Origin of the sequence: Mizugakiibacter sediminis (genome assembly GCF_000953855.2) — a bacterium.
Taxonomy (GTDB): domain Bacteria; phylum Pseudomonadota; class Gammaproteobacteria; order Xanthomonadales; family Rhodanobacteraceae; genus Mizugakiibacter; species Mizugakiibacter sediminis.
In genome coordinates, this window is sequence record NZ_DF970134.1 from 55,229 (window position 1) to 109,138 (window position 53,910).

56 protein-coding genes (2 of these 56 only partly in view) are annotated in these 53,910 nt (G+C 72.1%); 28 read left to right on the forward strand and 28 right to left on the reverse strand.

The features are described from left to right. Positions 1–582, forward strand: partial view of a RimK family protein gene (locus MBSD_RS00515; protein WP_062534045.1) — the 3' end only. It extends 897 nt beyond the left edge of the window; 582 of the gene's 1,479 nt are visible here — the last part of the coding sequence; the start codon falls outside the window, past its left edge; the stop codon is at positions 580–582. Positions 583–594: 12 nt separating this feature from the next. Here the strand turns inward: MBSD_RS00515 and MBSD_RS00520 are convergent, their stop codons facing one another. Continuing rightward, complete coding sequence (locus MBSD_RS00520) at positions 595–858, reverse strand: hypothetical protein (protein WP_062534047.1); 264 nt, start codon at positions 856–858, stop codon at positions 595–597. A 146-nt stretch (positions 859–1,004) separates the two neighbouring features. Between MBSD_RS00520 and aroE the strand changes: the two genes are divergently transcribed. Next, the gene (aroE, locus tag MBSD_RS00525; RefSeq protein ID WP_062534050.1) at positions 1,005–1,841 is read left to right on the forward strand and encodes a shikimate dehydrogenase; all 837 of its coding nucleotides are present in this window, start codon (positions 1,005–1,007) and stop codon (positions 1,839–1,841) included. A 7-nt stretch (positions 1,842–1,848) separates the two neighbouring features. On the opposite strand, the gene MBSD_RS00530 is transcribed toward aroE, so the two are convergent. After that, positions 1,849–2,451 (reverse strand): GNAT family N-acetyltransferase, encoded by a 603-nt coding sequence (locus MBSD_RS00530; protein ID WP_062534052.1) that lies wholly within the window; start codon positions 2,449–2,451, stop codon positions 1,849–1,851. Positions 2,452–2,507: 56 nt separating this feature from the next. Further along, positions 2,508–2,714, reverse strand: a complete 207-nt coding sequence (locus MBSD_RS00535) for a YdcH family protein (RefSeq protein ID WP_062534053.1) — start codon at positions 2,712–2,714, stop codon at positions 2,508–2,510. Positions 2,715–2,824: 110 nt separating this feature from the next. On the opposite strand from MBSD_RS00535, the gene ttcA reads away from it, so the two are divergent. The 3 genes from ttcA to MBSD_RS00550 all read left to right on the forward strand — a co-directional run bounded on the left by ttcA (position 2,825) and on the right by MBSD_RS00550 (position 5,492). Beyond that, a complete protein-coding gene (gene ttcA / locus MBSD_RS00540; RefSeq protein WP_062534055.1) occupies positions 2,825–3,709 on the forward strand; it encodes a tRNA 2-thiocytidine(32) synthetase TtcA in 885 nt (294 codons plus the stop codon). 61 nt (positions 3,710–3,770) lie between these two features. Continuing rightward, positions 3,771–4,691, forward strand: coding sequence for a recombination-associated protein RdgC (locus tag MBSD_RS00545; RefSeq protein WP_062534057.1), 921 nt, complete (start codon positions 3,771–3,773; stop codon positions 4,689–4,691). Between the two features lie 30 nt (positions 4,692–4,721). Further along, positions 4,722–5,492 carry a M48 family metallopeptidase gene (locus tag MBSD_RS00550; protein WP_062534059.1) on the forward strand — a complete coding sequence of 257 codons (771 nt, stop codon included), beginning with the start codon at positions 4,722–4,724 and terminating at the stop codon, positions 5,490–5,492. 61 nt (positions 5,493–5,553) lie between these two features. Here the strand turns inward: MBSD_RS00550 and MBSD_RS00555 are convergent, their stop codons facing one another. The 4 genes from MBSD_RS00555 to MBSD_RS00570 form a co-directional block, all read right to left on the reverse strand. Continuing rightward, positions 5,554–6,531: an alpha/beta fold hydrolase gene (locus MBSD_RS00555; RefSeq protein ID WP_237071706.1), complete on the reverse strand. Its 978-nt coding sequence runs from the start codon at positions 6,529–6,531 to the stop codon at positions 5,554–5,556. A 4-nt stretch (positions 6,532–6,535) separates the two neighbouring features. Further along, complete coding sequence (locus MBSD_RS00560; RefSeq protein WP_062534061.1) at positions 6,536–8,410, reverse strand: M1 family metallopeptidase; 1,875 nt, start codon at positions 8,408–8,410, stop codon at positions 6,536–6,538. Between the two features lie 139 nt (positions 8,411–8,549). Beyond that, on the reverse strand, positions 8,550–9,299 hold the full coding sequence (ubiE, locus tag MBSD_RS00565) for a bifunctional demethylmenaquinone methyltransferase/2-methoxy-6-polyprenyl-1,4-benzoquinol methylase UbiE (RefSeq protein WP_062534179.1): 750 nt from the start codon (positions 9,297–9,299) through the stop codon (positions 8,550–8,552). Positions 9,300–9,325: 26 nt separating this feature from the next. Further along, positions 9,326–9,817 carry an Lrp/AsnC family transcriptional regulator gene (locus MBSD_RS00570; RefSeq protein WP_062534063.1) on the reverse strand — a complete coding sequence of 164 codons (492 nt, stop codon included), beginning with the start codon at positions 9,815–9,817 and terminating at the stop codon, positions 9,326–9,328. A 118-nt stretch (positions 9,818–9,935) separates the two neighbouring features. On the opposite strand from MBSD_RS00570, the gene MBSD_RS00575 reads away from it, so the two are divergent. From MBSD_RS00575 to MBSD_RS00580, 3 genes are read left to right on the forward strand one after another with little or no spacing between them, the layout of a single operon-like run. Continuing rightward, complete coding sequence (locus tag MBSD_RS00575; RefSeq protein WP_237071707.1) at positions 9,936–10,712, forward strand: DMT family transporter; 777 nt, start codon at positions 9,936–9,938, stop codon at positions 10,710–10,712. Continuing rightward, positions 10,670–10,858, forward strand: coding sequence for an EamA family transporter (locus MBSD_RS15675; RefSeq protein ID WP_237071708.1), 189 nt, complete (start codon positions 10,670–10,672; stop codon positions 10,856–10,858). Before MBSD_RS00575 ends, MBSD_RS15675 begins: the two co-directional genes overlap by 43 nt. Positions 10,859–10,862: 4 nt before the next feature. Further along, positions 10,863–11,159: a cupin domain-containing protein gene (locus MBSD_RS00580; RefSeq protein WP_062534065.1), complete on the forward strand. Its 297-nt coding sequence runs from the start codon at positions 10,863–10,865 to the stop codon at positions 11,157–11,159. A gap of 6 nt (positions 11,160–11,165) precedes the next feature. Here the strand turns inward: MBSD_RS00580 and MBSD_RS00585 are convergent, their stop codons facing one another. Then, complete coding sequence (locus MBSD_RS00585; protein WP_082306397.1) at positions 11,166–11,609, reverse strand: DUF4156 domain-containing protein; 444 nt, start codon at positions 11,607–11,609, stop codon at positions 11,166–11,168. Positions 11,610–11,733: 124 nt separating this feature from the next. Next, the gene (locus MBSD_RS00590; RefSeq protein WP_062534067.1) at positions 11,734–14,565 is read right to left on the reverse strand and encodes a M16 family metallopeptidase; all 2,832 of its coding nucleotides are present in this window, start codon (positions 14,563–14,565) and stop codon (positions 11,734–11,736) included. A gap of 107 nt (positions 14,566–14,672) precedes the next feature. On the opposite strand from MBSD_RS00590, the gene MBSD_RS00595 reads away from it, so the two are divergent. The 9 genes from MBSD_RS00595 (at position 14,673) to MBSD_RS00635 (ending at position 20,977) form a co-directional block, all read left to right on the forward strand. Continuing rightward, positions 14,673–15,365, forward strand: coding sequence for an SDR family oxidoreductase (locus MBSD_RS00595; RefSeq protein ID WP_062534069.1), 693 nt, complete (start codon positions 14,673–14,675; stop codon positions 15,363–15,365). 175 nt (positions 15,366–15,540) lie between these two features. Continuing rightward, positions 15,541–15,750 carry a hypothetical protein gene (locus MBSD_RS00600; protein WP_062534071.1) on the forward strand — a complete coding sequence of 70 codons (210 nt, stop codon included), beginning with the start codon at positions 15,541–15,543 and terminating at the stop codon, positions 15,748–15,750. A gap of 54 nt (positions 15,751–15,804) precedes the next feature. Beyond that, on the forward strand, positions 15,805–16,269 hold the full coding sequence (locus MBSD_RS00605; RefSeq protein WP_062534073.1) for a tRNA (cytidine(34)-2'-O)-methyltransferase: 465 nt from the start codon (positions 15,805–15,807) through the stop codon (positions 16,267–16,269). A 34-nt stretch (positions 16,270–16,303) separates the two neighbouring features. Continuing rightward, the gene (locus MBSD_RS00610) at positions 16,304–16,963 is read left to right on the forward strand and encodes a ubiquinone biosynthesis accessory factor UbiJ (protein WP_062534075.1); all 660 of its coding nucleotides are present in this window, start codon (positions 16,304–16,306) and stop codon (positions 16,961–16,963) included. Continuing rightward, entirely contained in the window at positions 16,960–18,609 is a 1,650-nt protein-coding gene (gene ubiB / locus MBSD_RS00615) for a ubiquinone biosynthesis regulatory protein kinase UbiB (protein ID WP_062534077.1), read from the forward strand. The genes MBSD_RS00610 and ubiB overlap by 4 nt, the downstream gene beginning before the upstream one ends. Next, positions 18,606–19,349 (forward strand): pseudouridine synthase, encoded by a 744-nt coding sequence (locus MBSD_RS00620; RefSeq protein WP_062534181.1) that lies wholly within the window; start codon positions 18,606–18,608, stop codon positions 19,347–19,349. The genes ubiB and MBSD_RS00620 overlap by 4 nt, the downstream gene beginning before the upstream one ends. Before the next feature lie 83 nt (positions 19,350–19,432). Next, positions 19,433–19,882, forward strand: a complete 450-nt coding sequence (locus MBSD_RS00625) for a hypothetical protein (protein ID WP_062534079.1) — start codon at positions 19,433–19,435, stop codon at positions 19,880–19,882. Between the two features lie 76 nt (positions 19,883–19,958). Next, positions 19,959–20,381, forward strand: coding sequence for an alternative ribosome rescue aminoacyl-tRNA hydrolase ArfB (arfB, locus tag MBSD_RS00630; RefSeq protein ID WP_062534081.1), 423 nt, complete (start codon positions 19,959–19,961; stop codon positions 20,379–20,381). Beyond that, the gene (locus tag MBSD_RS00635; protein ID WP_062534083.1) at positions 20,378–20,977 is read left to right on the forward strand and encodes a lysophospholipid acyltransferase family protein; all 600 of its coding nucleotides are present in this window, start codon (positions 20,378–20,380) and stop codon (positions 20,975–20,977) included. Before arfB ends, MBSD_RS00635 begins: the two co-directional genes overlap by 4 nt. 76 nt (positions 20,978–21,053) lie before the next feature. Here MBSD_RS00635 and MBSD_RS00640 read toward each other — a convergent pair whose 3' ends face one another. Genes MBSD_RS00640 through MBSD_RS00655 form a run of 4 tightly spaced genes read right to left on the reverse strand, consistent with a single transcriptional unit; the run spans position 21,054 to position 24,999 of the window. Further along, positions 21,054–22,052, reverse strand: a complete 999-nt coding sequence (locus MBSD_RS00640) for an HlyD family secretion protein (protein ID WP_062534085.1) — start codon at positions 22,050–22,052, stop codon at positions 21,054–21,056. Further along, entirely contained in the window at positions 22,049–22,756 is a 708-nt protein-coding gene (locus tag MBSD_RS00645; protein WP_062534087.1) for an ABC transporter ATP-binding protein, read from the reverse strand. Before MBSD_RS00645 ends, MBSD_RS00640 begins: the two co-directional genes overlap by 4 nt. Next, entirely contained in the window at positions 22,753–23,910 is a 1,158-nt protein-coding gene (locus MBSD_RS00650) for an ABC transporter permease (protein WP_062534089.1), read from the reverse strand. Before MBSD_RS00650 ends, MBSD_RS00645 begins: the two co-directional genes overlap by 4 nt. Positions 23,911–23,958: 48 nt before the next feature. Further along, positions 23,959–24,999 (reverse strand): LysR family transcriptional regulator, encoded by a 1,041-nt coding sequence (locus tag MBSD_RS00655; RefSeq protein WP_062534091.1) that lies wholly within the window; start codon positions 24,997–24,999, stop codon positions 23,959–23,961. A 125-nt stretch (positions 25,000–25,124) separates the two neighbouring features. On the opposite strand from MBSD_RS00655, the gene aceB reads away from it, so the two are divergent. From aceB to MBSD_RS00675, 4 genes are all read left to right on the forward strand, one after another. Next, positions 25,125–26,711 (forward strand): malate synthase A, encoded by a 1,587-nt coding sequence (gene aceB / locus MBSD_RS00660; RefSeq protein ID WP_062534183.1) that lies wholly within the window; start codon positions 25,125–25,127, stop codon positions 26,709–26,711. A gap of 99 nt (positions 26,712–26,810) precedes the next feature. Beyond that, positions 26,811–28,115: an isocitrate lyase gene (gene aceA, locus MBSD_RS00665; protein WP_062534093.1), complete on the forward strand. Its 1,305-nt coding sequence runs from the start codon at positions 26,811–26,813 to the stop codon at positions 28,113–28,115. A gap of 338 nt (positions 28,116–28,453) precedes the next feature. Continuing rightward, positions 28,454–29,488, forward strand: coding sequence for a GGDEF domain-containing protein (locus MBSD_RS00670; RefSeq protein ID WP_062534095.1), 1,035 nt, complete (start codon positions 28,454–28,456; stop codon positions 29,486–29,488). Between the two features lie 278 nt (positions 29,489–29,766). Beyond that, positions 29,767–32,415 (forward strand): putative peptide modification system cyclase, encoded by a 2,649-nt coding sequence (locus MBSD_RS00675; RefSeq protein ID WP_062534096.1) that lies wholly within the window; start codon positions 29,767–29,769, stop codon positions 32,413–32,415. Positions 32,416–32,418: 3 nt separating this feature from the next. Here the strand turns inward: MBSD_RS00675 and MBSD_RS15945 are convergent, their stop codons facing one another. Together MBSD_RS15945 and MBSD_RS00685 are read right to left on the reverse strand one after the other, a co-directional pair. Beyond that, complete coding sequence (locus tag MBSD_RS15945; protein ID WP_082306400.1) at positions 32,419–32,712, reverse strand: NHLP-related RiPP peptide; 294 nt, start codon at positions 32,710–32,712, stop codon at positions 32,419–32,421. 210 nt (positions 32,713–32,922) lie between these two features. After that, complete coding sequence (locus tag MBSD_RS00685) at positions 32,923–33,252, reverse strand: NHLP-related RiPP peptide (RefSeq protein ID WP_187300520.1); 330 nt, start codon at positions 33,250–33,252, stop codon at positions 32,923–32,925. 89 nt (positions 33,253–33,341) lie between these two features. On the opposite strand from MBSD_RS00685, the gene MBSD_RS00690 reads away from it, so the two are divergent. After that, positions 33,342–34,526, forward strand: coding sequence for a putative peptide maturation dehydrogenase (locus tag MBSD_RS00690; protein WP_062534099.1), 1,185 nt, complete (start codon positions 33,342–33,344; stop codon positions 34,524–34,526). 279 nt (positions 34,527–34,805) lie between these two features. On the opposite strand, the gene MBSD_RS00695 is transcribed toward MBSD_RS00690, so the two are convergent. From MBSD_RS00695 to MBSD_RS00720, 6 genes are all read right to left on the reverse strand, one after another. Next, positions 34,806–37,031: a xanthine dehydrogenase family protein molybdopterin-binding subunit gene (locus MBSD_RS00695; RefSeq protein WP_082306401.1), complete on the reverse strand. Its 2,226-nt coding sequence runs from the start codon at positions 37,029–37,031 to the stop codon at positions 34,806–34,808. Then, positions 37,028–37,489, reverse strand: coding sequence for a (2Fe-2S)-binding protein (locus tag MBSD_RS00700; RefSeq protein ID WP_062534102.1), 462 nt, complete (start codon positions 37,487–37,489; stop codon positions 37,028–37,030). Before MBSD_RS00700 ends, MBSD_RS00695 begins: the two co-directional genes overlap by 4 nt. A gap of 472 nt (positions 37,490–37,961) precedes the next feature. Further along, on the reverse strand, positions 37,962–38,531 hold the full coding sequence (locus MBSD_RS00705) for a nucleotidyltransferase family protein (RefSeq protein WP_187300521.1): 570 nt from the start codon (positions 38,529–38,531) through the stop codon (positions 37,962–37,964). After that, positions 38,524–39,525, reverse strand: a complete 1,002-nt coding sequence (locus tag MBSD_RS00710) for an XdhC family protein (protein ID WP_062534104.1) — start codon at positions 39,523–39,525, stop codon at positions 38,524–38,526. Before MBSD_RS00710 ends, MBSD_RS00705 begins: the two co-directional genes overlap by 8 nt. Positions 39,526–39,832: 307 nt before the next feature. Further along, the gene (locus MBSD_RS00715) at positions 39,833–41,341 is read right to left on the reverse strand and encodes a YifB family Mg chelatase-like AAA ATPase (RefSeq protein WP_062534106.1); all 1,509 of its coding nucleotides are present in this window, start codon (positions 41,339–41,341) and stop codon (positions 39,833–39,835) included. A gap of 72 nt (positions 41,342–41,413) precedes the next feature. Beyond that, positions 41,414–41,671 carry an accessory factor UbiK family protein gene (locus tag MBSD_RS00720; RefSeq protein ID WP_062534108.1) on the reverse strand — a complete coding sequence of 86 codons (258 nt, stop codon included), beginning with the start codon at positions 41,669–41,671 and terminating at the stop codon, positions 41,414–41,416. A gap of 177 nt (positions 41,672–41,848) precedes the next feature. On the opposite strand from MBSD_RS00720, the gene glnK reads away from it, so the two are divergent. Then, complete coding sequence (glnK, locus tag MBSD_RS00725) at positions 41,849–42,187, forward strand: P-II family nitrogen regulator (protein WP_062534110.1); 339 nt, start codon at positions 41,849–41,851, stop codon at positions 42,185–42,187. A gap of 204 nt (positions 42,188–42,391) precedes the next feature. Here the strand turns inward: glnK and gpmA are convergent, their stop codons facing one another. Next, entirely contained in the window at positions 42,392–43,138 is a 747-nt protein-coding gene (gpmA, locus tag MBSD_RS00730; RefSeq protein ID WP_062534112.1) for a 2,3-diphosphoglycerate-dependent phosphoglycerate mutase, read from the reverse strand. Positions 43,139–43,279: 141 nt separating this feature from the next. Between gpmA and MBSD_RS00735 the strand changes: the two genes are divergently transcribed. Both MBSD_RS00735 and MBSD_RS00740 read left to right on the forward strand, forming a co-directional pair. Further along, positions 43,280–43,948 (forward strand): DUF4097 family beta strand repeat-containing protein, encoded by a 669-nt coding sequence (locus MBSD_RS00735; RefSeq protein WP_062534114.1) that lies wholly within the window; start codon positions 43,280–43,282, stop codon positions 43,946–43,948. A gap of 145 nt (positions 43,949–44,093) precedes the next feature. After that, a complete protein-coding gene (locus MBSD_RS00740; protein ID WP_062534116.1) occupies positions 44,094–45,812 on the forward strand; it encodes a M28 family metallopeptidase in 1,719 nt (572 codons plus the stop codon). A gap of 108 nt (positions 45,813–45,920) precedes the next feature. Here MBSD_RS00740 and hemF read toward each other — a convergent pair whose 3' ends face one another. From hemF to MBSD_RS00755, 3 genes are all read right to left on the reverse strand, one after another. Then, a complete protein-coding gene (gene hemF / locus MBSD_RS00745; RefSeq protein WP_062534185.1) occupies positions 45,921–46,823 on the reverse strand; it encodes an oxygen-dependent coproporphyrinogen oxidase in 903 nt (300 codons plus the stop codon). A gap of 38 nt (positions 46,824–46,861) precedes the next feature. Next, positions 46,862–47,266: a hypothetical protein gene (locus tag MBSD_RS00750; RefSeq protein ID WP_062534118.1), complete on the reverse strand. Its 405-nt coding sequence runs from the start codon at positions 47,264–47,266 to the stop codon at positions 46,862–46,864. A gap of 62 nt (positions 47,267–47,328) precedes the next feature. Next, positions 47,329–48,021, reverse strand: coding sequence for a YdcF family protein (locus MBSD_RS00755; RefSeq protein WP_062534119.1), 693 nt, complete (start codon positions 48,019–48,021; stop codon positions 47,329–47,331). A gap of 137 nt (positions 48,022–48,158) precedes the next feature. On the opposite strand from MBSD_RS00755, the gene MBSD_RS00760 reads away from it, so the two are divergent. Genes MBSD_RS00760 through MBSD_RS00770 form a run of 3 tightly spaced genes read left to right on the forward strand, consistent with a single transcriptional unit; the run spans position 48,159 to position 50,910 of the window. Beyond that, the gene (locus MBSD_RS00760) at positions 48,159–49,364 is read left to right on the forward strand and encodes a beta-ketoacyl-ACP synthase (RefSeq protein WP_062534121.1); all 1,206 of its coding nucleotides are present in this window, start codon (positions 48,159–48,161) and stop codon (positions 49,362–49,364) included. After that, the gene (locus MBSD_RS00765) at positions 49,361–50,161 is read left to right on the forward strand and encodes a beta-ketoacyl synthase chain length factor (RefSeq protein WP_062534123.1); all 801 of its coding nucleotides are present in this window, start codon (positions 49,361–49,363) and stop codon (positions 50,159–50,161) included. Before MBSD_RS00760 ends, MBSD_RS00765 begins: the two co-directional genes overlap by 4 nt. Next, positions 50,158–50,910 (forward strand): glycosyltransferase family 2 protein, encoded by a 753-nt coding sequence (locus tag MBSD_RS00770; RefSeq protein ID WP_062534125.1) that lies wholly within the window; start codon positions 50,158–50,160, stop codon positions 50,908–50,910. Before MBSD_RS00765 ends, MBSD_RS00770 begins: the two co-directional genes overlap by 4 nt. Before the next feature lie 80 nt (positions 50,911–50,990). Here MBSD_RS00770 and MBSD_RS00775 read toward each other — a convergent pair whose 3' ends face one another. The 3 genes from MBSD_RS00775 to fabG all read right to left on the reverse strand — a co-directional run. Further along, positions 50,991–51,380, reverse strand: a complete 390-nt coding sequence (locus MBSD_RS00775; protein ID WP_062534127.1) for an STAS domain-containing protein — start codon at positions 51,378–51,380, stop codon at positions 50,991–50,993. 10 nt (positions 51,381–51,390) lie between these two features. After that, complete coding sequence (locus MBSD_RS00780; RefSeq protein WP_062534129.1) at positions 51,391–53,022, reverse strand: ATP-binding SpoIIE family protein phosphatase; 1,632 nt, start codon at positions 53,020–53,022, stop codon at positions 51,391–51,393. A gap of 160 nt (positions 53,023–53,182) precedes the next feature. Then, positions 53,183–53,910, reverse strand: the 3' portion of a protein-coding gene (gene fabG / locus MBSD_RS00785; protein ID WP_062534131.1) for a 3-oxoacyl-ACP reductase FabG. It continues 10 nt past the right edge of the window; 728 of the gene's 738 nt are visible here — the last part of the coding sequence; its start codon lies off the right edge, out of view; the stop codon is at positions 53,183–53,185.

The window sequence follows — 53,910 nt, forward strand, 5'->3', positions numbered from 1 at the left end:
CGCACCGAGATCCTCTACAAGGACGATCCCAGGCAGCTCAAGGAGCTGCCCGAGCGGCTCGGCCTGCCGATGGTGCTGAAGATTCCGGACGGATCGTTCTCGCGCGGCGTGGTCAAGGTGGACAGCGTCGAGGCGCTGGAGAAGGCCGCGGCGGAGCTGTTCCAGAGCACGGCGCTGGTGATCGCGCAGGAGTTCCTCTACACCGAATACGACTGGCGCGTCGGCGTGCTCAACCACGAGGCGCTGTACGCCTGCCAGTACTTCATGTCGCGCGGCCATTGGCAGATCTACAACCACGGCGCCAAGGGCAGCGCCAAGTCCGGCGGCTTCAAGACGCTGCCGGTGCGCGAGGCGCCCGCCGAGGTGATCAAGCTGGCGCTGAAGGCGACGCAGCCGATCGGCGACGGCCTGTACGGCGTCGACATCAAGCAGACCAAGGATCGCGTGGTGGTGATCGAGGTGAACGACAACCCCTCGGTCGACGCCGGCGTCGAGGACGCCTACCTCGGCGAGGACCTCTACCGGCGCATCATGGAGGAGTTCCTGCGCCGCATGCAGCGCAAGCGCCTCGGCGTGGCCTGAGCGCCGCGCGCCTCAGCGGGCGAAGGCGCATCCGCGCGGGCGCGGCCTCGCCGCGCGCAGCAGCGCCAGCGGCAGACGCGGCGCCAGCGCGGCGAGCAGGGCCAGCGGCGCGCCGACCAGCCAGAACGCCGCGCTCCAGCCGAGCAGACGGTCGTACAGCGGCAGCGGCGTCAGCAGCAGCGTCGGCAGTCCGGCGCCGAGCCAGGCCAGGGCGATGGCGGCGCGCGCGCGGCGGCGCGCCAGGCGGGGCGTGGCAGCGATGCGGGTCGTGGTCATGGCGAACCTCCTGTGCGCGCACCTTCGCGCCCGCGCATCTCAGCGGCTGCGACATGCCGCCGCTCGGGTACCATGGAAGCGCGCCGGACGCGCGTGGGCGTCGCGGCGACCGTCCGGATGCCACGCGCCCCTCGCAGGGAGACGCCATGAACGACGCACCGCCGCGCTTCGCGGTCTTCGGCCACCCGATCAAGCACTCCCTGTCGCCGGAGATCCACGCCGCCTTCGGCCGCCAGACCGGCCGCGAGCTGGTCTACGCCGCGATCGACGCGCCGCCGGCACGCTTCGCCGGGATCGCGCGCGAGTTCTTCGCCGGCGGCGGGCGCGGCGCCAACGTCACCCTGCCGGACAAGCGCCTCGCCTTCGAACTCGCCGAGGTGCGCACCGCCGCGGCGGAACGCGCCGGCGTGGCCAACGTGCTGACCGCGTTGGCGGACGGCCGCCTCGAAGCCGACAACACCGACGGCGCCGGCCTGGTGCGCGATCTGGCGGAGCGCCACCGCGTCGACCTGCGCGGCCACGACGCGCTGCTGCTGGGCGCGGGCGGCGCCGCGCACGGCGTCGCCGGCGCGCTGCTGGACGCCGGCGTGCGCAGCCTGACCATCGTCAACCGCACCGCCGCCGCCGCGGACGCGCTGGCCGACCGCCTCGGCGATCCGGCGCGCGTGCACACGCGCTACTGGGAAGATCTCGGCAGCATCGGCAGCTTCGACCTGATCGTCAACGGCACCTCGGCCGGCGTGCTGGGCGAGGCGTTGGAGCTGCCGTTCTCGATCGCCGCCAACCGCGCACTGTGCTACGACCTCGCCTACGGCGCCGCCGCGGCCGGCTTCCTCGCCTGGGCGCGCGCGGCCGCCGCGCGCTACGCGTTCGACGGCCTCGGCATGCTGGTGGAAACCGCCGCCGATGCCTTCGAACGCTGGCACGGCGTGCGCCCGGACACCGAGCCGGTCTACCAGATGCTGCGCGCGCGCACGGCCTGAACCTGCCTCAGGCGCCGGCGAGGCGTTCCAGCCGCAGCGCCAGCAGGCGCTTGACGTCGGGCCATTCGGCCGCGGTGATGCTGTAGACCACGGTGTCGCGCACGCTGCCGTCGCGGCGCTTCTGGTGCGCGCGCAGCACGCCGTCGCGGCGCGCGCCCAGCTTCTCGATCGCGCGCTGCGAGGCCTGGTTGTAGAGGTCGGTGCGCAGCTCCACCGCGGTGCAGCCGAGCCGTTCGAAGGCGTGCTCCAGCAGCAGCGCCTTGCACGCGGTATTGAGGTGCGTGCGCTGGAAGCGCGCCGCGTACCAGGTGTAGCCGATCTCCACGCGCGGCAGGCCGGCGTCGATGTTGCAATAGCGCGTCGAGCCGGCGATCTCGCCGCTGCGGCGCTCGCGCACGGCGAACGGCAGCATGCGGCCTTCCGCGCGGCCGGCCAGCGCGGCGGCGATGTAGGCCGCGGCCTCGCCCGGCGCCGGCACCGAGGTGTACCACAGCTTCCACAGCTCGCCGTCGCGCGCGGCCGCTTCCAGCGCGGGCGCGTGCGCCGCCGTCAGCGGTTCGAGGATGACGTGGGCGTTCTGCAGCGTGGCGGCGGACGGCGGCGTGTGCATCGGATCGGGAGCTTGACGGCGAAGGTGCGGCGGGCGCCGCGCGACGCGGAGCGCGCTCAGGCGTCGAGGTCGGGGATCAGCTTGCTCTCGAGGTAGGCGATCATGTCCTTCAGCCGCAGCTTGCGCTTCTTCAGGCGCGTGAGCTGCAGTTCGTCGCGGTAGCCGTCGGCGGCCAGCCGCGCGATCGCGGCGTCGAGGTCGCGGTGCTCGATCCGCAGTTCGGTCAGGCGGCGGGCGATGACGGCAGGATCCTCGTTTTGCATGCGGCACCCCGACGGCAGGCCGCCAGTGTAGCGCCGCGGCGTGACCGGCGGATGAGCGCCGCGCGGCGGCCTGCCCGTACAATAGGCCGTTCACCTCCATCCGCTCCGCCATGTCCGCCGCTCCCGAACGCAAGCAGGCCTACGAGGCCGCCAAGCTGGCCAAGCGTCTGCGCCACCAGGTCGGCCAGGCGATCGCCGACTACGCCATGATCGAGGATGGCGACAAGGTGATGGTGTGCCTGTCCGGCGGCAAGGATTCCTACACCCTGCTGGACATCCTGCTGTCGCTGCAGGCGAAGGCGCCGGTGCGTTTCGAGCTGGTCGCGGTCAACCTCGACCAGAAGCAGCCGGGTTTCCCCGAGCACGTGCTGCCGGATTACCTGACATCGCGCGGCGTGCCCTACCACATCCTCGAGCAGGACACCTACAGCGTGGTCACGCGGGTGATCCCGGCGGGCAAGACCATGTGCAGCCTGTGTTCGCGGCTGCGCCGCGGCGCGCTGTACACCTACGCCGAGGCGAACGGTTTCACCAAGATCGCGCTGGGCCACCACCGCGACGACATCGTCGCCACGCTGTTCCTCAACATGTTCTACCACGGCAGCCTGAAGGCGATGCCGCCCAAGCTGCGCTCCGACGACGGCAAGCACGTGGTGATCCGTCCGCTGGCCTACTGCCGCGAGAGCGACATCGCCGCCTACGCGGAGGCGAAGCGGTTCCCGATCATCCCCTGCAACCTGTGCGGCTCGCAGGACAACCTGCAGCGCAAGGTGGTGAAGGGCATGCTGGAGGAGTGGGAGCGGCAGCATCCCGGGCGCATCGACAACATCTTCCGCGCCATCGCCAACGTCGCGCCCTCGCAGCTGGCCGATCCGAAGCTGTTCGACTTCGCCGCGCTGGGCGCGCGCGCCGGCGCCGCCCGCGCCGACGCCCACGCCTGGCTGGCCGGCGAGCCGCACGAGGCGCCGACGCCGGCGGCCGAGGCCAGCGGCTGATTCCTTCCCCATCCTTGCCACGACCGGTCGCCGTGCGGCCGGTCCCGACCCGAGCGTGCCGATGTTTTTCCGCAACCTGACCCTGTTCCGCTTCTCCGCCAAGGTCGCCGCCGACCTGGACGGCCTCGACGCCGCCCTCGAAGGCCACCGCCTGCGTGGCTGCGGCCCGCTGGAGCTGGCCACCCGCGGCTTCGTCTCGCCGCTGGGCCGCCGCGAGGAGCCGCTGACCCACAGCGTCGGCCCGCGCACCCTGGTCAGCATCGGCGCCGAGGAGAAACTGCTGCCGGCGGCGGTGGTGAACGAGGAACTTGCGCGACGTATCCAGAAGATCGTCGAAGAAGAGGGCCGCCGCGTCGGCGGCCGCGAGCGCAAGCGTCTGAAGCAGGAGGTGCTGGACGAACTGCTGCCCCGCGCCTTCGTCCGGCCTTCGCAGCTAAGTGCCTACATCGACAAGGAAAACGGCTGGCTGGTGCTGGACACCGCCAGCCGCAAGGCGGCCGAGGCCGGGGTCACCGCCCTGCGCGAGGCGCTGGGCAGCTTCCCCGCCGTGCCGCTGGCCCCCGAGGAGACCCCGCGCGCCCTGATGACCGACTGGCTGGCCCATGGCAAGCTACCGGCGGGCCTCAGGCTGGGCGACGAATGCGAGCTCAGGGATCCCGCCACCGCGACCGGCGCCGTGGTGCGCTGCCGCCGGCAGGACCTTGAATCCGACGAGGTGCGGGAGCATCTGAAGGGCGGCAAGCAGGTCTTCCAGCTCGGCCTCGAATTCGACGGACGCGTCAGCTTCGTGCTGGGCGAGGATCTCGTCCTGCGCAAGCTGCGTTTCCTCGACGGTGTGCTGGACGAGCTGGAAGCGGACGAACGCGAATCGGCGCGGGCGGAACTGGACGCCCGCTTCGCGCTGATGACGCTGGAGCTCGAACGCCTGCTGGCCCAGCTGTCCGCATGGTTCGGTTTGCCCAGGCCCGGCGACGACGCGTGATGCGCCGGCGGGCCGCGGCGGAGACGCACGATGGTCCGCGCAGGCGATGAAATCCTCGAACTGTCCACGCCGACCGGCAGCACCATCAAGGTGGTCAAGGCGCCGCATCCGCGTTCGCGGCGGCTGCGCCTGACCGTCACGCCGGGCGGCGCGCGCGTCACCTATCCGCATGGCACCCATCCCGCCGAAGTGTTCGCCTTCCTGCGCCGCCACGCCGACTGGCTGGAGCGCAAGCTCGACGAGCTGCACCTGAAACATCGCGGTCCGCCGCCGCTCAAACCCGGAGTGACCACGCTGATGCCGCTGCGCGGCGAGAGCGTGCAGCTGAGCTGGCACGACGGCCCCTATCCGCGCATCGAACACCGCGAGGACGAGCTGCGCCTGATCGTGCCGCGCCCGCACAGCCGCGCGCTGCCGGCGGCGCGCAACCTGCTGGCGGCGTTCCTCGAGACGCAGATGCGCCGCGACCTGTCGCGCTGGCTGGCCGCCTACGTGCCCGAACTGGACGCGGCGCCGACCGGCCTGCGCATCAAGCCGCTGAAGAGCCTGTGGGGCAGCCTGGACGCGCGCGACCGCGTCACCCTCGACCTGGCGCTGGCGCTGGCGCCGCCGCCGGCGCTGCGCTACGTGCTGGTGCACGAGCTCTGCCACCTCAAGGTGCGCAGCCACTCCGTGCGCTTCTGGGGCTGGGTCGAGCGCCTGTATCCCGGCTACCAGGCGCAACGCGACTGGCTGCGCGAGCACGGCGCCGCGCTGAAGGCCGAGCTGCAGCGCCTGACCGTCGACGGCGCCGAGGCGTAGCCGCGCCGGTCGTCCGGGCCGCGGGGCGCAGCGAAACCCGCTGCGCCCGCGCGGCGCGCCTTCACGGCAGCAGCAGGAAGCGCGTCAGCACGTCGGCGGTCTCGCGCGGCTGCTCCAGCATCGGCATGTGGCCGCAGTCCATCAGCTGCGTGGTGTCGATGCGCGGCGCGGCGGTGAGACCGGCGCGCAGCGCACCCATCGCGGAGACGTCGATCACGCGGTCGTGCGCGCACCACAGCAGCAGCGTCGGCGCGGTGATCTTCGGCAGCGCCGGCAGCAGCGCGCGTGCCGCGGCAGGCGTGCGCAGCGAGGCCAGCACGCGCTGCAGGAAGCCGTGGTCGCCGGCGCCGTTGGCGGCGACGAACACGTCCTCGATGCGGCCGGGGATCGACGGCGGCTTGGCGAACACCAGCGCCAGCAGGCGCTCGAAGCCGGCGCGGTCGCCGTAGGCGAACGGATCGCGACCGGCGCGCACGGCGCGCGCGAAATCGTTTTCCTTGAACGGCACGCCGGCGCTGTCGAGGAAGGCCACCGCGGCGATCTCGCCCGGATGCGCCGCCGCGTACAGGCCGGCGATCGCGCCGCCCATCGAGTGCCCGACCAGCGCGAAGTGCGGCAGGCGCAGCGCCTGCGCGAACGCTTCCAGCCGCGCGACCTGCGCGGCGTAGCCGTAGTCGCCCTGCGGGTCGCGCGAGGATTCGCCCCAGCCCGGCAGGTCGGGGATGATCACGCGGAAGTTGCGCGTGAGGAACTTCGCCGCCGGCAACCAGTTCTCCTTGCTGCCGCTGAAGCCGTGCAGCAGCAGCAGCGGCGGGCCGTTGCCGCCTTCGTAGTAACTCCAGCGCGTGCCGCCGGCGACGACGCTCTTCTTCTCCAGCTGCGCCGCGTTCGCCTGCTGCCCGTAGTACGCGCGCAGCAGGAGCCGCGGCGCGAACAGGTACACGCCGCCGAGCGTCAGCGCGGTCAGCCCGAGCATGGCGCCCAGTGCGGCCAGGCGGCGCAGCAGCACGCGGCGCAGCGGCGAAGGCGGGGCGTTCATGCGCTCACTCCTTGCCGCCGGCCTTGCGCGCCTTGGCGAACACGCGCTCGACCGCGGCCTGCGTGATCGGGTGATAGCCCGGCTTCGCCTTGGCGTACACCTGCTCGGCGTAGGCGAGGCCTTCCGGCGTCTTCGCGAAGGCCTTGTACAGCGGCAGCGTCAGGTAGATGCGGCCGATGCGCGTCATGTGCTCGGCGGCCGCCGGCCAGGCGGCGCGGTCGCCGCCGGCGATGGCGTGCACGTACCAGCGCATGCCGATCTCGGCGTTGGGCGTGCCGGTGAGGCGCCAGGCGGCATCCAGCGCCTGCAGCTTGTCCAGCGCCACCGCCTCGGGCAGGCGGTCGAGGAAGTACATCCACTCCTGCGTGTTCCAGCCGTGCGCGTCGAGCTTGTCCGCAGCCAGCTTGCCGGCGAGGAAATCGGCGCGCTCGGCGTCGATGCGCGCGAAACGCGGCGAGGCGGGCAGCGGCGCGTCCGCGGGGATGCCGGGCTGGTACACCCAGGCCTCGATCTCCTCCCAGCGCATCTTGCCGGGATGCCGGTCGACCAGGTTCGCCTTCAGGTACGCCAGCATCTGCCCGGTGTCGATGCTCTGGAAGGCGAAGTGGTCGAAGTAGCCGCGCAGATAGGCGTCGAAGACCTCGCGGCCGTAGCGCTGCTCCAGCGTCTTCAGGAACCACGCGCCCTTGGTGTAGGCGACGTCGGACAGCGCGTCGTCGGCGCCGAGTCCGCGCGGCTCCGGCGTCAGGCGCTGCGCGTTCTCCGGCATCGCGCCGATCTCGTCCCGCAGCTCGTGCGCGGCGATCAGAAACTCCTCGTCCGCCTGCGCCTTGCCGTACACGGCTTCGACGATGCGGTTCTCGACGTAGCTGGTGAAGCCTTCGTTCAGCCAGATGTGCCGCCATGCCGCGCTGGTCACCAGGTTGCCCGACCACGAGTGCGCCAGCTCGTGCGCGACCAGCGAGGTCAGGCTCTTGTCGCCGACCAGCACCGTCGGCGTGGCGAAGGTCATGTTCGGGTTCTCCATGCCGCCGAACGGGAAGCTGGGCGGCAGCACCAGGATGTCGTAGCGACCCCAGCGGTACGGGCCGTACAGCTGCTCGGTGGCGGCGATCATCCGCTCGGTGTCCTCGAACTCGCGCGCCGCCTTGTCCGCCACCGGCGGCTCGGCGTACACCGCGCTGCGCGGCCCGGTCTCGCGCACGGCGATGTCGCCGACGGCGATCGCCAGCAGGTAGGACGGGATCGGCTGCGGCTGCTCGAAGCGGAAGTCGCCGTCCAGCGGGTGTTTCGCGTCGTTCAGCGCGCTCATCACCACGCGCAGCGCCTTCGGCGCGCCGACGTGCGCGGTGTAGGTGAAGCGCACCGCCGGCGTGTCCTGCAACGGCACCCACGAGCGCGCGTGGATCGCCTCCGACTGCGAGAACATGAACGGCTGCCGCTTGCCGGCCGTTTGCGCCGGCTGCAGCCACTGCAGACCGGACGCCTGCGGCGAGGTGGCGTAATAGATGCGCACGCGCGCCGGATGCTTCGGCGCCACGATGGTGAGCTTGCTGCCCAGTTCCTTGTCCGCCGGCGCCAGCGCGAACGGCAGCGCGGCGCCCGCCTTGCCGTCCGCCTGCACGGCGACGATGCGGCGGATGGCGAGATCGCGGCTGTCCAGCACCAGGTCGTGCGCGGCCTCGTCCTTCCAGTCCAGCGTCAGCGTGACGTTGCCGATCAACTCGCGGCGGTCGAAGTCGACCTGCAGGTCGAGGTCGGCGTGGGTGACCCGGACGCGTCCGGGTTCGGCGTACGAATGCGGATCGGCGGAAGCCAGCGCCGCCAGCGGCGCGAGCAGCAGCGCGGCGCAGGCCGCGAGGGAGAGCGGTCGGAACATGCGGAACTCCGGCGTGGAATGCGCCGCAGTATGCCATCGCCGGCGCCGTGCCCGCGGGTGCCGGAGGATGTGCCGGCCCGCACGCGGCCCCGGCGCGGCGCATCCGTGCAGCACCGGATCGACCGCGGCTTTCGGCCGGTCAGACGCGATAGCCGCGGTGGATGGCGACGATGCCGGCGCTGAGGTTGCGCACTTCGACGTGGGCGAAGCCGGCGCGTTCCATCATCGCCTTCAGCGCGGCCTGGTCGGGGTGCTTGCGGATGGATTCGGCGAGGTAGCGGTAGCTGTCCTCGTCGTGCGCGAACAGGCGGCCGAGGCGCGGCAGCACCTGGAAGGAGTGGAAGTCGTACAGCGGCTTCAGCCAGTCCTGCCGCACCTGCGAGAACTCGAGGATCAGCGCGCGCCCGCCCGTCTTCAGCACGCGATGCATTTCGCCGAGCGCCCGGTCCTTGTCGGTGACGTTGCGCAGGCCGAAGGCGATGGTCACGGCATCGAACGTGCCGTCGGGGAACGGCAGCGCCTCGGCGTTCAGTTGCGCGTAGCGCAGGCCTTCCACCAGGCCGCGGTCGGTCAGGCGGTCGCGGCCGACGCCGAGCATCGCCGCGTTGATGTCGCCGACCACCACCTCGCCCTGCGCGCCGACCCGCGGCTTCAGCAGCGCGGCGATGTCGCCGGTGCCGCCGGCGAGGTCGAGCACGCGGTCGCCGGCGCGCACGCCGCTGACCGCGGCGAAATGGCGCTTCCACAGCCGGTGCACGCCGAACGACATCAGGTCGTTCATCAGGTCGTACTTCGACGCGACCGAGGTGAACACGCGGCCGACCAGCTTCTGTTTTTCGGCGACCGGCACCTCGCGGTAGCCGAAGTGGGTGGTTTGCGATTCGCTCATGCGCGGCATCTTACATGGCGGGCGCATCAGACGCCCTGCGCGGCGTGCCACATCGCGCGGGTGATCGGCCGGTTGACGTGCGGCGCCTGCAGCACCACCAGCGTGGTCGTGCCGATGCTGCCGTGCAGCTTCAGCAGGCGGTCGAGCACCACCTCGAGGTGCGGCACCGACATCGCCACCACGTGCAGCAGCGCGGAGTCCTCGCCGGCGAGGCGGCGGCAGTCCAGCACCTCGGGGATGTCCGCCACCAGCGCGCCCATGCGCGCGCACACGCCGCCGTCGCAGCGCACGCGGACCATCGCCTCGATGGCGTAGCCGAGCGCGCGCGGGTCCACCGTGGCGCGGTAGCCGGTGATCACGCCGGCTTCCTCCAGGCGCTTGACGCGCTCGGCCACCGCCGGCGCCGACAGCCGCACCTTGCGGCCGAGCTCGGCGTAGCCGATGCGCGCGTCCTGCTGCAGCGCCTCCAGGATCTGCCAGTCCTTGGCGTCCAGGGCGGCTTTCGATGCCAAGGTCATTCCGGCATTCCCCGAAGCATTCGATGGAGAAATGCCGGCACTATACGCGAAGGCGTCATTCCTGCGCCGAGGACGCGCGGTTACGATGCGTCGCCTCCTCCCTCTGCCGGACCGTTCCATGGACAGCTCCGAGCGCCTCGACGCGCGCGCCCTCCTCTGTATCGGCATCGCCCTGCGCACCTGGTCGTCGGCCTACGCCGCGATCGCCTATGCGCTGGCCGCGTTCACGCCGGGCGAAGTGGCGTTCGTGCGCCTCGCCATCGGCGCGCTGTGCTTCGCCGGCCTGATGGCGGCCAGACGCGTGCCGCTGCCGGCGCGCCGCGACTGGCCGGCGCTGGCCGTGCTGGGCGTGCTCGGCCTGACCGTCTACCACCTCTGCCTGAACTACGCGGAGACGCGCATCGCCAGCGGCACGGCGGCGATCCTGATCTCGCTGATCCCGGCCGCCACCACGGCGCTGTCGGCGGTGTGGCTGCGCGAACGCCTGCCGCCGGCGGCGGTCGCCGGCCTCGGCGTGGCGCTGGCCGGCGTGATCCTGGTGGTGCTGGCCAGCGGCAAGGAGGTGAAGCTGGAACCGATGGCGGCGCTGGTGCTGGTCAGCGTGATCGTCTCGGCGGTCTACTGGGTGGGCGTGAAGCCGCTGTTTCTGCGCAGCAGCGCGCTCGCCGTCACCGCCTTCACCTTCTACGCCGGCGCGCTGGCGGCGCTGCCGTTCGCGGCGCACCTGCCGCAGGCGCTGGCGACGGCGCGCCCCGCGCACCTCGCCGCGTTGCTGTGGCTGGGCATCGCGCCCACCTTCATCGGCTATCTCACACCTGGAACGCCGCGCTGCGGCGCGCCTCCGCCTCGCAGGTGTCGAGCTTCATCTACCTGTCGCCGCCGATCGCGCTCCTGATCGGCTGGCTGTGGCTGGGCGAGCGCCCCGACGCGCTGACCCTGCTGGGCGGCGCGATCACCGTCGGCGGCGTGGTGCTGGCGAACGCGCGCCGCGGCGCTGCGCCCGCGGCGCGGACGCCGGCCGAGGCGCTGGAGCGGAGTTGAGCGCATGGAAAACATCGATCTGCGGCGGACGGCCGCGGCGCTGCCGCAGGCCTGGCAATCGCGCGCGCTGGCGCGCATCGGCGGCGTCAACGTCAAGGTGCTGCGCATGGACGGCAGCGCGTCGCCGGCGGAGACGCACGCCCATGCCGAGGGCCTGCTGGTGCTGGACGGCGAGCTGCGCCTGGAGGTCGCGGGCGCGCCGGTCACGGTACGCGCCGGCGAGCTCTACACCGTGCCGGCCGGCGTGCCGCATGCGGTCGCGCACGGCAGCACGGGCGTGCTGCTGATTCTCGACAGCTGAGGCCGCTCAGCCGCCGCTGGTGCTGGCCGGCGCCGGGAAGGTCTGCGCCGGCTCGCCCTGCAGCGGGCCGGGTTCGAGCTGGCCGTTCTGCGGCTGCTGCGGTCGGCCCGGCGTCGCCTGCGCGCCGGTGGCGCCGCAGGCGTAGGCCTCCCAGCTCTGCTCGCCGTCCTTGGGATCGCCGAGCGGCTTGATCGTGTCGGCGCCCATCTTCGCCGCCTCGTTGCGCGCCATCACCTCGAGCTCGTCGCGCACCTTGTAGTCGTTGCGGTCGATCGGGCCGACGCGGCTCAGCACCGAGACGGTGACCTTGCCGAGGTCGCGGCAGGCGCCGACGTCGCCGCTCCAGGCGGCACGCACGTGGCGGCCGCCGGCGTCGAGCTTGATGCCCCAGGTGCAGGCGCCGAGCAGCGCGGCGGCGGCGACGGGGAGCAGGCGCAAGGCGGACTTCATCGCAGTCTCCAAGAAAAAGGCCGGGTGGCGGCACACCCGGCCATGCTAGCCGTTTCTGCCTGAATCGTGAGGGTGACGCGTGCCGCGAACCCGCGCCGCTTGGGGCGCGGGCCCGCCGGCCGCCTCAGCGCAGCACCTTGCCGGAGGCGTCGATCACCTGCACCTCGCCCAGCTTCAGCGCGCGGATCGGCTGCTCGATCTTCGACAGGTCGCCGACGATCACCCAGGTCAGCGCGTCCGGCCGGATCACCTCCCGGGCCGCGGCCTCGACCGCGTCGTCGGTCTGCGCCTCGATGCGCCCCTTCAGCGTCTGCACGTAGTCGTCCGGGCGGTCGTACAACTCGATGCTGGTCAGCATGCCCATCACCGCGCCGCCGGTCTCGAACTCGCCGGGCAGGGCGCGGATGTCGTTGAACTTGATCTTGGCGATCTCCTCGTCGGTCAGCGGCTTCGGCCCGATCACCGCGCGCGCTTCCTTGAGGATCTCGGCCACCGCGTCCGCGGTCCTGTCGGTCTGCACCGGCGCATACATCATGAACGGCCGCTGCCCGATCGCGTTCGGGATGAAGCTGCCGGCGCCGTAGGCCCAGTGCTTGTCCTCGCGCAGGTTCATGTTCAGGCGCGAGGTGAAGGTGCCGCCGAACGCGCCGTTCATGGTGCCGATCTCGAGGAAGTTCGGCGCCTTGGTCGAGGGCGCGAGATCGCCCGCCAGGATCAGCGACTGCTGCGAGCCCGGGCGGTCCATCAGGAACACGCGCGGCCTGGCCGGATCGGCCACGGCGGTGAGCTGCTTCTTCGGCAGCGCGATGCGCGCCATCGGCCAGTTGCCGAACGCGGCGTCGAGCTGCGGGATGATCTCCGCCAGCGTGGTGTCGCCCACCACCAGCAGCTTCATGTTGTCCGGACGGATCCAGTCGCGCACGAACGCGCGCATGTCCTCCGCGGTCAGCGACTTGATCGAGTCCTCGGTGCCGGTGCCGGTGAACGGGATCGCGTAGGGATGGCCCTTGCCGTACAGCAGCGGCGGCAGCGTGCGCAGCGCGAGCCCGGTCGGCTGCGTCTTCTCCTGCGCGATCGTCGCCAGCCACTGGCCGCGGATGCGCGCGATGTCGGCCTCGCGGAACGCCGGGTTGCGCACGATGTCGGCGTACAGCGCCAGCGACGGCTGCAGCTCGGACTTCAGCGCGTTCAGGCTGACGCTGGAAGAGTCGAGCCCGGAACCGGCGCTGATGACCGCGCCGTAGCGCTCCGCGCGCTTGGCGATCTCCACCGAGTCGAGGTCCTTGGTGCCCTCGTCCAGCATCGCCATGGTGAACGAGGAGGTGCCGAGCTTGCGGCCCTGGTCGGCGGCGTAGCCGGCGTCGAACAGCGCCTGCACGTGCACCAGCGGCACGGCGTGGCGCTCGGCCAGCACCACCTCGATGCCGTTCTTCAGCTTGCCGTGCTGCAGTGCCGGGAAGCTGAGCTCGGGGAACTGCCGCACCTGCGGCACGCCGGTGCTGCGGTCGACCTCGCTCTTGCCGGCCTCGAAGCCGTCCACTTTCGACAGCTTCGGCGCCGGCTTGCCCGGCGCGGCCGGCCGCCCGGCCGCGGCGGCCATGTCCTTCGCCTCGACCTTGCCCGGCACCACGGTCAGCGTGTAGTCGCCGCGGGCGAGCCACTTCTGCGCGGCGGCGCGCACCGTCTGCGGCGTCGCCGCCATGGTGCGCTCGTAGTCCTTCTTCCACGCGCCCGGATCGTCCAGGTAGACCTGGCCCTCGGCCAGCGTCACCGCCTTGCCGCTGAAGCCGCCGACCTTCTCCAGGCCGCGGATCACCGAGGCGCGCACCGTGGCCTTGGCGCGCTCGAGCTCGTCGGCGCTCGGACCGTCCGCGAGAAACTTCCGCCACTCGTCGGCGATGGCCGCCTCGACCTGCTTGGGATCGACGCCCTTCTTCACGTCGGCCTGCAGCAGCAGCATGCTGGCCAGCTCGAAGTGCATCGGGCTGACGGAGACGTCGTCGGCCAGCTTGTCCTTGTAGACCAGGCGCTGGTAGAGCCGCGAAGTCTTGCCGCCGCCGAGCACGGTGGCGGCGAGGTCGAGCTGCGAGAGGTCGTCGCTGCCGATCGGCGGCACGTTCCACTCGCGGTAGATGCGCACCTGCGCGACGTTGTCGGTCATGGTGCCGCGCGTCGACTGCGTGCGCGCGGCGATCCACTCCTGCGGGCGCGGCACCGCCGGGCCCGGGGCGATGTCGCCGAAGTACTTCTGCATCTTCGCCTTGGCGGTGGCGACGTCGATGTCGCCGGCCAGCACCACGGTGGTGTTGGCCGCGCCGTAGTAATCGCGGAACCACTGCTTGACGTCGGCCAGCGAGGCCGCGTTCAGATCGGCCATCGAGCCGATGGTGTCGTGGTGGTAGGGATGATTGGCCGGGAAGGCGTTGGCCTGCAGGTCCTCGAACACGCGCCCGTAGGGCTGGTTCTCGTCCTGGCGCTTTTCGTTCTGCACCACGCCGCGCTGCTCGTCCAGCTCCTTCTGGCCGATCGCGCCGAGCAGGTGGCCCATGCGGTCGGATTCCATCCACAGCGCCATGTCGAGCGCGGTGGTCGGCACGGTCTCGAAGTAGTTGGTGCGGTCGAGCCAGGTGGTGCCGTTCATGTCGGTGGCGCCGACCAGCTCGAACGGCCGGAAGAACTCGTCCTTGTGGTGCTCCGAGCCCTGGAACATCAGGTGCTCGAACAGGTGCGCGAAGCCGGTCTTGCCCGCCGGCTCGTAGGAGGAACCGACGTGGTACCACACGCTGACGGCGACGATCGGCGCCTTGTGGTCCTCGTGCACGACCACGGTCAGCCCGTTCGGCAGCCGGAAGCGGGTGTAGGGGATGTCCGGCGCGTCGCTTCCGGCGGCGCGTGCGGGCAGGGCGGCGGCGGCGAGCAGCAACACGCCGGCGAGCAGGCTCAGGCTTCGCTTCATGGCTCCCTCCTCCTCCTTGTCGGAAGCGCCGAGGCTAGCCAGCGCGTGCGGCGGGCGCAACGGCCGAAGTACACTGATCGGTGCGTTTTCGTCTAGGAATTTTTCGTATGCGGCATGCTCTCGTCACCGGTGCCAACCGCGGCATCGGCCTCGCCTTCGCGCGCGCGCTGCTGGCGCAGGGCGCGCACGTCCTCGCCTGCTGCCGCAACCCTGCGCAAGCCGCCGAACTCGCCGCGCTGCGCGAGGCGCATCCGCAGCGCCTGCGCGTGCTGCCGCTGGCGCTGCCCGACGAAGCGGCGATCGCCGCGCTGGCGCGCGAAGTCGAAGCGCTGGACGTGCGCCTCGACCTGCTGGTCAACAACGCCGGCATGCTGGTCTCCGGCGAGCGCTTCGGCACGGTGACCGGCGAAGCGCTGCGACAGAGCTTCGCGGTCAACGCCGCCGCGCCGTTCCTGCTGGTGCAGGCGCTGGCGCCGCGTCTCGCCGACGGCGCGCGCGTGCTGAACGTCTCCACGCGGCTGGCCTCGATCGCCGGCGTCGTCGAGCTGCGCACGCCGAGCTACGCGATGAGCAAGGCCGCGCTGAACATGGCGACGCGCCAGCTCGCCGAGGCGCTGCGCCCGCGCGGCATCGCGGTGGTGGCGGTCAGCCCCGGCTGGGTGCGCACCGACATGGGCGGCAGCGGCGCCGCGCTGGCACCCGAGGAATCCGTGCGGGGCATGCTCGCGCTGATCGACCGCCTCAGCCTCGACGACAGCGGCCGCTTCTTCGGCCACGACGGCAGCGCGATCGCCTGGTAAGGCGCGGCGCGGACACTGTCCGCCGCGCCGCGCCGCTGTCCGCGGACGCGCGGCGGACAGCGGCGCGAAAACGCAACACACGGAACCGCAAGCAAAAATTCGCCCCGCATGCGCTGGCACGGCGCTTGCGATAGCCGAGGTGCCGCCCCTGACCTGCGGCATCGAGAGGCGAATCATGAAAACCGAACTGTTCTTCCTGCGCAGCCTGCTGCTGGTGTGCGCGACCGTGGCCGGCCTGGCCCTGAGCGGCATGGTGCGTTCGAGCGAAGTGCGCCCGCTGGCCGCGGCGCAGCCGCAGGCGGCGCACGCCGCGCCGGCGGGTGGCGGCGACGCCGGCGCGGTCGCCTGCCCGGACCGCATCCGCGATTACGTGATCTGCCCGTGAGACGCGGCAAGGAGCGGAGCATCCGCGGGGATGCGCGGGCCGCATAATGGCGGGATGCTGCATGTCCTGCTGTGGCGGCCCGAGATCCCGCCCAATACCGGCAACGTCATCCGCCTGTGCGCCAACACCGGCGCGGCGTTGCACCTGATCCGCCCGCTCGGCTTCGAGCTCGACGACGCGCGCCTGCGCCGCGCCGGACTGGACTACCACGAATACGCCCGCGTCGCCGTGCACGACGATCTGCCCGCCTGCCTCGCCGCGCTCGGCCAGCCGCGCCTGTTCGCCTTCACCGCGCGCGCCGGCGTGCGCCACGTCGACGTCCGCTTCGCCGACGGCGACGCGCTGCTGTTCGGCCGCGAGACCGCCGGCCTGTCCGACGACGTGCTGGCGGCGGTGCCGCCGGCGCAGCGCCTGCGCCTGCCGATGCGGCCGGGAAGCCGCAGCCTCAACCTGTCGAACGCGGTCGCGGTCGCCGTCTACGAGGCCTGGCGCCAGCTCGGCTTCGCCGGCGCCGGCTGACCGGCGCGCGCGGCGCGCAGGCTACAATCGCGGCATGACCGCCTCCGGCTCCCATGCGCCCGGCCCCAATGCGCTGATCCCGCGCGCGCTGCGCGAGCGCGCCGGCCGCGCGCTCGAATTCGCGCTCGGTCGCGCGCTGGCGCTCGATCCCGACAGCCAGGCGCGCCTGCGCGCGCTGGAGGGGCGCAGCGTCGGCGTGCACCTGCGCGGCCCCGACCTCGCGCTGCGCCTCGTCGTGCAGGACGGCGCGCTGCGCGTCGGCCCGCCGGCCGACGCCGACCTGCGCGTCGCCGCCACGCCCGGCAGCCTGCTGGCGATGGCACTGAAGCGCGGCGACGACGCCCTGCCGCCGGGCAAGGTCGAGATCGCCGGCGACGCCGAGCTGGCACGTCGCCTGGAGAAGCTGGCCAGGCAGTTCGCGCCCGATTTCGAGGAAGCGTTCGCGCGCAGCTTCGGCGACGTGCTGGGCGTGCCGATCGCGCGCGCCCTGCGCCGCGCGCTGGCCTGGAGCCGCGAGGGCGCGCGCCATCTGACCGAAGACGGCGCCGACTGGCTGCGCGACGAGGCCCGCCTCGCCGTGCCGCGCGCGGAGATGGACGACTTCCTCGACGGCGTCGACGCCGCGCGCGAGCGCCTCGAGCGGCTGGAGGCGCGACTGGCGCGGCTGCAAGCGCGCGCGAAGGAGCGTCCGTGACCCCCTTCGCGCTGGTCCCGCGCCTGCTGCGCGTGACCGTGGTGCTGGTGCGCTACCGCCTCGACGAACTGGTCGACGCCGCACACCTGTTCCGTCCGCTGAAGCTGGTCCGCCCGCTGCTGCCGCGGCCGCGCGCCGAGCTGCGCGCGCTGCCGCGCGGCGCGCGCCTGCGCCTGGCGCTGACCGAGCTCGGGCCGATCTTCGTCAAGGCCGGGCAGATCCTGTCGACGCGCCGCGACCTGCTGCCCGCCGACGTCGCCGACGAGCTGGCGCAACTGCAGGACCAGGTGCCGCCGTTCCCCGGCGCCGAGGCGCGCGCGATCGTCGAGCGCGCGCTGCGCGCGCCGGTCGCGGAGCTGTACGCCAGCTTCGACGAGCAGCCGCTGGCTTCGGCCTCGATCGCGCAGGTGCACCCCGCCGCGCTCGCCGACGGCCGCCAGGTGGTCGTGAAGGTGCTGCGCCCCGGCATCGCCCGGCGCATCGCCCGCGACGTCGCCCTGCTGCGCGCGCTGGCCGAGCTGGCGCGGCGCTGGCACCCGAACGCCGACAAGATCCGCCCGCACGAGGTCGTCGACGAGATCGAGAAGACCCTCGAGCACGAGTTGGACCTGCAGCGCGAGGGCGCCAACGCCAGCCTGCTGCGGCGCAACTTCGCCGGCTCCGGCGACCTCTACGTGCCCGAGGTGCACTGGTCGCACACCGCCGAGCAGGTGCTGACCATGGAGCGCGTGCACGGCATCCCGGTCGACGACATCGCCGCGCTCGACCGCGCCGGCATCGACCGCAGGCGCCTCGCCGCCAAGGGCGTGCGCCTGTTCTACGAGCAGGTGTTCCGCGACAACTTCTTCCACGCCGACGCGCACCCCGGCAACATCTGGGTCGATCCCGCGCGCACCGGCGAGCCGCGCTTCATCGCGCTCGACTTCGGCATCATGGGCTCGCTGCCCGAGGCCGACCAGTTCTGGCTGGCCGAGAACTTCATGGCGCTGTTCCGCCGCGACTACCGGCGCATCGCCCAGCTGCACCTCGACGCCGGCTGGATGCCGAACCACGTGCGCGTCGACGAGCTGGAGGCGGCGGTGCGCACGGTGTGCGAGCCGTACTTCACGCGGCCGCTGTCGGAGATCTCGCTGGCCGAGGTGGTGGTCAAGCTGTTCAACACCGCGCGCCGCTACGAGCTGACCCTGCAGCCGCAATTGATCCTGCTGCAGAAGACGCTGCTCAACATCGAGGGCGTCGGCCGCATGCTCGATCCGAAGATCGACATCTGGGCGGTGGCCGAACCGGTGCTGGCCGAGATCCTGCGCAAGCGCTACAGCCCGCGCCGCGCCTTCGCCGAGATGCGCCGGCGGCTGCCGGAATGGGTGCACGTCGCGCCGCGCATGCCGGAGCTGGTGCGCGATTACCTCGAGCAGGCCACCCGCGGCGAGCGCCGCACGCGCCTCGCCGACGCCGACCTCGCGCGCCTCGCCGCGGACGCGCGCGCCACCCGCGACCTGATCGGCGGCGCCCTGCTCGGCGGCAGCCTGCTGATCGCCGCCACCCTGCTGTGGACGCTCGCCCCCGAACGCGGCGCGCTGCTGCCGGCGCTGGTCGCGCTCAGCGGCGCGCTGGCCTTCGCCCTGGCCTGGCCGTGGCGGCGATGACCGACGCGGCCGGCACGCAGGACGCGCTCGAGATCCTGTACGCCGACGACGCCTTGCTGGCGGTGAACAAGCCGGCCGGGCTGGCGATGCACCGCTCGCGGCTGGTCGGCGCGGCCGATGCGTTCCTGATCGATCGCTTGCGCGCGCAGGTCGGCGGCAGCCTGCACCTCGCGCATCGCCTCGACCGCGCCACCAGCGGCGTGGTGCTGGTGGCGCGCAGCGCCGAGGTCGCCGCCGCCCTGGGCCGGCAGTTCATGGGCCGCGGCGTGCGCAAGCGCTATCTCGCCGTGGTGCGCGGCTGGCCGGAGCCGGCGCAAGGCACGATCGACTACGCGCTGCCCGATGCGCGCGAACACGGCCCGCGCAAGGAAGCGCGCACGCGCTACGCGCGCCTCGCCACCGTCGAGGTGCCGATCGCGCTCGGCCGCTACGCGCAGCAACGCTACGCGCTGCTGTGCGCCGAGCCCGAGACCGGCCGCTTCCGCCAGATCCGCAAGCACTGCGCGCACATCCACCATCCGGTGATCGGCGACGGCCAGCACGGCCGCGGCGACCACAACCGCCTGTTCAAGCAGCATTTCGCCTGCCATCGCATGCTGCTGCACGCATGGACGCTCGCCTTCCGCCATCCGCTGAGCGACGCGCCGATGGAACTCGAGGCGCCGCTGGACGCGACCTGGCGATCCCTCCTCCAGCGCTTCGGCTGGTCGAGCGCGCCGCGCTTGCGCGATGCAGAGTAGTGCATCGCGCGCGGTGCGCGAGGGGGAGGCCGCAAGGCCGACCGGACGAGCGCGCCGGTTCGCCGGTGCGGCATCATGGGCGCATGGACCTGGCGCCGCTCCCGCATTTCGAACGCCGGCACCGCCGCCTCGATGCCTTGTTGCAGGCGCACCTGCTCGACGTGGCCGGTGCCGACTTCGTCCGCGCGCTGCCGCGTCTGCGCCGCTGGCGGCGCGCGCTCGACCGCCACATCGAGATCGAGGAGACGCGGCTGCTGCCGCACGTGCCCGCGGGCGCGCGCTGGGCGGCGCGCGTCTATCGCGCCGAGCACGAGCGCATCGCGCTGCTGGCGGACAAGTACGCGGCGCGTCTGGAAGCGGTGGCCGCGCGGCCGCCGTGCGGCGAGCGCGCGCGTCGCCGCGCCGTGCTGGCGCTGCTGGACGCCGCGCACGCGCTGCGCCACGTGCTGGAGCATCACCACGCGCGCGAGGAGCAGGCGCTGGCGCACGAACTGCCGGCCGCGCTGCAGGCCGAGGCCTGGCGCCGCCGCTGACGATTGCGCGGCGCCGGCGGCCCGCCGCGCCGCCCGCCACGGCCCGCACGGGGGCGGCTGCTAGAATCCGCCGCCCATGCTGGTCGTCAACCGCGCCATCGCCATTCCCGAGTCCGAGCTGGTCGAGCGCTTCCTGCGCGCGGCCGGCCCCGGCGGGCAGCACGTCAACCGCACCGAGAGCGCGGTGGAGCTGCGCTTCGACGTCGCGCGTTCGCCGTCGCTGCCGGAGCCGGTGCGCGCGCGCGTGCTGGCGCGGCGCGACCGCCGTCTGACCGCCGACGGCGTGCTGGTGATCCAGGCGCGGCGCTTCCGCGAGCAGGCCGCCAACCGCGACGACGCGCGCGCGCGCCTGGCCGAACTGCTGCGCGCCGCGCTGACGGCGCCGAAGGCGCGCATCGCCACCCGGCCGACGCGCGCCTCGAAGGAGCGCCGCCTGGCCGGCAAGCAGCAGCGCGGGCAGCTGAAGCGCGCCCGCTCGCGCGACTGGAGCCGCGAATGAGCGCGTATCCGCCGCGGCCCGCGCAGCTGCCGCCGCAGATGCCGAAACTGCCGGACAACGCCTTCCGCGGCTTCTGCCGCTGGCTGCTGCATCGCGCCGGCTGGCGGCTGGTCGGCGAATTCCCCGATCACCCGAAGCTGGTGCTGATCGGCGCGCCGCACACTTCGTGGTGGGACGGCATCTGGGGCCTGTTGTTCAAGGTGGCGATCGGCGCCGACGTGCGCTTCATGGCGAAGAAGGAACTGTTCCGCGGCCCGCTCGACTGGCTGCTGCGCGCGCTCGGCGGCATCCCGATCGAGCGCCACGCCGCGCACGGCGTGGTCGAGCAGATGATCGAGCGCTTCCGCGCCGGCGAGCGCCTGTGGCTCGGCATCACCCCCGAGGGCACGCGCAGGAAGGTGCCGAAGTGGAAGAGCGGCTTCTGGCACATCGCGCGCGGCGCCGGCGTGTCGGTGCTGCCGGTGTACTTCCACTATCCCGACAAGGTGATCGGCCTCGGCCCGCCGCACGCGCTCTCGGGCGACATGGACGCCGACATCGCCCGCCTGCGCGCCTTCTACGCGCCCTACCGCGGCAAGTACCGCGGCATCGACTGAGCGCGGGCAGTCGGTCCTCGGTGCCGTCCCAGTCCGGTCGACCCGCCTACCGCCGCTGCATGATCGAGGGGCGCGCTCAGCGCGCGTCGATCGCCACGTCCACGCGCAGGCCGACCGGCAGCGGCGGGTCGCCGTCGAGCCGGATGCGCGCGTCCAGCACCTTGACGTCGCGCTTGTCGGCGGGGTCCTCGGACACCGAATGGCGCTCGCCCATGCGCTGGCCGAGCTGCACCACGGTGCCGGCGTAGCGGCGGCCGGGATAGGCGTCGCTGGTGATCGTCGCGCGCTGGCCGACGCGCACGCGGCCGATGTCGAGCAGTTCGATGTCGGCGCGCACGTAGCGCTGCGAGAGATCGCCGATGCGCGCCACCGGCAGCGGCGACAGCGCCACCACCGTCTCGCCCTCGCGCAGCTCGCGCTGCAGCACCACGCCGGACACCGGCGCGCGGATGCGCGACTTCTCCAGCACCGCCGCGGCCTGGCCGCGCTGCGCCTCGGCCAGTTTCAGCGCCGCTTCGGCGGCGGTGATGTCCTCGGACCGCGTGCCGGCGCGCAGCAGCGCGAGCTGCGCGGCGGCCCGCGCGCGGCGCGCGGCGGCGGCCGCGGCGTCGGCGCGCGCGACGTCGACCTCCTCGCGGCTGATCAGCCGTTTCGCGTACACCTGCTCGCGGCGCGCGCGCTCGGCGGCGGCCAGCTTCGCCTGCGCATCGGCTTCGGCCAGCGCCGCCTCGGCGGCGCGGATATCCTCGATGCGCGGGCCGCGGCGCGCCTTCTCCAGCTCGGCGCGGCGCTGCGCGACGGTGGCCTCGGCGGCGGCGAGCTGCGCGGCGAGGTCGGCGTTGGCGAGCTCGGCGATCACCTGCCCGGCCTGCACGCGTTCGCCCTCGCGCACGTAGACGTGGGCGACGCGGCCGGACAGTTCGGGAATCAGCACGCGCTCCTCGCCGGCCGGTTCGACCAGGCCGCCGGCGTGCACGGTATCGCCGGCGATGTGCGCGTAGTCGGGCGGCGGCGCGCGGCCGTCGCCGCAGGCGGCGAGCAAAACGGTGGTCAGGAGCAGGGCGAGGCGCTTCATGCGTGGGCATTCCCGCCGTGGCGGCGATCGGACTTCAGGCGGCCGTCCTCGAGTTCGAGCACGCGGTCGCCGTAGGGAAGCACACGCGGGTCGTGGCTGACCACCACCACCGCGCAGTCGAGTTCGTGCGCCAGCGCCTTCAGGCTGGCGGCGACCGCCTGGCCGGTGGCGCCGTCCAGCGCGGCGGTGGGCTCGTCGGCCAGCAGCAGCACCGGCTGGCCGGCCAGCGCGCGCGCGATCGCCACGCGCTGCTTCTGCCCGCCGGACAGCTCGGCCGGATAGTGCTCGGCGCGGTCGGCGAGGCCGAGCCGTTCGAGCAGCGCCAGCGCGCGCGGACGCAGCGTCTCGCGCGGCGCGCCGCGCAGGTCCAGCGCGATCGCCACGTTCTCCCACGCCTTCAGCGTCGGGAACAGGTTGTAGTGCTGGAACACGAAGCCGACGTGGCGGCGACGCAGTTCGGTCAGTGCGGCCAGTGCGGCGCCTTCGAGCGATTCGCCGAACAGCCGTACGCGCCCGGCGCTCGGTCGCAGCAAGCAGCCCATCACCTGCAGCAGCGTGGTCTTGCCGGAGCCGGAAGGGCCCATCAGCATCGTCACCTCGCCGCGGCGCACGTCCAGGCTGATGCCGTTCAGCGCGTGCACCGCGGCCGCGCCCTCGCCGTAGGTGACGCGCACGTCCTCGAGCGTGAGCACGGTGGCGCTCATGCGAACACCATCGTCGGGTCGATGCGGGTGACGCGGCGGATCGACACCAGCGAGCCGAGCAGGCACATGCCCAGCGTCAGCGCCGCCAGCAGCAGCGCCAGCCACCCCGGCAGCAGCATCGGCGTGTTGCCGTAGCGGCTGAGCCACGCCATCGCCGCCGTCACCGCCAGCCCGGGCACGAAGCCGAGCGCGGCGCTGATCGCCGCCTGCTTGACGATCACGCGGTTGAGGTAGCGTGTCGGCGCGCCCAGCGCGACCAGCGTGGCGTATTCGGCGAGGCGGTCGACGGTGCTGGCGTACAGCGTCTGCCCGACCACGACGATGCCGACCAGCAGGCCGAGCGCCGCCGCCAGCAGCAGCGCCGAACCGGCGCCGGTGGTGATCAGCCAGTAGCGCTGCGTCTGCCGCGCGAAGCCTTCGCGCGTCCACACCTCGACGTGCGGCAGGCGCGCGGCCAGCGCGCGCCGCACGGCGTCGCGGTCCGCGCCCGGCGCCAGCTTCACCAGCAGGTAGGTGGTCTGATAGCCGGGGAACAGCGTCAGCCGTTGCGCGCGCGCGTGCGTGGTGAACACGTGCGGGCTCTGCGTGAAGGTGCGGATGCCGGAAGTGGCGCCGACCACGCGCACGCGCAGGTTGTTGATCTCGACCAGCTGGCCGAGGCGGGTGATGCCGAGCTTGTCCCAGTACAGATGGTCGACGATCACGCCGTCGTCGCGCTGCAGGTCGGCCGGCGTGCCGTCGGTCAGCGCCCACGGCGCGCCGCGCTGCGTGGCGAGGTCGAAGCCGACCACGATCACGCTCTCGGTGCCGCCGTCCGGCTTCTTCCAGAACGCGAACTGCACCATGTACGGATCGACGCGCGCCACGCCGGGCACGCTGCGCGCCTCGTACATGCGCGCCAGCGGCAGGCGGCCGGCGATGTCGACGTTGCTGGTGCCTTCCGGGGTGATCCACAGGTCGGCGTCGGCGTGGTCGACCAGCGTCGAGGCGGTGCGGGCGAAGCCGACCAGCAGGCCGAGCTGCGCGCCCATCAGCACCACCGCGAACACGATGCCGACCAGCGTCACCGCCAAGCGCGCGCGCTCGTGCGCCAGGTTGCGCCACGCCAGCAGCGTGGTGCCGGGAGGCGGGTTGATCAGCTCGCCGACGCGCATCCCGCCATTGTGCCCGAGGCGCGCGGCGCTTTCGGCCGGGCGCGCGGATCAGCGCTCGGAATGCCCCGGCTCGTCGTAGGTGCGACGCATGAACAGGCCGGGGCGGATCAGGTCGATGAAGGCGCGCGCCTCGGGCGTCAGGTACTTGCCCTTGCGCATCACCACGCCGTAGCTGCGCTGCGGGAAGTACTGGCGCATGTTGCGCACGGCGAGGCGGCTGCGGTCGGCGTCGGTGAGGCAGATGCCGGTGACGATGGAGATGCCCAGACCCATCGCCACGTACTGCTTGATCACCTCCCAGCCGCCCACCTCGATCGCCACGTGGTAGGGCACGTGGCGCTGCTGGAACACCAGGTCGACCATGCGGTAGGTGGTCAGGCGCTGCGGCGGCAGGATCAGGCCGTAGGGCGACAGGTCCTCGAGGCGCACCTCCTCCTTCGCCGCCAGCGGATGGCCGAGCGGCATGATCAGCATCGGGTCGAAGTGGTAGACCGGCTCGTAGGCGAGGTCGTGCGGCACGTCCAGCATCGAGCCGACGGCGAAGTCGGCCTGGTCGGCGCGCAGCAAGGCGAGGCCGTCCTTGCCGGTGACGTTGGCGAGTTGCAGGCGCACGTCGGGATGCGCCTCGCGGAAGGCCTGCACCAGCGGCGGCAGCAGGTACTGGATGGTCGAGGTGCCGGCGGCGACGGTCAGCTCGCCTGCGGCCAGGCCCTGCAGGCGCGTGCGGAATTCGCGCTCCAGGTTCTCCCAGCCCTCCACCAGCGGCCGCGCCAGTTCGTACAAGGCCTCGCCGGCACGGGTCAGGCTGATGCGGCGGCGGCGGCGTTCGAACAGCCGGGCGCCCATCTCGCGCTCCAGGGCCTTGAGCTGCAGGCTGACCGAGGGCTGCGACAGGTACAGCGCCTCCGCGGCGCGCGACAGCGTGCCCAGCCGCGCCGTGTAGACGAAGGCGCGCAACTGCTTGTGGCGGTTGCCCTTGTAGTAGAAGCGCGCCGCCTGCGGCGGCTCGCCGCCACGCCGGCGGGCCTTGCCGGGGCGCCGCGGGCGCCGTTCAGCCGGCGCCGGACTGGAAACGGGCTTGTCGTTCATTGGCTTGCAATAGATTTGGCAATGTCAATGCATTCATTTGAAACATTCACTTTGTCAATCTATATAGCACGAAGCTAGGGTGGCCTCCACGCATTCCGTTGGAGGTTTCCCCCATGGCCGCCGTGATGGACCTGTCCGCGCCCGCCGCCGTCGAAGCGACGGGCCGCATGAAGCCCGGGTACGAGGCGATCCTGACCCCGCCGGCCCTGGCCTTCCTGGCCGACCTGCACCGCCGCTTCGACGCCCGTCGCCGCGTCCTGCTGGCCGCGCGCGCCGAGCGCCAGGCGCGGTACGACGCCGGCGCCCTGCCCGACTTCCGCGCCGACACCCGCGACATCCGCGCCGCCGAATGGGCGGTCGCGCCGATCCCGGCGGCGCTGCGCGACCGCCGCGTCGAGATCACCGGCCCGGTCGACCGCAAGATGGTCATCAACGCGCTGAACTCCGGCGCGCAGGTGTTCATGGCCGATTTCGAGGATGCCACCGCGCCGACCTGGGACAACCTGGTCGCCGGCCAGCTCAATCTGCGCGACGCCGTCGCCGGCACCATCGAGTTCCGTTCGCCCGAGGGCAAGGCCTACCGCCTCAACCCCGCGCCCGCCGTGCTGATGGTGCGCCCGCGCGGCTGGCACCTGCCGGAGCGGCACGTGCGCGTCGACGGCGAGGAAGTCGCCGGCGCGCTGTTCGACTTCGCGCTGTTCACCTTCCACAACGCCCGCGCGCTGGCCGCGCGCGACCGCGGCCCGTACTTCTACCTGCCCAAGCTGCAGGCGATGGAGGAGGCGGCGCTGTGGGACGCGGTGATGGAGCACGCCGAGCGCGCGCTCGACCTGCCGGCCGGCGCGATAAAGGCCACCGTGCTGATCGAGACGCTGCCCGCGGTGTTCGAGATGGACGAGATCCTGTACGCGCTGCGCCGCCGCGCGGTCGGTCTCAACTGCGGGCGCTGGGACTACATCTTTTCCTACCTGAAGACGCTGCGTAGTCATCGCGACCGCGTGCTGCCCGAGCGCGGCCAGGTGACGATGACCGTACCGTTCCTGAAGGCGTACTCGGAATGGCTGATCCGCACCTGCCACCGCCGCGGCGCGTTCGCGATGGGCGGCATGGCGGCGCAGATCCCGATCTCCGGCGACGCGGCGGCCAACGAGGCCGCGCTGGCCAAGGTGCGCGCCGACAAGCTGCGCGAGGTGCGTGCCGGCCACGACGGCACCTGGGTCGCGCATCCGGCGCTGGTGCCGGTGGCGCGCGAGGTGTTCGACGCGCACATGCCGACGCCGAACCAGCTGCATGTCGAGCGCGAGGACGTGCACGTCACCCGCGACGCCCTGCTGGCGCCGTGCGCCGGCACGATCACGCGCCGGGGTTTCGAGAACGACGTCGAGGTGGCGCTGCGCTACCTCGCCGCCTGGCTGGACGGCCAGGGCTGCGTGCCGATCCATCACCTGATGGAGGACGCCGCCACCGCCGAGATCGCGCGCGCGCAGCTCTGGCAGTGGCTGCACCGCGGCGACCTCGCCTTCGCCGACGGCGCGCCGATCGACTTCGCGCTGTTCGACCGCACGCTGGCCGCGCAGGCGCACCGCCTGCGCGCGGCCGGCATTCCCGGCGCCGCGCGCGTCGATGCCGCCGCCGCGCTGCTGGCCGAACTGACCCACGCGCCGCGGCTCGCCGAGTTCCTCACCCTGCCCGCCTACGCGCAGCTCGACTGACGGGCCGACCCGTCGCCTCTCCCCCGACGGGTCGGGGGAGAGGGGGCAAGAAAACCCCTCTCCGGTACGAGAGGGAGTTCGCCAACCCCGGAGATCGTCATGAACCACCGCACCTCCCTCCCCACCGCCGAACAGCTCACCCGCCAGTGGCAGACCGATCCGCGCTGGCAGGGCGTCGCCCGCCCGTACAGCGCCGAGGACGTGGTGCGCCTGCGCGGCACCGTGCACGTCGAGCACACGCTGGCGCGGCGCGGCGCCGAGCGCCTGTGGCGCGCGCTGCACGCATCGGACTTCGTCAACGCGCTGGGCGCGCTGACCGGCAACCAGGCGATGCAGCAGGTCAAGGCCGGCCTGCAGGCGATCTACCTGTCCGGCTGGCAGGTCGCGGCCGACGCCAACACCGCCGGCGCGATGTATCCCGACCAGTCGCTGTATCCGGTCGACTCGGTGCCCGCGGTCGTGCGCCGCATCAACAACACGCTGCTGCGCGCCGACCAGATCCACCACGCCGAGGGCAAGGACGGCATCGATTGGCTGGTGCCGATCGTCGCCGACGCCGAGGCCGGCTTCGGCGGCGTGCTGAACGCCTTCGAGCTGATGAAGCACATGATCGAGGCCGGCGCCGCCGCCGTGCACTTCGAGGACCAGCTCGCCAGCGCGAAGAAGTGCGGGCACATGGGCGGCAAGGTGCTGGTGCCGACGCAGGAAGCGGTGCAGAAGCTGGTCGCCGCGCGCCTCGCCGCCGACGTGCTGGACGTGCCGACGTTGATCGTCGCCCGCACCGACGCCATGGGCGCCGGCCTCATCACCTCCGACGTCGATCCGGCCGACCGCGCCTTCTGCACCGGCCAGCGCACCGTCGAAGGCTTCTACGAAACCCGCCCCGGTCTCGAGCAGGCGATCGCCCGCGGTCTCGCCTACGCGCCTTACGCCGACCTCGTCTGGTGCGAGACCTCCACGCCCGATCTCGAGCAGGCGCGGCGCTTCGCCGAGGCGATCCGCGCGAAGTACCCGGACAAGCTGCTGGCCTACAACTGCTCGCCGAGCTTCAACTGGAAGAAGCACCTCGACGCCGCCACCATCGCCCGCTTCCAGCGCGAGATCGCCGCCTACGGCTACAAGTTCCAGTTCATCACCCTGGCCGGCTTCCACGCGCTCAACTACTCGATGTTCCAGCTGGCGCGCGGCTACAAGGAGCGGCAGATGGCCGCCTACGTCGAGCTGCAGGAAGCGGAGTTCGCCGCCGAGCAGGACGGCTACACCGCCGCCAAGCACCAGCGCGAGGTCGGCACCGGCTATTTCGATCAGATCAACCAGGTGATCGCCGGCGGGCTGAGCTCGCTGTCGGCGCTGGCCGGCTCGACCGAGGAAGCGCAGTTCCAGCGGCCGGCCCACGCCGCCTGAGCCGGCGCCGCTCGGTCGGCGGGCGAGCGCTCCCAACCCTCCTCCGCCTTGCGGGGGAGGGCGCGGAAAGCACCGACGATGCGCTCCTCCCTCCGCGGCGCAGGGGGAACCGAGCGCCAGCCATAAACCCTCCCCCTGCGGGGCAGGGGGAGGTCGGGGGGCGACCCGGAGCGAGGAACGCTCGCTCCCCGAGCGTCCCCGCGTGGCGCAGAGGGCGCCGAAGGCCGCCGCCAACCCGGAACTGCGCCGATCCGGCGCCGATCCCGCGCGATGGCGGCCGCCGGAGGGGGCTGCTAGACTGCCCGCCCGGTCTGGTCGCCGCGTGGGGGCGGGGAGACATGACCAAGGCGGAGTTCGACACGGCTGTTGACTCTCCGGCTGCGCTGCCGCAGCCGCCGGGCGCGCTCGCGCCCAATCTGCCGCGCCAGTTGTCCGATGCGGAGTTCGCGCTGCTGGCCGCCGCCGGCACGCGCCGCGAGGTGGCGCCGCCCGAGACCATCATCCGCAAGGGCGAGTTCGGCCGCACGATGTTCGTGATCGAGTCGGGCCGCATCCTGCTCGAGTTCGGCGGCGAGCTGCCCGACAAGCTGATCGGCCCGCGCGAATACTTCGGCGAGCTGGCGCTGTTCGTCGGCAACCACGCGCGCGTCGCCAGCGCCAGCGCCACCGAGCCCTGCGTGCTGCACGTGCTCGACCACGACGCCTTCGAGCGCGTGCTGCGGCAGTCGTCCGCGCTGGTCGCGCAGTTCATGCGGCGCTCGTTCGCCTACCTCGTCGCCAGCGAGCAGCAGTTGATCGCCAACTTGCGCCGCCGCAACGAAGATCTGATGCTCACGCTGGATTCGCTGCGCCAGACGCAGGACCAGCTCACGCTCGCGCAGCGCCAGATCCGCACCGACGACCTCACCGGCCTGTGCAACCGCCGCGGCCTGTACCGCCACCTCGAGCGGCTGAACGAGCTGCGCGATCCCGAGCGCCAGTTCGGCCTGCTGCTGGTCGACCTCGACGACTTCAAGCAGATCAACGACCACTACGGCCACCTCACCGGCGACGGCGTGCTGCGCGCGGTGGCGCAGGAGCTGCAGGCCGCCTCCGCGCCGGTCGACCTGCCCTGCCGCCTGGGCGGCGACGAATTCGCGCTGCTGGTGCAGGTGCGCGACCGCCGCGAACTGGCCGAGCGCGCCGCGCTGATCAGCGAAGCCGCGCGCCAGCTGCGCTTCCCGCATGCGCCGCGCAGCCTGAAGGTCACGGTCAGCGTCGGCGGCAGCCTGTGCCGCGACGAGAGCGCCTGGTCGGTGTGGTACAGCGACGCCGACTGCGCGCTCTACCACGTGAAAGGTTCGGGCGGCGACGGCTGGCACGTGCTGCCGTAGGCCGCGATGTTGCATGAGGCGGATGAGGGGCGCGCACGCGATCGCATGATGCGGCACCCGAGGTCACGCGGCTTTTCTCATTTCCCGCCGGCGAGAGGCAAGGGCGAGGGGGACGCGCGCAGCGCGCGCTTCGCATTGCACCCGCCGTCCTGCGGACGGCGCGCTCTCGCCCCGGCCCTCTGCCCGTCCGGGAGAGGGGGACAGGAACCCGCGCGCTGATGCGCAAGAGGGCGCGCTCCGCGGGATGTCGGCCGAGCGCGCCGGAGGAAAATCGCGAGATGGACGTTCACTCCCCTGCAGACGCGCCCGCCCCCGCCACCCTCAATCCGCCGCTGCTGCGTACCCTCGTGGTGTGCGACATCGCCGACTCCACCGCGCTGGTGGAAAAGCTCGGCGACCAGCAGGCCGCGCAACTGGTGCGCAAGCACGACCGCCTCGCGCGCGCGCTGCTCGAACAGCACCACGGCCGCGAGATCGACAAGACCGACGGCTTCCTGCTGCTGTTCGAGCGGCCGATCCACGCCGTCGCCTTCGCGCTCGACTACCAGCGCGGCCTGAAGCACCTCAGCGCCGCCGAAGGCGTGGTGGTGCGCGCGCGCGTCGGCATCCACATGGGCGACGTGGTGGTGTGGGAGAACTCGCCGGAGGACGTCGCCCGCGGCGCCAAGCCGATCGAGATCGAGGGCCTCGCCAAGCCGATGGCCGCGCGCCTGGCGCAACTGGCGCAGCCGCGGCAGATCCTGCTGACCGCCGCCGCCGCCTCCATCGCCCATCGCGCCCACGGCGAACTCGGCGACTGCGCCGCGCACGTGCGCTGGCGCGCGCTCGGCCGCTACCTGTTCAAGGGCCTGCCCGAAGCCGTCGAAGTGCACGAGGTCGGCGAGGAAGGCGTCGCCGCCTTCCGCGCCCCGCGCGGCAGTCGTACGGCCAAGCGCCTCCTGCCGTGGTGGCGCCGCCCCGCCGTGCTCGCCGCCGAAGCGGCGATGCTCGCCGTCGCCATCGCCATCCCCGCCTGGATGTCCACGCGCAGCGAACCCGCACTCGCCTTCGCCGCGCGCGACTGGGTGGTGGTGGGCGACCTGCAGAACCTCACCGGCAACAGCACCTTCGACCAATCGGTCGAAACCGCGTTGCGCATCAGCCTGGAGCAGTCGCGCTACGTCAACGTGCTGCCCGAGTTGAAGGTGCAGGAAACCCTGCAGCGCATGGAGCGCGATCCCGCGAAGACGGTGGTCGACCGCAGTGTCGGCTCTGAAATCGCCCTGCGCGACGGCGCGCGCGCCCTGGTGCTGCCGACACTGGCGGAGATCAACGGCAAGCTGCGGGTGACGGCGGAGGTGATCGATCCCAACTCACAGGCGACGGTGTATTTGGTATCAGCCGAGGGCATGGGTGCTTCCTCGGTGGTACCTTCACTTGACAAAGTTGGACAGGAACTACGAGGCCGGCTCGGCGAGACCTTGGCCTCAATTTCCAAGGAGTCACAGCCGCTAGACAAAGTCGTCACAGCGAACCTCGATGCGCTGCGCGCATACTCGCTGGGTATTCATGCGAAGGCCACTAGCAACTTCAAGGACGCACTTGCATTCTTCGAGCAAGCTCTAAAGATCGACCCAGACTTTGCTCGGGCTCGCATCGATTTAGCAAGTACTCTGTTCGACGCAAACATGCGTGATGCGGCACTAAACCAGCTGCGGACAGCAGAAACGCTGGGAGACAGATTGGGTTCTCGCGACCGCCTTATGGTGGAAGCTTGGTTGTCAAGCTACACGTCTGCGCGCGAAGCAATGCAGAAGTGGAAGTTACTTGCAGACTTATATCCAGACCTGTTTGTTGCCAGTGGCCGGTATGGCTACTTCGCTTGGATGTATGCAAATGACTTTCAAGCCGCGGCCAATGCTATAGCCCGATCGGCGTCTCCGCGAAATCCCAATAGGGTGAACAGCGATTTTATGCTCGGGGTATTGGCGTTGGGAGAGGAACAATACCCACGGGCCATAGATTATTTTGCGATCGCTGAATCCGAAGGATGGGTCCGAACAGAATACGTGGCGGCTGGCTATGCAGCTCAACGAAAGTTTGACGAAGCCGAGAAGGCACTCAAGCGGGCAAAGCAGTCTGGCATAGCCAGTGACGACATTGACGCCAGTGTGATGCGCATAAGTATTGCGATAGATAGTGGCAACTGGGCTGTGGCGGGTGAACAACTCAATGCTGCTAAACGGCAAGCTGCTGATATCGACGCGGCGCAGGTATCGAGATTCGAAAACATCGGGCTTTCGCTTGCCCCCCTGCTTTCGACTGTACTGGAGAAAGGGCCTGCGTCGAAATTTGCACCGCACAATGTGACCAATACACGAGCCAACGCTCTGGGGCACGCAAGTATTCTGTTTCAAAGGCTATGGCACATATATCTCAACGCGCGCAATGGCAAAGTGAAAGGAGCGGACGACATCCTCGCTCACGCGCGCGAGGACGCGATAACAGGAGACTACCCAGTGCTCGGGAAGATGTTTGCAGTAGCGCACGCAGAAGTGCTACGGGCGAAGGGTCATGCGGATGAGGCGGTGAAGGTGCTAAAGGAAGAGATTGACGGCAAGGAGCTGTACGTAACCCATGTCGCGCTCATGGACGCATACGCAGACGCGGGTCAGAGCGACTCCGCTTTGAGCGAAGCGCGGTGGCTCTCGAACCATCGAGGTCGAGCCTACGCTGAATACAATGAAGCCTGGGCTACAACACCTTTCAATGTCGCGCAGTCTAATCTTGCGCTACTGAGGCAAGCAGAGCTGTTGCTCGCAAGGGGGCAAAAGGGTCCTGCCCGCGCCGCCCTAGCGGATTTTCTGACAGCGTGGCCGAACGCCGGTGACCCCCCTTCCGTGAAGGAAAGGATACGCGTGGCGACGAGAATGCTTGAGAACGGCTAGGGCCTAGGTGTCGCTTCCTGCCCCGCCGAACCAGGAGTTGGGACCGCTCATGCAACGAAACTCGGAGGTGGGAGCGGCAGCTACCTCGGAATGAAGGGACGCGAAGCGCGACTTCTCTGGGAGCTTCAGGGGAGCCATGCTTGCGGGTGGAAAAGCAGCAACGGTCTTCGGCGGGACTCCGAGTGATAGCAGTGCGTTAGCCGGGTGCGACTCGAAGCGATCACGAAACTCGTCGTCGTGCGCGAGTTTGTGTAAGAGAGCGAGCGCGTGCTCGCGCGACAGCTTGGCGTCTGCCATGGTCCCCCTCCCCCTTGGTTGCCGACGCTGCGAGTCTAGCGAGCAGCGTGGGGCACTCGCCACCCCTTTGACGTTCTGCTACGACGGCTTCATGGCCGCGGCGGACTCGTTGGTTCGTGCGTCATTCGCTGAGGTTGCTGCGCCGGCTCGGGTGAGACCCCTCATTCCAAGTGGGCCTCACCGTTTCGAGGGGGGGGCAAGGCGCGAGGTCTACAAACCCAGCCGTGCTCCAGACACGCCCTCTCGTTTCACTGGCGCGAGGGAACCATTGGCCAAGTCAAGCATGACCCCGGGGACCACCATACATTTCCACTGGCCAGCGCTCTCCGTCTGCAACAGCACCTGATGCGCAGCTTCAAACTTGGCCTTGTCTGCCAAAACGACCATAGCTGACTGGCCATCGAATGCATGCCGCTCGACCCCCAGCTCCGCCAGCGCATCCGCTGGCGCGCGTTCGAAGCGCTCCCTGAAGGTATCGTCTCGCGCGAGCTCGTGCAGCAACGTGAGCGCTTGACCCTTCGACAAGGTGACATTGAGCATGGCGTTCTCCATGACGGGTTGGATGAAACCTGTCTTGCGCTGGCGTGAAGCCGCCGCCTACGCTAGCACATGTCCACAAGGGGAATGTCATGCGTATTCGCCGTTGCGTCACGCTGGTGATCGAGCCGCGTGAGCGGATCGAATTCGACCTCGGCGTGCTGCTGGCCGGCGAGACCGGCGTGGTGTCGCGGCTGGAATGGGTGGCGCTGGCGCCGCATCTGGACGACGAGCAGGTGCTCGCTGATGTCGAGGTGGCCGCGCTCGGCGCGATCTCGCCGACGCAGTGGGCGGATCGTGAGGCGCTGGCGCAGCGACATTCGGACGCGGTGCTGGACGGTCTGCTGGCGAAGGGCCTGCTGGTCGGCGAAGAGGCGACGGCGTCGGACGATGCGGCGGCGCGCGATGCGGCGCTGCGCGGCGCGCACTGGCGCGGGCTGTCGGCGGTGGCGCACCGCTTCGGCCGCTGGCGCGGCATCGACAGCAACGAGGTCGAGCGCCGCTTCGCCGAGGAAAGCGACCAGAGCTTCGCCGAGCGCCTGGGCCCGCCGCCGCCGCACGTGCTCGAACGCGCGCCGGCCGAGCAGCGCCTCGGGCTGCCCGCGGCGGCGGACTCGCCGCTGGAGGCGCTGCTCGCATCGCGCGTCACCTGCCGCAATTTCGACCGCACGCGCGCGGTGACGCTGGCCGAATTCGGCACGTGCCTGTATCGCGCCTTCGGCGCGCGCGCGGTCAGCGAGATCGCGCCGGACATCCGTATCCTCAAGAAGGGCAGCCCGTCCGCCGGCGGCCTGCACGTCACCGAGGCCTACGTGCTGGTGCAGCAGGTCGAAGGCATCGCGCCCGGCCTGTACCACTACCATCCGGTCGACCACGCGCTGGAACCGATCGAGGCGCTGGCGCCGGACGCCGCCGCCTACTGCGCGCGCCGCTTCGTCGCCGCGCAGGCGTACTACGCCGAGGCGCACGTGCAGGTGATCCTCGCCAGCCGCTTCCGCCGCAACTTCTGGAAGTACCGCAACCACGCCAAGGCCTACCGCGCGGTGATCCTCGACGCCGGCCACCTTTCGCAGACGCTCTACCTCGCCGCCACCGAACTGCGGCTGGGCGCCTTCATCACCGCCGCGATCAACGAGGTGGACATCGAGCAGGCGTTCGGCCTGGAGCCGATGGAGGAAGGCCCTCTCGCCGTGTGCGGCTTCGGCCCGCGCGCCGCGCAGCGCACCACCATCGAGCTGGATCCGCTCGGCGCGATGTGGCCGGGCGGCACCGGTTGAGGCGCGGATGCGCGTGACGGCAGCCGACGACAGACCGCGCGGCGGGTGACACGCGACTGACAGTGAGTTGCTCGCGAGGCGCGACAGCACCGCGTCTCGCGACGACGCCCAGCTTTTCCCTCCCAGCTGGGGAGAGGGAGTTGTCCGCAGCAACCTTGGGTCCTTGATCTAGGCGTCCAGTATCGACGCGTCGCCCCGGCGCGATGAATCGCGAGGCTCGCTCCCTCCCCTGAGTGCGGGGGAGGGAGCGACAGGCCGAGATGTGACGTTCGCGACGCGTTACCCGGCCGCCCCCGCGCTGGCCGCCGGCGCCGGCGGCGTCAGCGGGGCCGGGGCTTCGGCCTTGGCGAGGTCGATCGGCAGCGCGCGCACGCGCTTGCCGGTGGCGGCGAACAGCGCGTTGCACAGCGCGGGCGCGATCGGCGGCGTGCCGGGTTCGCCGATGCCGCCCATCTTCTCGCCGCTGTCGACGATGTGCACTTCGATCTTCGGCATCGCGTCGATGCGCAGCACCGGGTAGGTGTCGAAGTTGCCCTGCTGCACCTTGCCGTCCTTCAGCGTGATCGCGCCGTACAGCGCGGCGGACAAGCCGAAGACGATGCCGCTCTCCATCTGCGCCCGCACCGTCTCCGGGTTGAGCGCCGTGCCGCAGTCGACCGCGCATACCACGCGGTGCACGCGCGGCTTGCCGTCGACCACCGAGGCCTCGACCGCTTCGGCGACGAAGCTGCCGAAGGATGCGTGCACGGCGATGCCTTTGGCGTGGCCTTCCGGCAGCGGGCGGTCCCAGCGGAACGCGTCCGCGGCCTTGTTCAGCACGCCGAGGTGGCGCGTCGCGCCGGCGTCGGCGAGCAGCTTGCGGCGATAGGCCAGCGGATCCAAGCCGGCGGCATGCGCGAGTTCGTCGACGAAGCTCTCCACCGCGAACGCGGTGTGCGTGTGGCCGACCGAGCGCCACCACAGCACCGGCACGCCGACCTCGGGCGAGTGCAGCTCGACGGCGTGGTTGGCGATCGCCTTGAGATACGGCGAGTCGCCGGCGCCCTCGACCGAGGCGTTGTCGACGCCGTTCTTCACCGATGCCGCGAACGGCGTGCCGGCGAGGATGCTCTGGCCGACGATCACGTTGTGCCACGCGCTCGGCATGCCGTCGCCGTCCAGCGCCGCCTCGAAACGATGCAGGAACATCGGCCGGTACCAGCCGCCGTGCATGTCGTCCTCGCGCGTCCAGATCACCTTGACCGGCTTCTTCGCCGCCTTGGCGACGTGCACCGCCTCGACCACGAAGTCCGATTGCGGATTGGCGCGCCGGCCGAAGCCGCCGCCGAGGAACATGGTGTGGATGAACACCTGCTCCGGTTTCAGGCCGGCGGCCTTGGCCGCGTTCGGCTGGTCGAGGCCCTGGAATTGCGTGCCGACCCAGATGTCGCAGCGGTCGTCGCCGAGACGCACCGTGCAGTTCATCGGCTCCATCGTCGCGTGCGCGAGATAGGGCAGCTCGTACTGCGCGACGATGCGCTGCGGCGCGGCGGCGAGCGTGCCGGCGGCGTCGCCCGCGCTGGCCACCGGCGTGCCGGGCTGCAGCGCCAGCTCGCGGTAGCGCGCCATCAGCGCGTCGCTGTCGAGGTCGGCGTTCTTGCCGGCGTCCCACTCGATCTTCAGCGCATCGCGGCCCTTCTTCGCCGCCCAGAAGTGGTCGGCGACGACGGCGACGCCGCTCGGCACCTGCACCACGTCGCGCACGCCGGGCACGGCGCGCGCGGCCTTGTCGTCGAACGACTTCACCGTGCCGCCGAAGGTCGGCGAGCGCGCGACCAGCGCGATCAGCACGCCTTCCGGCAGCGCGTCGATGCCGAAGCGCGCACGGCCGGTGATCTTCTCCGGCGTATCGATGCGCCGCGTCGGCTTGCCGAGCAATCGCCAGTCCTCGCGCGGTTTCAGCGCCACCGACTTCGGCGTCGGCAGCTTGGCCGCGGCGTCGGCCAGCTCGCCGAAGCGCGCGCTGTGCGTGCCGGCGCGCACCGCGCCGTTGTCGACGCGGCAGTCGGCGGGCTTGACGCCCCACCGCTGCGCCGCCGCCTGCACCAGCAGCTCGCGCGCCAGCGCGCCGACCTGGCGGTAGCGGTCGAATTCCGACCAGGTGGTGGTCGAGCCGCCGGTCATCTGCATGCCGTAGGCGGTGTGCGCGTAGGCGGGCGCCGCCGGCGCGTGTTCGGCGCGGATCTTCGTCCAGTCGCAACCCAGTTCCTCGGCGACCAGCATCGGCAGCACGGTCCAGATGCCCTGCCCCATCTCCGAATGCGCGAGCTGTACGGTCACGCTGTCGTCGGTGCCGATGCGCAGGAAGGCGTTCGGCGCCGGCAGCGGCTTCGCCGCGCCGGCGCCTTCCTGCGCGAACGCGCGGCGCAGCGGACCGGGCACGACGAAGGCGATCACCAGGCCGGCGCCCAGCGTGGCGGAGGCGCGCAGGAAGTCGCGCCGCGAAGCATCGAAATGCGCGTTCATGCGGAGCCCTCCGCGAGATCGGCGGCGCGGTGGACGGCCGCGCGGATGCGCTGATAGGTGCCGCAGCGGCAGATGTTGCCGCTCATGGCGGCGTCGATGTCGGCGTCGGTCGGCCGCGGGTTCTGCTGCAGCAGCGCCGCCGCCGACATGATCTGGCCGGACTGGCAGTAGCCGCACTGCACCACGTCGAGCTCGGCCCAGGCGCGCTGCACGGGATGCGAGCCGTCCGTCGACAGGCCTTCGATGGTGGTGGTGGCGCGGCCGCTGGCGGCCGAGGCCGGCGTCACGCAGGAACGGACCGGCGCGCCGTCGAGGTGCACGGTGCAGGCGCCGCATTGCGCCATGCCGCAGCCGAATTTGGTGCCGGTGAGATGGAGCACGTCGCGCAGGACCCACAGCAGCGGCATGTCCGCCGGGACATCCACCGTGTGCGTCTGGCCGTTGACGGTGAGCTGCATGGCCAAGTCTCCACGTCGGGTCGACGAGCCTACGCCGACGGCACGGCCGTGCCAACGGTACCGCGGCCGTCGCGCCCGTGGGCGCGGAATCGCCGCACCGCGGCGCTTCCGCCGGGTGCGTTCCGGCGGTGCGCGGGGTCGCCTGCACCCGGGCTCCTGCCGGGTGATGGCGGATCGCGCGGTGGGCGGCCGGGGTCCGAAACGGGAAGGTGCCAAGCCCCGGTACCGGAGGCGGGGGAGGGGGAGGGGTATCTCCGGTACCGGGGAGGCAGGGGTCCGGGTGCGTGAGGGGCACGGCACCCGTAAGCGGCATCCGGAACCTTGCGCCCCGCGACGGAGGGGGAGGTCGGTGGCGGGGCGGTCCCGGAGGCCGTATTGCTTGGCCGGCATTATTCAACCGGTCAGTTCGCTATTATCCGGATCGCGGCCGCCAGGTCAACAGTCCTTATGGCATGGGTCGGGGCGGTCCCGCTCAGGGGAGGCGGTCCGGGGTGTCCAGATCGGCGGCCAGGGCGGCGCACGGAACCGCTTGCGTTTCCGCCGACCGCGCGCGCAGCAGGTCGCGGGCGCCGCGGTCGGCATCGGCTTCGATCGCCGCGAACCACGCCCGCGGCAGCACCGCGGGCACGCCCAGCACGCCGGCATAGGCCGAGGCCGCGGCGCGGGTCGGCGCGGCGCGCCAGGTGGCGACCAGGGCGTGCAGATGCGCGGCGTCAAGCGCCGGCTGGTCGCACAGCAGCACCAGCGCGCCGGCGCAGTCGGGCGACAAGGCGTCCAGGCCGGCGCGCAGGGAGGCGCCCATGCCGCGCGCCCAATCCGGCACCGGCAGCGCGCGCACGGGCAAGCCGGTCAGCGCGGCTGCCACCATCGCCGACTCGGCGCCCAGCGCGACCACCGCATCGGCCGGCTGCGTCGCCAACGCCAGCCGCGCGGCGCGCCGTACCAGCACTTCGCCGTCGATCGCCACCAGTTGCTTGGGCCGGCCCAGTCGCCGCGAGGCGCCCGCCGCCAGCAGCACGACGCCGTGACGAGGCTCAGGCATCGCCGCGGCCGTGCAGGTGGGCGGCCAGGCCGGCCGCGATCGACAAGGCGATCGCCTCCGGCCCCTCGCCGCCGAGGCGCAGGCCGACCGGCGCACGCAGGCGCGGACGCAGGGCGGCGGCGGCATCGCCCAGCGTCGCCAGCAACGCATCGCGGCGCGCCGCCGGCCCCAGCAGGCCGACATACGGGATGGACGTGGCGGCCAGGGCGGCGAGGTGCGCGCGGTCGCCTTCGAACTGGTGCGTCATCACCACCGCGGCACGGCAGCGCGCCGCCGCCTCGGGCAGCGTGCCGGGATGCGCCGCGTGCAGCGCGTCCGCGCCCGCGGCGTAGCCGGCCCAGCGCGTGCGATGTTCCTGTACTTCGACGTACCAGCCGAGCCGCTGCAGGAACTGCAGCAGCGCCGGCGTCTCCGGCCCGGCGCCCAGCGCCAGCAGGCGCGGCGGCGGCGCGATGGCGAAGCACGCCGCGGACGCGCCGGCCGGCGCGACGCCATCGCCGGGCGCCGGCCACCGCCAGGCCGCGCCTTCGCCGAGCCGCGCAGCGCCGCCGCCATCCGCGTGCAGCGTCACTTCGAGCGGTGCCGTACCGTCGCGCAGCGCGCGCAGCGCTGCGGCCAGCGGCGCCTGCGGCGGCAGCGGCAGCAGCAGCACGTCCATGCGCCCGCCGCAGCCGGAGCCGGTGCCGAACACCAGGTCGTCGGCGCTGCCCGTGTCGACGGCGCGCGGCACCGCGCGCGCCGCCGCCAGCGCCGCGCGCGCCGCGATGGCGAGTTCTTCCTCCAGGCAGCCGCCGCTCAAGGCGCCGGCGATCGGGCCGGTTTCGTCGAACAGCGCCAGCGCGCCGGGCTTGCGGTAGGTCGGACCGCTGCATGCGGTGACCATCGCCAGCACCGGCGTCTCGCCGCGCGCATGCCGCGCGGTCAGCGCGTCGAGCACCGCGCGCAGGCCGCCGTGCGGCGCCGCGATCGCGGCAGGTCCACGTACGTCGTTCATCGCATCAGTGTAGACGCGGGCGGCAATGGGCGGCGCATCGGCTGTGCCTGGGCGGTGGCTTTCCAGCGCAGCCGCGTGCGCGGTTCCCCGTCATTTCGACGCAAGCCGGAATCCAGCGTCTCTGCCCTACGCCATCGAAGACACCGCATCTCGGCTTGCGCCGGGATGACGGCAAGGATGGCCGCGGTGGCGTTCGTCCGGAAGACGCTCACCCGCGTTCATCCGCGCAGATCCGCGTCCAAGCACCGCGGCAGGTTCAAGGCGCGGGGCGCAACTCGAACGTCGGACGCGACGCGCGGCGCGAACCTCAGGCGCGGTCGAGCCGGCGGTATTGCAGCGCTTCGGCGAGGTGCTCGCGACCGACGCAGGCGGCGCCGCCGTCGAGGTCGGCGATGCTGCGCGCGACGCGCAGCACGCGGTGGTAGGCGCGCGCCGACAGGCCGAGCTTGTCCAGCGCGCGCTCCAGCAGGCTGCGCTCGGCGGCGCCGAGCGCGCAGTCGCGTTCCAGCTCGCGCGTGCCGAGCTGGGCATTGGGACGGCCGGCGCGGGCGATCTGGTGGCGGCGCGCGGCGATCACGCGCGCGCGCACCGCGGCGCTGCTCTCGTCGCCGGCGGTGCGCGCGCTGCCGAGCTCGGCCAGCGGCACGCGCGGCACTTCCACGGTGAGATCGATGCGGTCCAGCAGCGGTCCGGAGATGCGGCCGCGGTAGCGCGCGATCTGCTCCGGCGTGCAGGTGCAGCGGCCGCGCGGATCGCCGGCGTAGCCGCACGGACAGGGATTCATCGCCGCCACCAGTTGGAAACGCGCAGGAAATTCGGCCTGGCGCGCGGCGCGCGAGATGACGATGTGGCCGGACTCCAGCGGCTCGCGCAGCACTTCCAGCACGTGGCGGTCGAATTCCGGCAACTCGTCCAGGAACAGCACGCCGTGGTGTGCCAGCGAGATCTCCCCCGGCCGCGGATGCGGACCGCCGCCGACCAAGGCGACGGCGGACGCGGTATGGTGCGGGGCACGGAAGGGGCGCTCGCGCCAGCGGGCGGGATCGACCTGAAGGCCGGCCACCGAGCGCACCGCGCAGGCTTCCAGCGCCTCGAGATCGCCGAGCGGCGGCAGGATGCCCGGCAGGCGCGCCGCGAGCATGGTCTTGCCGGTGCCGGGCGGCCCGACCAGCAGCAGGTGATGGCCGCCGGCGGCGGCGACTTCCAGCGCGCGCCGCGCCTGCGCCTGGCCGCGCACGTCGGCGAGATCGGGCGCGCCGCCCGACGGATCGCCGGCGACCGCCGCGGCCGGCGGCGGCAGTTCGCCGGCGCCGCGCAGGTGCGCGCAGACGTCGGCGAGGTTGGCGGCGACGCGCACGTCGGCATCCTCGACCAGCGCCGCTTCGGCGGCGTTGCCCGCCGGCACGATCATGCGTCGGCCCTCGCGGCTGGCGCGCAGCAAGGCCGGCAGCACGCCGGTTACCGGACGCAGCTCGCCCGACAGCGCCAGCTCGCCGAGGAACTCGCACTCGGCCAGGGCTTCGCGCGGCACCTGGCCGCCGGCGGCGAGGATGCCGAGCGCGATGGCGAGGTCGAAGCGGCCGCCGTCCTTGGGCAGTTCGGCCGGCGCCAGGTTCACGGTGACGCGGCGGTTGGGGTACTCGAAGTGGGTGTTCTGGATCGCCACGCGCACGCGGTCGCGCGCCTCGCGCACCGCGGCCTCGGGCAGGCCGACGATGGCGGTGCCGGGCAGGCCGCCGGCGAGGTGCACCTCCACCGTCACCAGCGGGGCCGCGACTCCTTCCTGCGCGCGCGACAGGGTGATGGCGAGGCTCATGGGCGGAAAAGGCCGTCCCCGGCCGTTCGGGGTGAGGGTGACGCGGCCGGGGACGGCTCCCGGGAAGTGGCGTCAGTGGCCGCGCGCCGCCAGGGCCGCTTCCAGCGCGGCAACGCGCTGTTCGAGTTCGTCGAGGCGGGCTGCCGTGCGCACCAGCACCGTGCGTTGCACCTCGAATTCCTCGCTGGTGGCGAGGTCGAGACGGCGCAATCCCTGCGCCAGCACGTCGCGGAAGTTGGCCTCCAGGTCCGCGCGCGCCTGCGCGAGCCCGGGCGGCACCAGCGCGGCGAGCCGCTGCGCGAGCTGGTCGATGCCTTGCACGTCGATCATGGCAGCACCCCGAAAGTGTCGGTGGAGACGGTACAGCTTACGTCGAGGAACGCACATCGGCGGTTATCGCCGACACATGTAGGAAAATTCCTACAGGCCGCGTCCCGCCGGGACGGCGCCGCGACGGCACGGCAAGCCGCGGCGATGGCAGAATGCCGCCGACAGCGAGGAGCACGCATGAAACTGGTCACCGCGATCATCAAGCCGTTCAAGCTGGACGACGTGCGCGAGGCGCTGTCGGAGGTGGGCGTGCAGGGCATCACCGCGACCGAGGTCAAGGGCTTCGGCCGGCAGAAGGGCCACACCGAGCTCTACCGCGGCGCCGAGTACGTGGTGGACTTCCTGCCCAAGGTGAAGCTGGAAGTGGCGGTGACCGACGCGATGGTCGAGCGCGTGGTCGAGGCGATCCAGAACTCCGCGCGCACCGGCAAGATCGGCGACGGCAAGATCTTCGTCAGCCCGCTGGAACAGGTGATCCGCATCCGCACCGGCGAGCTGGACGCCGACGCGCTGTAGCGCTTCTTCGGTTCTGGCCGTGGCGCCGCCGCGGCGAAAGGCTTTGGGACGCGGATTCGCGCGGATGAACGCGGATAGCGGAGGTCGAACCCACTCGACCGGCATGACGGCCGGTGCGGCGGTCTTTCGTTGATCGGCGCAAATCCGCGTGCAGACGGCTCTCGACGGGTTGCGCTACCGCGCAGTCGTTACGCTCTTCCCGGGTCACGCCTTGGCCTTGCCCTGCTGCGCCACCGCGGCCATCTTCGCCGCGATCGCCGCCTGGTCGCCGAGGTAGTAGCGGCGGACGGGCTTCAGCGCGTCGTCGAACTCGTACACCAGCGGCACGCCGTTCGGCACGTTCAGCTCGACGATGTCCTCGTCGGAGATGCCGTCGAGGTACTTGATCAGCGCGCGCATCGAGTTGCCGTGCGCCGACACCACCACGCGCCGGCCGGCGCGGATCGCCGGCGCCAGCGTCTCGTGCCAGTACGGCAGCACGCGCGCGACGGTGTCCTTCAGGCATTCGGTCAGCGGCATCTCGCCCGGCGCCAGCCCGGCGTAGCGTGCGTCGCCGGCGGACACGTTCGCCTCCGGCTTCAGCGCCGGCGGCGGCACGTCGTAGCTGCGCCGCCACACCAGCACCTGCTTCTCGCCGTACCGTGCGGCGGTTTCCGCCTTGTTGAGGCCGGTCAGCGCGCCGTAGTGGCGCTCGTTGAGGCGCCAGGTGGTGACCACCGGCAGCCACATCAGGTCCATCGTCTCCTGCACGTGCCACAGCGTGCGCACCGCGCGCTTCAGCAGCGAGGTGTGGGCGAGATCGAAAGTGAAGCCGGCCTCCTTCAGCAGGCGGCCCGCCTCCTGCGCCTCGGCGATGCCCTGCGGCGTGAGGTCGACGTCGGCCCAGCCGGTGAAGCGGTTCTCCTGGTTCCACAGCGACTGGCCGTGGCGGATCATGACGAGGCGATGCATGGCGTGCGGGTGCGAGGAGACGGAGCCGGCGATGGTGAAACCTCGCGGCGGGTCCGTCAATGCCGGCCCATGACGGAAGTCACCTAAACCCGCCCCGCGCACGGCGCATCCCAATCGACGTCATCACCCGGGAGTTCACCCATGAAACGCATGCTTACCCTGCTCCTCCTCGCCCTGGCGCTGGCCGGCGCGGCGCATGCCGGCGAGCAGAACATCGACAAGGTGCTGGGCTCGATCCACGTCGATGCCGGGCAGACGATGGGCGACGTCACCACCGTCAACGGCAGCATCCATCTCGGCGCCGGCGCGACCGCGGCCAAGGCCGAGACCGTCAACGGCAGCATCACGCTGGCCGACAAGGCGCAGGCGCACTCGCTGGAGACGGTCAACGGCGGCGTCGACCTCGGCGCCGGCGCGCGCGTGGCGACCACCGTCGAGACGGTCAACGGCCGCTTGGCGCTGGCGCGCGGCGCCGAGGTGCTGGGCAAGCTCTCCAACGTCAACGGCGACATCCGCCTCGACGCCGCGCATGTCGGCGGCGGCATCGAGACGGTCAACGGCGACATCACCATCGGCGCCGGCTCGCATGTCGAGGGCGGGCTGCTGGTGGAGGAGAACGACCATCACGGTTGGATCCGCATCGGCGAAGAGCACAAGCCGCGCATCGTGATCGGCCCGGGCGCCGTGGTGCAGGGCACACTGGAGTTCCGCCGCCCGGTCGAGCTGTACGTCAGCGACCGCGCGACGATCGGCCCGGTGGTCGGCGCCACGCCGGTGAAGTTCAGCGGCGACGCGCCGCCGTCGGGCTGATGCGGGAGCGGCTTCGGCCGCGAACCGCCGACTCGAAAGCCGCCGGGGCCGCGGCCCTCGCGCAGCCGGCGCATGACCTTTGGCATGGCCGGCCGCGGCGGCGGCGACCTACACTCGGACGTTCCATCCCCGTCCGGAGTGAGCCATGCGCCGACTCGCCCTCGTCAGCCTCATCGCGTTGGGACTGGCGGCCTGCCAGCAGCAGGCCGCGCCGCCCGCGCAGACCGGCACCCCCGCACCCGCCGCTTCGGCCGCGTCCGCGTCCGCGGCGGTCACGCCGCCGCACGCGTTCGCCGCCGACATCACCGCCGGCGACTTCGCCGCGCATCTCGAGCGGCTGTCCTCCGACGAGTTCGAGGGCCGCAAGCCCGGCACCATCGGCGAGCGCCTGACCACCGACTACATCGTCGAACAGTTCAAGCGCATCGGCCTCCAGCCCGGCAACCACGGCGACTGGTTCCAGTCGGTGCCGGTGGTGTCCACCGACCTGCAGAACCGCGACGTCACGCTGGACGTCGCCGTGGGCGGCGGCACCGAGAAGTTCGCCTACAAGACCGACATGGTCGTGAACACGCTGCAGGCGCAGCCGGACGTGAAGCTGGACGGCTCCGACATCGTCTTCGTCGGCTACGGCGTGGATGCGCCGGAGTACCGGTGGAACGACTACGCCGGCGTCGACGTCAAGGGCAAGACGGTGATCGTGCTGATCAACGATCCCGGCTGGGACCGCAACGACCCCGGCCTGTTCAAGGGCCGGGCGATGACCTACTACGGCCGCTGGACCTACAAGTACGAGGAGGCCGCGCGCAAGGGCGCCGCCGCCTGCTTCATCGTCCACGAGACCGAGCCCGCCGCCTACGGCTGGAACGTGGTCGAGAACAGCTGGGACGGCCCGCAGCTCGACCTGCCCGCCAGCGAGGATCCGGCGCCGCGCCTGCCGGTCGCCGGCTGGCTGACGCACGAGGCCGCGCAGCGTCTGTTCGCCAAGGCCGGCCTCGACTTCGAGAAGCTGAAGGCCGCCGCCGACCAGCGCGGCTTCAAGCCGGTGGCGCTGAACGCCAAGGCCTCGATCGAGCTGCACAGCAAGATCGAGAACACGCGCTCGGCCAACGTGCTCGGGCTGCTGAAGGGCAGCGAGCGTCCGGACGAGGTGGTGGTCTACAGCGCGCACTGGGACCACCTCGGCAAGGATCCCAGCCTCCAGGGCGACCAGATCTTCAACGGCGCGATCGACAACGCCACCGGCGTCGCCGCAATGCTGGAGATCGCCGAGGCGTTCGCGCACCAGAACCCGAAGCCCAAGCGCTCGGTGCTGTTCGTCGGGTTGACGCTGGAAGAATCCGGCCTGCTCGGCTCGAAGTATTACGTCGCGCACCCGGCGTTCCCGCTGAACAAGACGGTCGCCGACATCAACATGGACGCGCTGCCGATCATCGGCCCGGAGAAGGACATGGAGGTGGTCGGCTACGGCCAGTCCGAGCTCGAGGACTACCTGAAGGCCGCGCTCGCCGCCGAGGGCCGCAGCATGACCCCGGAAGCCTCGCCGGAGAAGGGTCACTACTTCCGTTCCGACCACTTCAACTTCGCCAAGGCCGGCGTGCCGGCGCTGGATGCGTCCGGCGGCATCGACCTGGTCAACGGCGGCGAGGAGGCCGGGCGCAAGGCCATGGCCGACTACGTCGAGCACCGCTATCACTCGCCCGCCGACGCGTTCGACCCGAACTGGGACTATCGCGGCGTGATCGAGGACGTGCAGACGCTGTACGCGGTCGGCGAGAAGCTGGCCGGCGAGAGCAGCTTCCCGCAGTGGCGCGCGGACAGCGAGTTCCGCGCCGCGCGCGAGAAGTCGATGCAGCAGAAGTGAGGCGCGCGGGGCGCCGTCCCGCCCGCCTTCGCGGACGACGCGCCGGCCCGTGCCGGCGCGTGCTTTTTCGGCGGGAAGGCGCGCCGCCGTGCGCGCCCGAGGCGGGGATTACAGCCAGTCGCGCGGCTTCAGGTAGTCGGCGAGTTTCGCTTCCGCGCTGCCCTCCTGCGGCTGCCAGCCGTATTCGAAGCGGACGCGCGGCGGCAGGCTCATCAGGATCGACTCGGTGCGGCCGCCCGACTGCAGGCCGAACAGCGTGCCGCGGTCGTAGACCAGGTTGAACTCGACGTAGCGGCCGCGGCGGTAGAGCTGGAACTCGCGCTCGCGTTCCGTCCACGGCTCGTGCATGCGCCGTGCGACGATCGGCAGGTAGGCGTCGAGGAAGCCCTGGCCCACCGCCTGGGTGAAGGCGAAGCAGCGCTCGAAGCCGCCTTCGTTGAGGTCGTCGTAGAACAGCCCGCCGACGCCGCGTGTCTCGCCGCGATGCTTGAGGAAGAAGTACTCGTCGCACCAGCGTTTGTAGCGCGCGTAGACGTCGCTGCCGAACGGCGCGCACAGCGCGTGCGCCACCGTGTGCCAGTGCACGACGTCCTCGTCGTACGGATAGAACGGCGTCAGGTCGAAGCCGCCGCCGAACCACCACACCGGCTCGACGCCCGGCTTGCGTGCTTCGAAGTAGCGCACGTTGGCGTGCGTGGTCGGCACGTAGGGGTTGCGCGGATGCAGCACCAGCGAGACGCCGGTGGCGACGAAGCTGCCGCCGGCGAGATCCGGACGGTGCGCGGTGGCGCTGGGCGGCAGGGTGTCGCCGTGCACGCGCGAGAAGTTGACGCCGGCCTGTTCGAACACGCCGCCGTCCTTCAGCACGCGGGTGCGGCCGCCGCCGCCGGCGGGGCGTTCCCAGACGTCCTCGGCGAAGCGCGCGGCGCCGTCGATGGCTTCCAGCGCGGCGCAGATGCGGTCCTGCAGTTCGCGCAGAAAGGTTTCGGCTCGGGTGGCTTGGTCTTGCATGGCGGCAAGCGCGCCGGGGATGCCGGCGCGCGCAGTGCTCACTTCTCGGCCGGCATGTGCAGGTTGCGGTTGATGTCTTGGACCAGGAATTCGATCCAGCCGAGGTAGTTCTTGTGGATGTAGGGCTTGCCGTCCTTCATCTCGTACTTCAGGTTCTCGCTGTCCACGTACTTGATCTGCACCGCGCTGGTGTCGTACGTGATGGCGATGCGCGCGACGTGCTCGCGCAGGTGCAGCGTGGCGTCGGTCTCGCCCGCCTTCTCCGCCGTCACCGACCAGCCGCGGCCGATCAGCGCGTAAGCGATCGCCTTGCCGACCTCCGCCTCGCCGAGCCCCGCCGGCACGTGGATGGGATCGGGATTGACCAGCGGCGCCTGGCGCAGCGCCATGGTGAGCGCCAGCAGCGGCACGAGCAGCAACAACAGAAGACGCGACTTCGGCATGACGGATTCCCTTTCCCTGAAAGCGGCGACCTGCCGCCGCCCAAGCTTAACAGGGCGCCCGCTCAGCGCAGGCGGTCGAGCATGCGGTGGTGGCCGATCAGACGCGCCCAGCGGCTGCCGACGTCGATCCACATCAGATAGCCGGACTCGATCAGCAGACGGCGCAGGTAGCGCGGCGAGCGCGGCAGCCGCGGCTCGGCGGCGCAGGGCGCGGCCTCGAAGCCCAGCCCACGCGCGAGGTGCGCGCAGCGCGCGAGATGGTAGCGGCTGGTGACCAGCAGCACCGGCGGCGGCGGCGTGCCGAGCAGGCTGCGTGCGTGGCGCAGGTTCTCCAGCGAATCGATCGACGCTTCCTCCAGCAGCACCGGCAGGTCGGCGCCGAGGCCGCGCGCGCGCAGCCAGGCGTGGCCGGCGGCGGCTTCGCTGACGCCCTCGCCGCAGTCGCCGCCGAGCAGCAGCAGGCGGTCCAGCGCGCCTTCCGCCGCCAGTACGCGCGCGCGTTCCAGGCGCGCGGCGTAGTCCGCCTCGACCACGCCGCCGCGCAGCCGGCGGCCGAACACCAGCGCCACGCGCGGACCGCGCGGCCGCGTCGGCGCGCGCAGCGCCAGGCCGAACACGTAGGCGAAATAGCCGAGCCACAGCAGGCCGCCGGTCAGCGCCAGCGCCAGCGCGGTCACCGTCAGCGAATGCCAGACGTCGGGGTCGCCGAGATAGCGGAACGGTCCGCGGCGAAGGAAGGCGGGGGCGCGCAGCATGGGATCGGGGCGGGCAACCGCCGCAGTCTGGCCCGGGTGGCGCCGGCGCGCAATGCGGCCGCCCGCCCTTGCGCTTGCGCAACATGGCGCGAACCACCCCTTGCGTATACTGCGCCGCCCGCCAACGTGAAGCTCGCATGACCGCCCGCACGCCGCCGCTCGCCGTGACCGCCTACACCGCCGTGTCCGCGCTGGGCTGCGGCCGCGCGGCGCACGCGGCCGCGCTGCGCGCCGGCGCCTGCGGGCTGCGGCCGAACGCGATCTCCAGCGCGCCGCTGCCCTGCTGGGTCGGCCAGGTGGACGGCATCGAGGCCGCGCCGCTGCCGCAGGAACTCGCCGGGTGGGAGAGTCGCAACCACCGCATCGCCTGGCTGGCGCTGCAGCAGGACGGCTTGCTCGATGCCGCGCGCGCGGCGCGCGAGCGCTACGGCCGCGACCGCGTCGCGTTGTTGCTCGGGACCTCCACCGCCAGCATCGGCGCCAGCGAGGAGGCCTACCGCCGGCTGACGCCGGACGGCCGCTTCCCGCCCGACCTGCGCCGTCCGGCGATCCACACCGCGCATTCGCTGGTGGCGTTCGTCGCCGCGGCGCTGGATCTCGCCGGGCCGTGCGCGACCGTCTCCACCGCCTGCTCGTCCAGCGCCAAAGTGTTCGCGCAGGCCGAACGCCTGCTGCGCCTCGGGCTTGCCGACGCCGCGCTGGTCGGCGGCGTCGATTCGCTGTGCGACAGCGTGCTGTTCGGCTTCAACGCGCTGGAACTGGTCTCGCCCGAGCCGTGCCGGCCGTGCGACGCCGCGCGCCGCGGGCTGTCGATCGGCGAGGCCGGCGGCTTCGCCCTGCTCGAGCGCGTCGACGCCGCGCCGCGCGCGCCGCGCCTGATCGGCTACGGCGAATCCAGCGACGCCCACCACATGTCCTCGCCGCATCCGCAGGGGCTGGGCGCGCGCCTGGCGCTGCAGGACGCGCTGGCGCGCGCGGGGCTGGAACCGGCTGCGGTCGACTACGTCAACCTGCACGGCACCGCCAGCCCGAAGAACGACGAGGTCGAGCTGGCGCTGATCGCCGACACCTTTCCGGCCTCGACGCGCGCCAGCTCCACCAAGGGAGCGACCGGACACACGCTGGGCGCGGCCGGCATCCTCGAGGCGACGGTCGCGCTGCTGGCGCTGGAGCACGGCGTCGTGCCCGGCACGGTCGGCTGCCGCACGCCCGATCCGGCCGCCGGGCCGCAACTCGCGCTCGCGAGCGAGGCGCGCGACGTGCGCGTCGCGCTCAGCAACTCGTTCGGCTTCGGCGGCAACAACGCCTGCCTGGCCTTCGCCCGCGCGGAGGCGCTCGCATGAGCGCGACGCTGACGCTGTGGGTGGAGGGCATCGGCCTGTGGGCGCCGGGCCTGCCGTCGTGGCCGGCGCTGCGCGCGCTGTGCGCCGGCGGCGCGCCCAGCGAATGCGCGGCGCGTCCGGCCGCCGCGGTGCTGCCGCCGGGCGAGCGCCGCCGCGCGCCGGAAAGCGTGCTGCTGGCGGTCGAGGCCGCCGGCCAGGCGGTGGCGATGAGCGCACGCGAGGCGCGCGAACTGCCCTGCGTATTCAGTTCCGCGCATGGTGACCTCGCCATCATGGACTACATGTGCGCCACCCTCGCCGCCGCGCCCGCGGAACTCTCGCCGACCAAGTTCCACAACTCCGTGCACAACGCCGCCGCCGGCTACTGGACCATCGCCAGCGGCTGCATGGCGCCCTCGACCGCGCTGGCCGCGCACGCGCACAGCTTCGGCGCCGGCCTGCTGGAAGCGGCGACGCAGGCTTGCGCCGAACGGCGCGCGGTGCTGTACGTCGGCTACGACGCCGTCAGCCAGGGGCCGCTGGCGGAGATGGCGCCGTCGTCGCAGCCGTTCGCCGCGGCGCTGGTGCTGGCGCCGGCGCCGGGCGCGGCGGCGTGCGCGCGGCTGACGCTCGGCATCGGCGCCGAGGCCGCGCCGGCCGCGCCGCGCCATCCCGCGCTGGCCGCGCTGGCCGCGGCCAATCCGTCCGCCGGCGGGCTGGCGCTGCTGGAAGCGCTGGCGGCGGACGCCCCGGCCGCACTGGCGCTGGCCGCGGGTCCGCATTTCCACCTCACCGTGCACTTGGAGCCGAGCCGATGACCGTTGCCCGCTGGTGCGTGCTGATCCCCTGCCTCAACGAGGAGCGGGCGATACGCGGCGTGGTCGAGTCCGCACTGGCGCTGGGCGCGCCGGTGCTCGTGGTCGACGACGGCTCCAGCGACCGCACGCCCGAGATCGTCGGCGCGCTGCCGGTCACGCTGCTGCGCCACCCCGAGCGGCGCGGCAAGGGCGAGGCGCTGCGCACCGGCTTCCGCGAGGCGCTGAAGCGCGGCTACGACGCCGTGGTGACGATGGACGGCGACGGCCAGCACAGCGCCGCCGACGTGCCGCGCCTGGTCGCCGCCGCGCAGCGCTACCCCGACCACATCGTGATCGGCGCGCGCCTGCTCGACCGCGAGCGCCAGCCGAAGTCGCGCCGCCGCGCCAACGCGGTCGCCGACTGGGGCATCTCCTGGGCCTGCGCGCGGCCGATCGCCGACACGCAGAGCGGCCAGCGCTACTACCCGCGCGCCGCGCTGGAGCTGGTCGACCTGCCGGCGGAAGGCTTCGTGTTCGAGGCGGCGATCCTGATCGCGGCGACGCGCGCCAGGGGCCTCGGCGTGGTCTCGGTGCCGATCGCCTCGCGCTACGAGGGCGGCCTGCGCACCAGCCACTTCCGCCCGATCCGCGACGTCACCCGCATCACCCTCTACACCATCGGCCAGGTGATCCGTTACGGCGATATCTGGGCCAGCTACCGCCGCTCGCGCGCCGACGCGATCGTCTGCGCCGATCCGCGGCCGGCGTAGCGCCGCGAGGGCGACGGACGGGCGAACGGCAAAGTCGTTCGACGCGGATCCGATCCGCGTCCAAGAAACGTCCCCTCGACTCAATCGTCCTCGTCGCCGGCGTCGAGCATGCGGCGCTGGATGGTGTCGAGGTAGCGGTCCAGCTCCTCGGTGCTGGCGAAGATCTCGTCGAGCGGCGTCGCCCGCACGATCTCGAACACCTTGCGCACCTGCGGCTGCGGGCCGACCATCAGCAGCGGCGCGCCGTGCTGCTGCATCGCGCGGCGCGCCTTGAACAGCACGCGCAGGCCGGCGCTGGACACGTATTCCAGCCCGGCCAGGTCGAACACCAGCGCGCGCGGGGCGCCGTCGCGCAGCACGCGTTCCAGTTCCTGGTCCAGCCGCGGGCTGGTGCCCGCGTCGAGCATGCCGCGCAGGACGATGCGGCAGCGTCCCTGCGCATCGGCGGCGGTCTGGATGTCGAGCGCCATGACGGCTCCCTCAGCGGTCGGTGGTCCTGGTGCGCCAGCGCGGCAGCACCACGCGCGTGCGATTACGGTCGTCGACGCGTGAATATTCGGTGACCGAGGCCAGCCGCCGCACCAGGTACAGGCCGAGGCCACCGACGCGCGTGTCGGCGTCGGTCCAGCTCGCCGGGTCGGTCAGCGGCTGCGCGAACGGATCGAACGGCGGCGCGTCGTCGTCGACCGACAGTTCGAGCTGGTCCAGCGTCAGCGTCACGTCCACGGTGATGTGGTGCAGGCCCTCGGCGTCGGCGTAGCCGTGGCGCAGGGTGTTGGTCAGCAGCTCCTCCAGCACCAGGCGCGCGTCGACCACCAATTCGTTGATCGCGCCGGCGCGCTCCAGCGCGCCCTGCACGCGGCCCAGCAGCTGCTCCAGCATGTCGAGACGCGCCGGCATCACGAAGCGCGTGCGCGTGCCGGCGTGGCGGCCCTCCGTCGGCATCGCCAGGTACTGCAGGGCGAACAGCGTGATGTCGTCGCCGGGTTCGCTGTCCTGGGTGTGCCGTTCGAGGCTGCCCAGCACGCGCTCGACCACCGCCGCCGGCGCGCGTTCGCCGGCCAGCGCGGCGGCGATCAGGCGCGCCTCGCCGAACAGGCCGCCGGCGGCGGCGCGCGCGTCGGTGACGCCGTCGGTATAGGCGAGCAGCAGGTCGCCGGGATCGAGGACATAGCGCTGCGCGGCGAACTGCACGACCGGATCGACGCCGAGCGGCGGTCCGCCCGCGATCGGCAGGGTCACGCATTCGCCGTCGGCGCGCATCAGCAGCGGCGCCTCGTGGCCGGCGCTGGCGTAGGCGAGCGCGCCCTCGGCGAGATCGAGCACGCCGCAGAACAGCGTCACGAACATCAGGTTGTCGTTGCGCTGGCACAGCTCGGCGTTGAGGCGGGCGAGGATGCGCTGCGGATCGAGCGTGTCGCGCGCGGCGCCTTCCAGATGGCCGACCACGCGCGCCATGAACAGCGCCGCCGGCACGCCCTTGTCGGAGACGTCGCCAAGGGCGAAGCACAGATGGCGGGTGTCGTGGCGGAACACGCCGTAGAAGTCGCCGCCGACGCTGCGCGCCGGCATCAGCCGCGCGCACAGGGCGAAGCCGCTGCCGCTGCGCTGCAGCGCGCCGCCGCCGGGCAGCATGCTGCGCTGGATTTCGCGCGCGGCTTCCAGCTCGCCGTCGAGGCGCGAGCGCGCCTGCACCGCCGCGGTCAGCTCGGCGATGTGCGCCTTCAGCGCGGTGCGCATGCCGTCGACGCTGCGCGCGAGCTGGCCGAGCTCGTCCTCGCGGTCGATCGGCGCCAGCGGCGAGTCGAGGTCGCCGCGGGCGACGCGCTCGAGGCCGGCGTTCAGCGCGCGCAGCGGCAGCGTGATGCGGCGACCGATGCCGACCGCGAACCCGCCCAGCGCCAGCAGGCCGAGCAGCGACAGCACGCCCACGCCGCCCAGCAGCCATTGCGCGCGGCGCACCAGTTCGGCGTGCGTCAGTGCCGCATCAGGTTGGCCGAACAGCACCGCGCGCACGCCGACGAACACCAGCGCCAGCGCGGCCAGATAGACCAGCGCGCCGGCCAGCAGCGTCCAGAACGCGATGCGCGCGGTGAGGCTGCGGAAGGCCATGCGGGCGGCCTGCGCGGCGCGTTCAGGCCGGCACGGCGGCTACCGGCGGACGGGCGAAGACGGGGCTGCGCATGCGGCTCTCCTCCTTCGGCGGGCCGTGGCGAAGGGTGCCGGCCCGGAGCCGCAGCATGCCGCAGGCCGCGCCGGCGCGCCAGCGACTTCACCCCATGCCGCCGTTGACGCCGATCACCTGGCCGTTGACGTAGGCGGCGGCGTCCGAGCACAGGAAGGCGACCACCGCCGCGACTTCCTGCGGCGTGCCGACGCGGCCGGCGGGCACCAGCGCCCGCACCTGCTCCGGCGTGAACAGCCCCGCGGTCATGCGCCCGGCGATGATGCCGGGGGCGACCACGTTGGCGGTGATGCCGCGCGAGCCCATCTCGCGCGCCAGCGACTTCACCGCGCCGTGCAGCGCGGCCTTGGCGGCGGCGTAGTTGGCCTGGCCGCGGTTGCCGAGCACGGCGGCGACCGAGCCGATGGCGACGACGCGGCCGAAGCGCGCGCGCGCCATCGGCAGCAGCAGCGGCTGCACGGTGTGGAAGAAGCCGTGCAGCGAGACGTCGATCACGCGGTGCCACTGCGCGGCGCGCATGCCGGCCAGCGGCGCGTCGTCGTGGACGCCGGCGTTGTGCACCAGCGCGTGGATCGGGCCGGCGGCGAGCAGGGTCTCCAGCGCGGCGCCCGCGGCGTCGGCGACGGCGACGTCGAAGACCACCGCCTCGGCGTGGCCGCCGGCGGCGCGGATCGTCTCCACCACCGCGCGCGCGCGTTCGCCGTTGGCGTGCGCGTGCACGATCACGTGCCAGCCTTGCGTCGCCAGCGCCTGGCAGATCGCGCCGCCGAGATCGCCGCTGCCGCCGGTGACCAGCGCGCGGCGCGGGGAAGCGG

Coding starts and splice junctions, on each gene's coding strand:
- MBSD_RS00740 (WP_062534116.1), top strand. CDS start 44,094: ATGCGCCGACTCGCCCTCGTCAGCCTCATCGCGTTGGGACTGGCGGCC.
- arfB (WP_062534081.1), top strand. CDS start 19,959: ATGCTGGTCGTCAACCGCGCCATCGCCATTCCCGAGTCCGAGCTGGTC.
- MBSD_RS00555 (WP_237071706.1), bottom strand. CDS start 6,531: ATGAACGCCCCGCCTTCGCCGCTGCGCCGCGTGCTGCTGCGCCGCCTG.
- MBSD_RS15945 (WP_082306400.1), bottom strand. CDS start 32,712: ATGGCAGACGCCAAGCTGTCGCGCGAGCACGCGCTCGCTCTCTTACAC.
- MBSD_RS00595 (WP_062534069.1), top strand. CDS start 14,673: ATGCGGCATGCTCTCGTCACCGGTGCCAACCGCGGCATCGGCCTCGCC.
- MBSD_RS00575 (WP_237071707.1), top strand. CDS start 9,936: ATGGACAGCTCCGAGCGCCTCGACGCGCGCGCCCTCCTCTGTATCGGC.
- MBSD_RS00650 (WP_062534089.1), bottom strand. CDS start 23,910: ATGCGCGTCGGCGAGCTGATCAACCCGCCTCCCGGCACCACGCTGCTG.
- MBSD_RS00645 (WP_062534087.1), bottom strand. CDS start 22,756: ATGAGCGCCACCGTGCTCACGCTCGAGGACGTGCGCGTCACCTACGGC.
- MBSD_RS00765 (WP_062534123.1), top strand. CDS start 49,361: ATGAGCGCGACGCTGACGCTGTGGGTGGAGGGCATCGGCCTGTGGGCG.
- MBSD_RS00620 (WP_062534181.1), top strand. CDS start 18,606: ATGACCGACGCGGCCGGCACGCAGGACGCGCTCGAGATCCTGTACGCC.
- MBSD_RS00550 (WP_062534059.1), top strand. CDS start 4,722: ATGGTCCGCGCAGGCGATGAAATCCTCGAACTGTCCACGCCGACCGGC.
- MBSD_RS00535 (WP_062534053.1), bottom strand. CDS start 2,714: ATGCAAAACGAGGATCCTGCCGTCATCGCCCGCCGCCTGACCGAACTG.
- MBSD_RS00520 (WP_062534047.1), bottom strand. CDS start 858: ATGACCACGACCCGCATCGCTGCCACGCCCCGCCTGGCGCGCCGCCGC.
- MBSD_RS00635 (WP_062534083.1), top strand. CDS start 20,378: ATGAGCGCGTATCCGCCGCGGCCCGCGCAGCTGCCGCCGCAGATGCCG.
- MBSD_RS00775 (WP_062534127.1), bottom strand. CDS start 51,380: ATGGCGCTCGACATCCAGACCGCCGCCGATGCGCAGGGACGCTGCCGC.
- aceA (WP_062534093.1), top strand. CDS start 26,811: ATGAACCACCGCACCTCCCTCCCCACCGCCGAACAGCTCACCCGCCAG.
- MBSD_RS00655 (WP_062534091.1), bottom strand. CDS start 24,999: ATGAACGACAAGCCCGTTTCCAGTCCGGCGCCGGCTGAACGGCGCCCG.
- MBSD_RS00690 (WP_062534099.1), top strand. CDS start 33,342: ATGCGTATTCGCCGTTGCGTCACGCTGGTGATCGAGCCGCGTGAGCGG.
- aroE (WP_062534050.1), top strand. CDS start 1,005: ATGAACGACGCACCGCCGCGCTTCGCGGTCTTCGGCCACCCGATCAAG.
- MBSD_RS00710 (WP_062534104.1), bottom strand. CDS start 39,525: ATGAACGACGTACGTGGACCTGCCGCGATCGCGGCGCCGCACGGCGGC.
- MBSD_RS00590 (WP_062534067.1), bottom strand. CDS start 14,565: ATGAAGCGAAGCCTGAGCCTGCTCGCCGGCGTGTTGCTGCTCGCCGCC.
- MBSD_RS00610 (WP_062534075.1), top strand. CDS start 16,304: ATGACCGCCTCCGGCTCCCATGCGCCCGGCCCCAATGCGCTGATCCCG.
- MBSD_RS00560 (WP_062534061.1), bottom strand. CDS start 8,410: ATGTTCCGACCGCTCTCCCTCGCGGCCTGCGCCGCGCTGCTGCTCGCG.
- MBSD_RS00720 (WP_062534108.1), bottom strand. CDS start 41,671: ATGATCGACGTGCAAGGCATCGACCAGCTCGCGCAGCGGCTCGCCGCG.
- MBSD_RS00530 (WP_062534052.1), bottom strand. CDS start 2,451: ATGCACACGCCGCCGTCCGCCGCCACGCTGCAGAACGCCCACGTCATC.
- MBSD_RS00685 (WP_187300520.1), bottom strand. CDS start 33,252: ATGCTCAATGTCACCTTGTCGAAGGGTCAAGCGCTCACGTTGCTGCAC.
- hemF (WP_062534185.1), bottom strand. CDS start 46,823: ATGCAAGACCAAGCCACCCGAGCCGAAACCTTTCTGCGCGAACTGCAG.
- ubiE (WP_062534179.1), bottom strand. CDS start 9,299: ATGAGCGAATCGCAAACCACCCACTTCGGCTACCGCGAGGTGCCGGTC.
- MBSD_RS00675 (WP_062534096.1), top strand. CDS start 29,767: ATGGACGTTCACTCCCCTGCAGACGCGCCCGCCCCCGCCACCCTCAAT.
- ttcA (WP_062534055.1), top strand. CDS start 2,825: ATGTCCGCCGCTCCCGAACGCAAGCAGGCCTACGAGGCCGCCAAGCTG.
- MBSD_RS00580 (WP_062534065.1), top strand. CDS start 10,863: ATGGAAAACATCGATCTGCGGCGGACGGCCGCGGCGCTGCCGCAGGCC.
- MBSD_RS00755 (WP_062534119.1), bottom strand. CDS start 48,021: ATGCTGCGCGCCCCCGCCTTCCTTCGCCGCGGACCGTTCCGCTATCTC.
- MBSD_RS00750 (WP_062534118.1), bottom strand. CDS start 47,266: ATGCCGAAGTCGCGTCTTCTGTTGTTGCTGCTCGTGCCGCTGCTGGCG.
- MBSD_RS00780 (WP_062534129.1), bottom strand. CDS start 53,022: ATGGCCTTCCGCAGCCTCACCGCGCGCATCGCGTTCTGGACGCTGCTG.
- MBSD_RS00715 (WP_062534106.1), bottom strand. CDS start 41,341: ATGAGCCTCGCCATCACCCTGTCGCGCGCGCAGGAAGGAGTCGCGGCC.
- MBSD_RS00640 (WP_062534085.1), bottom strand. CDS start 22,052: ATGAAGCGCCTCGCCCTGCTCCTGACCACCGTTTTGCTCGCCGCCTGC.
- MBSD_RS00585 (WP_082306397.1), bottom strand. CDS start 11,609: ATGAAGTCCGCCTTGCGCCTGCTCCCCGTCGCCGCCGCCGCGCTGCTC.
- MBSD_RS00735 (WP_062534114.1), top strand. CDS start 43,280: ATGAAACGCATGCTTACCCTGCTCCTCCTCGCCCTGGCGCTGGCCGGC.
- MBSD_RS00760 (WP_062534121.1), top strand. CDS start 48,159: ATGACCGCCCGCACGCCGCCGCTCGCCGTGACCGCCTACACCGCCGTG.
- MBSD_RS00670 (WP_062534095.1), top strand. CDS start 28,454: ATGACCAAGGCGGAGTTCGACACGGCTGTTGACTCTCCGGCTGCGCTG.
- MBSD_RS00600 (WP_062534071.1), top strand. CDS start 15,541: ATGAAAACCGAACTGTTCTTCCTGCGCAGCCTGCTGCTGGTGTGCGCG.
- MBSD_RS00695 (WP_082306401.1), bottom strand. CDS start 37,031: ATGAACGCGCATTTCGATGCTTCGCGGCGCGACTTCCTGCGCGCCTCC.
- MBSD_RS00570 (WP_062534063.1), bottom strand. CDS start 9,817: ATGACCTTGGCATCGAAAGCCGCCCTGGACGCCAAGGACTGGCAGATC.
- MBSD_RS00625 (WP_062534079.1), top strand. CDS start 19,433: ATGGACCTGGCGCCGCTCCCGCATTTCGAACGCCGGCACCGCCGCCTC.
- MBSD_RS00700 (WP_062534102.1), bottom strand. CDS start 37,489: ATGCAGCTCACCGTCAACGGCCAGACGCACACGGTGGATGTCCCGGCG.
- glnK (WP_062534110.1), top strand. CDS start 41,849: ATGAAACTGGTCACCGCGATCATCAAGCCGTTCAAGCTGGACGACGTG.
- MBSD_RS00705 (WP_187300521.1), bottom strand. CDS start 38,531: ATGCCTGAGCCTCGTCACGGCGTCGTGCTGCTGGCGGCGGGCGCCTCG.
- MBSD_RS00605 (WP_062534073.1), top strand. CDS start 15,805: ATGCTGCATGTCCTGCTGTGGCGGCCCGAGATCCCGCCCAATACCGGC.
- MBSD_RS00770 (WP_062534125.1), top strand. CDS start 50,158: ATGACCGTTGCCCGCTGGTGCGTGCTGATCCCCTGCCTCAACGAGGAG.
- gpmA (WP_062534112.1), bottom strand. CDS start 43,138: ATGCATCGCCTCGTCATGATCCGCCACGGCCAGTCGCTGTGGAACCAG.
- aceB (WP_062534183.1), top strand. CDS start 25,125: ATGGACCTGTCCGCGCCCGCCGCCGTCGAAGCGACGGGCCGCATGAAG.
- MBSD_RS00545 (WP_062534057.1), top strand. CDS start 3,771: ATGTTTTTCCGCAACCTGACCCTGTTCCGCTTCTCCGCCAAGGTCGCC.